The 56485-nt window shown below is 62.9% G+C and carries 52 protein-coding genes and 1 pseudogene (1 of these 53 cut by a window edge); 18 read left to right on the forward strand and 35 right to left on the reverse strand.

Translation table 11 applies throughout. The annotated features are described in order from the left end of the window. The first annotated feature begins 166 nt into the window (after positions 1-166). Positions 167-751, forward strand: coding sequence for a hypothetical protein (locus U5O12_RS05875; RefSeq protein ID WP_322577736.1), 585 nt, complete (start codon positions 167-169; stop codon positions 749-751). A gap of 434 nt (positions 752-1185) precedes the next feature. Here U5O12_RS05875 and U5O12_RS05880 read toward each other — a convergent pair whose 3' ends face one another. The 12 genes from U5O12_RS05880 to U5O12_RS05935 form a co-directional block, all read right to left on the reverse strand. Then, positions 1186-1818 carry an FABP family protein gene (locus U5O12_RS05880; protein ID WP_322577737.1) on the reverse strand — a complete coding sequence of 211 codons (633 nt, stop codon included), beginning with the start codon at positions 1816-1818 and terminating at the stop codon, positions 1186-1188. Between the two features lie 78 nt (positions 1819-1896). Next, positions 1897-3201, reverse strand: a complete 1305-nt coding sequence (locus U5O12_RS05885) for a tryptophan--tRNA ligase (protein WP_322577738.1) — start codon at positions 3199-3201, stop codon at positions 1897-1899. 32 nt (positions 3202-3233) lie between these two features. Further along, on the reverse strand, positions 3234-3902 hold the full coding sequence (locus U5O12_RS05890) for a site-2 protease family protein (protein WP_322577739.1): 669 nt from the start codon (positions 3900-3902) through the stop codon (positions 3234-3236). A 54-nt stretch (positions 3903-3956) separates the two neighbouring features. Beyond that, entirely contained in the window at positions 3957-4580 is a 624-nt protein-coding gene (locus U5O12_RS05895; protein ID WP_322577740.1) for an L-threonylcarbamoyladenylate synthase, read from the reverse strand. Positions 4581-4614: 34 nt separating this feature from the next. After that, complete coding sequence (locus tag U5O12_RS05900) at positions 4615-5469, reverse strand: 3',5'-nucleoside bisphosphate phosphatase (RefSeq protein WP_322577741.1); 855 nt, start codon at positions 5467-5469, stop codon at positions 4615-4617. Between the two features lie 22 nt (positions 5470-5491). Beyond that, positions 5492-6157 (reverse strand): RluA family pseudouridine synthase, encoded by a 666-nt coding sequence (locus U5O12_RS05905; RefSeq protein WP_322577742.1) that lies wholly within the window; start codon positions 6155-6157, stop codon positions 5492-5494. Then, the gene (locus U5O12_RS05910; RefSeq protein WP_322577792.1) at positions 6141-8261 is read right to left on the reverse strand and encodes an ATP-binding protein; all 2121 of its coding nucleotides are present in this window, start codon (positions 8259-8261) and stop codon (positions 6141-6143) included. The genes U5O12_RS05905 and U5O12_RS05910 overlap by 17 nt, the downstream gene beginning before the upstream one ends. Before the next feature lie 87 nt (positions 8262-8348). After that, positions 8349-9983 (reverse strand): bifunctional UDP-sugar hydrolase/5'-nucleotidase UshA, encoded by a 1635-nt coding sequence (ushA, locus tag U5O12_RS05915; protein WP_322577743.1) that lies wholly within the window; start codon positions 9981-9983, stop codon positions 8349-8351. Positions 9984-10005: 22 nt separating this feature from the next. Next, positions 10006-11304, reverse strand: coding sequence for a cytochrome c (locus U5O12_RS05920; RefSeq protein ID WP_322577744.1), 1299 nt, complete (start codon positions 11302-11304; stop codon positions 10006-10008). 1 nt (position 11305) lies between these two features. Continuing rightward, positions 11306-11914 (reverse strand): c-type cytochrome, encoded by a 609-nt coding sequence (locus tag U5O12_RS05925; RefSeq protein WP_322577745.1) that lies wholly within the window; start codon positions 11912-11914, stop codon positions 11306-11308. A gap of 161 nt (positions 11915-12075) precedes the next feature. Next, complete coding sequence (locus tag U5O12_RS05930) at positions 12076-13767, reverse strand: AMP-binding protein (RefSeq protein WP_322577746.1); 1692 nt, start codon at positions 13765-13767, stop codon at positions 12076-12078. Between the two features lie 113 nt (positions 13768-13880). Next, complete coding sequence (locus U5O12_RS05935) at positions 13881-14204, reverse strand: 2Fe-2S iron-sulfur cluster-binding protein (protein WP_322577793.1); 324 nt, start codon at positions 14202-14204, stop codon at positions 13881-13883. An 84-nt stretch (positions 14205-14288) separates the two neighbouring features. On the opposite strand from U5O12_RS05935, the gene U5O12_RS05940 reads away from it, so the two are divergent. Then, entirely contained in the window at positions 14289-14816 is a 528-nt protein-coding gene (locus tag U5O12_RS05940) for a GNAT family N-acetyltransferase (protein WP_322577747.1), read from the forward strand. On the opposite strand, the gene U5O12_RS05945 is transcribed toward U5O12_RS05940, so the two are convergent. After that, a complete protein-coding gene (locus U5O12_RS05945) occupies positions 14797-15930 on the reverse strand; it encodes a beta-ketoacyl-ACP synthase III (protein ID WP_322577748.1) in 1134 nt (377 codons plus the stop codon). The genes U5O12_RS05940 and U5O12_RS05945 overlap by 20 nt on opposite strands. A 164-nt stretch (positions 15931-16094) precedes the next feature. Between U5O12_RS05945 and ahr the strand changes: the two genes are divergently transcribed. Next, positions 16095-17111 (forward strand): NADPH-dependent aldehyde reductase Ahr, encoded by a 1017-nt coding sequence (gene ahr / locus U5O12_RS05950; protein WP_322577749.1) that lies wholly within the window; start codon positions 16095-16097, stop codon positions 17109-17111. 230 nt (positions 17112-17341) lie between these two features. Further along, the gene (locus U5O12_RS05955; protein WP_322577750.1) at positions 17342-18115 is read left to right on the forward strand and encodes a substrate-binding periplasmic protein; all 774 of its coding nucleotides are present in this window, start codon (positions 17342-17344) and stop codon (positions 18113-18115) included. A 170-nt stretch (positions 18116-18285) separates the two neighbouring features. Here the strand turns inward: U5O12_RS05955 and U5O12_RS05960 are convergent, their stop codons facing one another. Both U5O12_RS05960 and U5O12_RS05965 read right to left on the reverse strand, forming a co-directional pair. Continuing rightward, on the reverse strand, positions 18286-18756 hold the full coding sequence (locus U5O12_RS05960; RefSeq protein ID WP_322577751.1) for an SRPBCC family protein: 471 nt from the start codon (positions 18754-18756) through the stop codon (positions 18286-18288). 91 nt (positions 18757-18847) lie between these two features. Beyond that, positions 18848-19378, reverse strand: coding sequence for a hypothetical protein (locus tag U5O12_RS05965; protein WP_322577752.1), 531 nt, complete (start codon positions 19376-19378; stop codon positions 18848-18850). Between the two features lie 127 nt (positions 19379-19505). Between U5O12_RS05965 and U5O12_RS05970 the strand changes: the two genes are divergently transcribed. Genes U5O12_RS05970 through U5O12_RS05980 form a run of 3 tightly spaced genes read left to right on the forward strand, consistent with a single transcriptional unit; the run spans position 19506 to position 22179 of the window. Then, positions 19506-20393, forward strand: coding sequence for a DUF808 domain-containing protein (locus U5O12_RS05970; RefSeq protein ID WP_322577753.1), 888 nt, complete (start codon positions 19506-19508; stop codon positions 20391-20393). Between the two features lie 24 nt (positions 20394-20417). Next, positions 20418-21362, forward strand: coding sequence for a DMT family transporter (locus U5O12_RS05975; protein ID WP_322577754.1), 945 nt, complete (start codon positions 20418-20420; stop codon positions 21360-21362). 22 nt (positions 21363-21384) lie between these two features. Then, positions 21385-22179 (forward strand): SDR family oxidoreductase, encoded by a 795-nt coding sequence (locus U5O12_RS05980; protein WP_322577755.1) that lies wholly within the window; start codon positions 21385-21387, stop codon positions 22177-22179. Between the two features lie 522 nt (positions 22180-22701). On the opposite strand, the gene U5O12_RS05985 is transcribed toward U5O12_RS05980, so the two are convergent. Beyond that, positions 22702-23604, reverse strand: coding sequence for a DMT family transporter (locus tag U5O12_RS05985; RefSeq protein WP_322577756.1), 903 nt, complete (start codon positions 23602-23604; stop codon positions 22702-22704). A 105-nt stretch (positions 23605-23709) separates the two neighbouring features. Between U5O12_RS05985 and U5O12_RS05990 the strand changes: the two genes are divergently transcribed. Continuing rightward, on the forward strand, positions 23710-24705 hold the full coding sequence (locus U5O12_RS05990) for a quinone oxidoreductase (protein ID WP_322577757.1): 996 nt from the start codon (positions 23710-23712) through the stop codon (positions 24703-24705). 56 nt (positions 24706-24761) lie between these two features. On the opposite strand, the gene U5O12_RS05995 is transcribed toward U5O12_RS05990, so the two are convergent. From U5O12_RS05995 to U5O12_RS06010, 4 genes are all read right to left on the reverse strand, one after another. Continuing rightward, complete coding sequence (locus U5O12_RS05995) at positions 24762-26420, reverse strand: Na/Pi cotransporter family protein (RefSeq protein ID WP_322577758.1); 1659 nt, start codon at positions 26418-26420, stop codon at positions 24762-24764. A gap of 40 nt (positions 26421-26460) precedes the next feature. Further along, on the reverse strand, positions 26461-26973 hold the full coding sequence (gene lspA / locus U5O12_RS06000) for a signal peptidase II (RefSeq protein ID WP_322577759.1): 513 nt from the start codon (positions 26971-26973) through the stop codon (positions 26461-26463). After that, complete coding sequence (gene ileS / locus U5O12_RS06005) at positions 26973-29873, reverse strand: isoleucine--tRNA ligase (protein WP_322577760.1); 2901 nt, start codon at positions 29871-29873, stop codon at positions 26973-26975. The genes lspA and ileS overlap by 1 nt, the downstream gene beginning before the upstream one ends. Before the next feature lie 93 nt (positions 29874-29966). Beyond that, positions 29967-30941: a bifunctional riboflavin kinase/FAD synthetase gene (locus U5O12_RS06010; RefSeq protein WP_322577761.1), complete on the reverse strand. Its 975-nt coding sequence runs from the start codon at positions 30939-30941 to the stop codon at positions 29967-29969. Positions 30942-31117: 176 nt separating this feature from the next. On the opposite strand from U5O12_RS06010, the gene U5O12_RS06015 reads away from it, so the two are divergent. Then, positions 31118-31675, forward strand: a complete 558-nt coding sequence (locus tag U5O12_RS06015) for an HNH endonuclease (RefSeq protein WP_322577762.1) — start codon at positions 31118-31120, stop codon at positions 31673-31675. Between the two features lie 10 nt (positions 31676-31685). After that, positions 31686-32093 (forward strand): methylglyoxal synthase, encoded by a 408-nt coding sequence (locus U5O12_RS06020; protein WP_322577763.1) that lies wholly within the window; start codon positions 31686-31688, stop codon positions 32091-32093. A gap of 51 nt (positions 32094-32144) precedes the next feature. On the opposite strand, the pseudogene U5O12_RS06025 reads toward U5O12_RS06020, so the two are convergent. Both U5O12_RS06025 and U5O12_RS06030 read right to left on the reverse strand, forming a co-directional pair. Next, positions 32145-34836 (reverse strand): annotated as a pseudogene (locus U5O12_RS06025) (GNAT family N-acetyltransferase). Positions 34837-34844: 8 nt separating this feature from the next. Then, positions 34845-35771, reverse strand: a complete 927-nt coding sequence (locus U5O12_RS06030; protein WP_322577764.1) for a histone deacetylase family protein — start codon at positions 35769-35771, stop codon at positions 34845-34847. 152 nt (positions 35772-35923) lie between these two features. Here U5O12_RS06030 and U5O12_RS06035 point away from each other — a divergent pair, with 152 nt between their 5' ends. From U5O12_RS06035 to U5O12_RS06050, 4 genes are all read left to right on the forward strand, one after another. Then, the gene (locus tag U5O12_RS06035) at positions 35924-36952 is read left to right on the forward strand and encodes a permease (protein ID WP_322577765.1); all 1029 of its coding nucleotides are present in this window, start codon (positions 35924-35926) and stop codon (positions 36950-36952) included. A 118-nt stretch (positions 36953-37070) separates the two neighbouring features. After that, entirely contained in the window at positions 37071-37463 is a 393-nt protein-coding gene (locus U5O12_RS06040; protein ID WP_322577766.1) for a VOC family protein, read from the forward strand. Between the two features lie 570 nt (positions 37464-38033). After that, positions 38034-39203, forward strand: coding sequence for an IS4 family transposase (locus tag U5O12_RS06045; RefSeq protein ID WP_322576703.1), 1170 nt, complete (start codon positions 38034-38036; stop codon positions 39201-39203). Between the two features lie 124 nt (positions 39204-39327). After that, positions 39328-39957, forward strand: a complete 630-nt coding sequence (locus U5O12_RS06050) for a hypothetical protein (RefSeq protein ID WP_322577767.1) — start codon at positions 39328-39330, stop codon at positions 39955-39957. A gap of 74 nt (positions 39958-40031) precedes the next feature. On the opposite strand, the gene U5O12_RS06055 is transcribed toward U5O12_RS06050, so the two are convergent. The 4 genes from U5O12_RS06055 to U5O12_RS06070 form a co-directional block, all read right to left on the reverse strand. Further along, positions 40032-40337: a DUF3892 domain-containing protein gene (locus U5O12_RS06055; protein ID WP_322577768.1), complete on the reverse strand. Its 306-nt coding sequence runs from the start codon at positions 40335-40337 to the stop codon at positions 40032-40034. Between the two features lie 53 nt (positions 40338-40390). Then, the gene (locus tag U5O12_RS06060) at positions 40391-41506 is read right to left on the reverse strand and encodes an acyl-CoA dehydrogenase family protein (RefSeq protein ID WP_322577769.1); all 1116 of its coding nucleotides are present in this window, start codon (positions 41504-41506) and stop codon (positions 40391-40393) included. A gap of 12 nt (positions 41507-41518) precedes the next feature. Continuing rightward, the gene (locus tag U5O12_RS06065) at positions 41519-42700 is read right to left on the reverse strand and encodes an acyl-CoA dehydrogenase family protein (protein WP_322577770.1); all 1182 of its coding nucleotides are present in this window, start codon (positions 42698-42700) and stop codon (positions 41519-41521) included. An 87-nt stretch (positions 42701-42787) separates the two neighbouring features. Beyond that, positions 42788-43465: a YceH family protein gene (locus U5O12_RS06070; RefSeq protein ID WP_322577771.1), complete on the reverse strand. Its 678-nt coding sequence runs from the start codon at positions 43463-43465 to the stop codon at positions 42788-42790. Between the two features lie 13 nt (positions 43466-43478). Here U5O12_RS06070 and purN point away from each other — a divergent pair, with 13 nt between their 5' ends. Beyond that, positions 43479-44069 carry a phosphoribosylglycinamide formyltransferase gene (gene purN / locus U5O12_RS06075; RefSeq protein ID WP_322577772.1) on the forward strand — a complete coding sequence of 197 codons (591 nt, stop codon included), beginning with the start codon at positions 43479-43481 and terminating at the stop codon, positions 44067-44069. Between the two features lie 157 nt (positions 44070-44226). On the opposite strand, the gene U5O12_RS06080 is transcribed toward purN, so the two are convergent. The 8 genes from U5O12_RS06080 to xopAW form a co-directional block, all read right to left on the reverse strand. Continuing rightward, complete coding sequence (locus tag U5O12_RS06080) at positions 44227-45021, reverse strand: Imm49 family immunity protein (protein WP_322577773.1); 795 nt, start codon at positions 45019-45021, stop codon at positions 44227-44229. After that, on the reverse strand, positions 45018-46175 hold the full coding sequence (locus tag U5O12_RS06085; protein WP_322577774.1) for a hypothetical protein: 1158 nt from the start codon (positions 46173-46175) through the stop codon (positions 45018-45020). The genes U5O12_RS06080 and U5O12_RS06085 overlap by 4 nt, the downstream gene beginning before the upstream one ends. Then, entirely contained in the window at positions 46172-46792 is a 621-nt protein-coding gene (locus U5O12_RS06090) for a hypothetical protein (protein WP_322577775.1), read from the reverse strand. Before U5O12_RS06090 ends, U5O12_RS06085 begins: the two co-directional genes overlap by 4 nt. Before the next feature lie 417 nt (positions 46793-47209). After that, positions 47210-48418: an ABC transporter permease gene (locus U5O12_RS06095; protein WP_322577776.1), complete on the reverse strand. Its 1209-nt coding sequence runs from the start codon at positions 48416-48418 to the stop codon at positions 47210-47212. Next, positions 48418-49167, reverse strand: a complete 750-nt coding sequence (locus tag U5O12_RS06100; protein ID WP_322577777.1) for an ABC transporter ATP-binding protein — start codon at positions 49165-49167, stop codon at positions 48418-48420. The genes U5O12_RS06095 and U5O12_RS06100 overlap by 1 nt, the downstream gene beginning before the upstream one ends. Then, a complete protein-coding gene (locus U5O12_RS06105) occupies positions 49164-50483 on the reverse strand; it encodes an efflux RND transporter periplasmic adaptor subunit (RefSeq protein WP_322577778.1) in 1320 nt (439 codons plus the stop codon). Before U5O12_RS06105 ends, U5O12_RS06100 begins: the two co-directional genes overlap by 4 nt. Next, on the reverse strand, positions 50480-51970 hold the full coding sequence (locus U5O12_RS06110; protein WP_322577779.1) for an efflux transporter outer membrane subunit: 1491 nt from the start codon (positions 51968-51970) through the stop codon (positions 50480-50482). The genes U5O12_RS06105 and U5O12_RS06110 overlap by 4 nt, the downstream gene beginning before the upstream one ends. Before the next feature lie 122 nt (positions 51971-52092). Continuing rightward, positions 52093-52932 carry an EF-hand domain-containing protein gene (gene xopAW, locus U5O12_RS06115; RefSeq protein WP_322577780.1) on the reverse strand — a complete coding sequence of 280 codons (840 nt, stop codon included), beginning with the start codon at positions 52930-52932 and terminating at the stop codon, positions 52093-52095. A 223-nt stretch (positions 52933-53155) separates the two neighbouring features. On the opposite strand from xopAW, the gene U5O12_RS06120 reads away from it, so the two are divergent. Together U5O12_RS06120 and U5O12_RS06125 are read left to right on the forward strand one after the other, a co-directional pair. Next, a complete protein-coding gene (locus U5O12_RS06120; protein ID WP_322577781.1) occupies positions 53156-53896 on the forward strand; it encodes a response regulator transcription factor in 741 nt (246 codons plus the stop codon). A 32-nt stretch (positions 53897-53928) separates the two neighbouring features. Continuing rightward, positions 53929-55089 (forward strand): ATP-binding protein, encoded by a 1161-nt coding sequence (locus U5O12_RS06125; protein WP_322577782.1) that lies wholly within the window; start codon positions 53929-53931, stop codon positions 55087-55089. A gap of 39 nt (positions 55090-55128) precedes the next feature. Here the strand turns inward: U5O12_RS06125 and U5O12_RS06130 are convergent, their stop codons facing one another. Continuing rightward, positions 55129-55368: a DUF1653 domain-containing protein gene (locus tag U5O12_RS06130; RefSeq protein WP_322577783.1), complete on the reverse strand. Its 240-nt coding sequence runs from the start codon at positions 55366-55368 to the stop codon at positions 55129-55131. Positions 55369-55384: 16 nt separating this feature from the next. On the opposite strand from U5O12_RS06130, the gene U5O12_RS06135 reads away from it, so the two are divergent. Next, a protein-coding gene (locus U5O12_RS06135) for an RsmB/NOP family class I SAM-dependent RNA methyltransferase (protein ID WP_322577784.1) crosses the window boundary here: on the forward strand, positions 55385-56485 show its 5' portion. Its footprint extends 171 nt past the window's final position; 1101 of the gene's 1272 nt are visible here — the first part of the coding sequence; the start codon lies at positions 55385-55387; its stop codon lies off the right edge, out of view.

The following is a 56485-nucleotide window of genomic DNA, read 5'->3' on the forward strand; positions in this document are numbered from 1 at the left end:
CACCGGGCACTCCCATGGCGCAGGCCAAGTTCATCGAAGCCGACTACCGCGCCTGGCGCGAGGTCGTGCAGACACAAAACCTCAAGATCGAATAAGCCGCCATTCGCGGCCCTGTTGCCGCCTTTGCCCGCTGGCCGATCCTGGCCACGCGTGGAACAATGGCCGCATGCGTATTTTCATCGCTTTCCTGTTGCTGGCTGGCAGCCTGTGGGCATCTGGAGCCCAGGCCCAGCTGCCTGCGCGCGACCTGACCGTGGAGCTGCGCCAGATCGAGGATCGGGCCGAGGAGGGCAGCAGCTACCGCGCCGGCCCCGCAGACGGTGGGCAAGCCCTGGTGCCCCAAAAAATCCAGGTGCGCAACGGGCAGAAAGCCCAGTTGCGCATGAATCTGTCCGTCCCCATGCAGTGGGTGGAGGCGGTGCAGGCCCCCTCGGCCAACAGCGGCGCGGGCGTCAAGCAAGCGCTGCAGTGGTTTGACGTGGGCCAGAGCGTGACCGTGACACCGCGTTGGCCCGGTGGCAACCGCGCTGCCACGGTGGAGCTGGAGGTGCAGCAGGCCAACATGGCCATCCGCAGCAACGCCGACATGCCCAGCCAAAGCCGCAGCCAGTTCAGCAGCACAGTGACCGCACCGCTGGCACAGTGGGTGACGATTGCGGCCAGTGGCCCTGCGCCGGGCCGGCAGGGCAGCTATAGCAGTGAAGGTGGTGGTGTGCGGCGCTTGTTGCAGATTCGGGTGTTGGTGCCTTAGCTGCTTTTTTTGGCGTCGCATCGTTTTTTTAACACCCACTCCCCCAGCCCCTCGCCCCGTCGGCGAGGGGAGCTTTTAACAGCTATATCTTGTTGTCTCGCGCCGACTGCGTGGCCAATGGGGTGCGGTTGCCACCGTGCCTGGACACCACGGCCCGCGCCTGCGGTTGTGGGTACTTCGGAGAGGTTGGTATGCCAACGCTGGCGGCAACGCCCGCCAGTAGCTCCGCGCCAGCACGTTTTCATTCAGCACAACCGTTAGCACTGGCCGTGGCGTACCCACCCCGTGGCAGCGGTACCCCTGTAGCTCCGTAGCCGGAGCAAAGCCACAAAATTGGCTGTTAAAAGCTCCCCTCGCCGACGGGGCGAGGGGCTGGGGGAGTGGGTGTCCAAAAAAAGCGGTCTAGCCCAACGGGGCAAACCCCCCGTCAGACCTCAACCACGCGCCAGCGGATTTGGCGTAGGCTCCGCAATCTTGTGCAGCGTGTTGCGGTCGGTGTGGTGGAACGGTTCATCGCGCCCCAGGATCTGCAGCACCGTGTCCTCGTCATAACTCCAGGTGCCGTCCGGGTTAATCGTCACCTTGATGCGGAACTCCGTGGTCTTGAAGGCGTGCTGCAGAAAAGGTGCGGAGCAGATGCCGTAAGTGTCCAGCCCATGCGTGGCCACCAGTTCAAACTCGGTGGCGTCCGCCGCGGCCTGGCCACCCGCCATGGCCACCTGGCCGCGTGGAATGGTCAGCGTGTGGATGATGGCGCCGGTGGCGGGCTCCCACAGCCAGTAGCCGACCTGGTCATGGTAGGTCTTGACCTGGTCGGGCTTGGTGACATGCGTGTGGTAGCGCAGGCCATACAGCAGCTGTGGGCCATTGGTTTGTGGGTCGATGGGCTGCAGCTCGATGCGTTCGTGGAAGGCCTGCTTCTTGGGGCCTTCGGCCTTGGGCTTCACGTCCAGGCCGCGCTGGCCTTCCCAGATGCCGGCCATGGCGCGCAGCGGCCCCAGGTTGGCCAGCGTGTCCACATCCATGGGATGAGGTTCGGTGTAAATGTCTTTGGGAAAGTCACTCATGCTGCACCTGTCATTTTTAAGTGTTTTTGGCCTCTAGCCCCCGTGGAATATGCGCGAGCAGCTAGCAAATCAATAGCGTTATTTGACGTCTGCCGCCTCGGCCAGCGCAGCCAGGGCGTGCACGGCACGGGCCAGGGCCTCGGCGTCCAGCACCTCCAGCTGCGCCTGTAGCGCCGCCACCCCGGCAGCGCCGTCACGTTGCAACTGGCCAATGGCTTGCCCCGCCACCTTGGGAGACTCAAAGCCCTTGCTTTGCATGAGCACGGCGCCTGCCGGGTCCACCAGCTTGAAGTAGAACAGGCCGTCTTTTTCGCGGTACTGCTTGAAGGAGGCAAGTGCTGCCTTGCTGGTTTTCTCGGCCTTGCCTTGCACCGCACTGGCCAGGCCGCGCAGGCCCACAGCGCTGCGCAGTTGGGCCATGAAGGGTGTGGCAATCGCGCGTGCTTTCACCGCACCGGCCAGCAGCAGGGCCTCGACCTTTTCTGGGTGGGCCATGTAGTCCTCGTAGGCGGCGCGCATGGGAGCGATCTCCTGGTCGATGCGCTCAAACAGCAAGGTCTTGGCATCCCCCCAGGCAATGCCCTCGGCGTAGGCCTTGCGCAGTGCTGCAGTTTCTTCTTCAGAGGCAAAGGCCTGGTAGATCTGGAACAGGGCCGAGCCCTCGGTGTCCTTGGCTTCGCCCGGTGCGCGCGAATCGGTCTTGATGCCGGCAATCAGCTTCTTCAACTGCTCGCGGCTGCTGAACAGCGGGATGGTGTTGTCGTAGCTCTTGCTCATCTTGCGGCCGTCCAGGCCCGGCAGGGTGGCAACCGACTCTTCAATCTCGGCCTGGGGGGGCACAAAGTGCTCGCCATAGCGGTGGTTGAAGCTGGCGGCCATGTCGCGCGCCATCTCGATGTGCTGGATCTGGTCGCGCCCCACGGGCACTTTGTGCGCGTTGAACATGAGAATGTCCGCGCCCATCAGCACGGGGTACATGAACAGACCGGCGCTCACATCCGCATCAGGGTCCACGTCGGCGGCGGTGTTCTTGTCCACGGCAGCCTTGTAGGCGTGGGCGCGGTTGAGCACGCCCTTGCCGGTCACGCAGGTCAGGAACCAGCAGAGTTCGGGAATTTCGGGCACATCGCTCTGGCGGTAGAAGGTGACATGGGCCGGGTCCAGGCCCGCAGCCAACCAACTGGCCGCAATCTCCAGCGTGCTGCGCTGGATGCGCGCAGGCTCGTCGGTTTTGATGAGTGCGTGGTAGTTGGCCAGGAAGTAAAAACTTTCCACGCCCGGGGTTTTGCTGGCGCGCACGGCGGGGCGGATGGAGCCCACATAGTTGCCCAAGTGGGGCGTGCCGGAGGTGGTGATGCCGGTGAGGAAACGAACAGTGCTCATGGAAAGAATCGGTCAGGCGAAACAGTAAAGGGTCAGCGGGTCAGCATGGACAGGGGGGTGAGCACCAGATCCAAAAAGCCAAAGGTGAGGGACATGACAGGTTGCATCCACACCGTGCTCAGCACCCCGGCAATTACCAGCGCCATGACAATGAAGAAGCCCCAAGGCTCAATGCGCGACACCGCCATGGCTTGCTTGAGAGGCAACAGGCCCACCAAAATGCGGCCGCCATCCAGCGGGGGCAGCGGGAAGAGGTTGAAGGCGAACATCACCACGTTGACCAGCACGCCGCCCTGGCACATTTTCAGGAAGAAGGGTTCGGACACGCCCGCGCCTTGCAGCAGGTACAAAGCCACGCCCCAGGCCAAGGCCATGGCCAGGTTGGCACCGGGGCCAGCCAACGCGACCCAAATCATGTCGCGCTTGGGGTTCTTGAGGTTGCCAAAACGCACGGGCACCGGCTTGGCATAGCCAAACAGGAACGCGCCGGAGGTGGCGAAGTACAGCAGCAACGGCATCAGGATGGTGCCGACCGGGTCGATGTGTTTGGCCGGGTTCAGCGTGATGCGGCCCAGGGACCAGGCGGTCTTGTCGCCGAAATGCAGGGCTGCGTAGCCGTGGGCGGCTTCGTGCACCGTGATGGCAAACAGCACGGGCAGGGCATAGATGGCAACGGTTTGGATCAGGTGTGCGAAGTCCACAGGGGAATTGTCTCAGAGTGAAATGAGGGGGAAAGCGCGGGGCGAAGGGACGGCTTACAAACCGATGGTGGCCAGGTCACCGCCACCTTGGCGGATCACCTCGGGCGCGTCGCCGGTCAGGTCGATCACGGTGGTCGGCTCCAGCGCGCAGGCGCCGGCGTCAATGACGGCGGCGATCTGGTGCTCGTAGCGCTCGCGAATTTCCTGTGCGTCGTTCATGGGCTCCGTCTCGTCTTTTGCTATCAAAGTAGTCGCTAGAAGCGCAGAACCGTGGAGGGCCAGCAGCTCCTGCAGTGCCTTGTGTTCCGGTACGCGCAGGCCAATCGTCTTGCGCGAGGGGTGGCTCACGCGGCGCGGCACTTCCTTGCTGGCTTCCAGGATGAAGGTGTAGGCACCTGGCGTGGCCGTCTTGAGCAGGCGGTACTGGGCGTTGTCCACGCGGGCGTAGCTGGCCAGCTCACTCAGGTCGCGGCACAACAGGGTCAGGTGGTGCTTGTCGTCCACGCCGCGGATGCTGCGCAGCTTGTCGGCAGCGGCCTTGTCATCCAGGTGGCAGACCAGGGCGTAGCTGGAGTCGGTGGGCACCGCCAGGATGCCGCCTTTTTCGAGCAGGCCCACGGCCTGTTTGAGCAGGCGGGGTTGGGGGTTGTCGGGGTGAACTTCGAAATACTGGGCCATGGCTTGGCAAACGCCTGCGCGCTCGCTCTCTGGGTTATTGGATACGGGAGCTCAGCAGTTCCCACACGGGGGTGAGTCCACTGGGCAAAGCGGGCAGGGTGCCCAGCTCGGTGTGGCTCTCGTCGGGGCTGTGGAAGTCGCTGCCGCGTGAGGCGGCCAGGCCAAATTCCTTGGCCGTCTCGGCGTAGATCTGGTACTCGGGCACCGAATGGCTGCCGGTCACCACTTCCACGCCCTGGCCGCCGTAGCCCTTGAACTCGGTGAACAGTGCGTACTCTTCGTTCGGCGTGAACTTGTAGCGCGCGGGGTGGGCAATGATGGCCATGCCGCCAGCCCCGGTGATCCAGGTGACGGCGTCTTTCAGCGTGGCCCAGCGGTGCGGCACAAAGCCGGGCTTGCCTTCGGTCAGGTATTTGCGGAACACCTCACTGGTCTCTCGGCACACGCCGCTCTCCACCAGAAAGCGCGCGAAGTGGGTGCGCGAAATGAGTTCGGGGTTGCCGACAAACTTCAGCGCGCCTTCATAGGCACCGTGGATGCCGACCTTGGCCAGTCCATCCGACATCTCCATGGCGCGGGCACCACGGCCGCCGCGCGTCTGGCGCAGGCCTTCACGCAGCGCGCTGTTGTCGGCATCAAAGCCCAGGCCGACGATGTGCACGGTCTGGTTGAGAAAGGTGATGGAGATTTCCACCCCGGTGAGGTAGCGCATGCCCTGTGCATGGGCCGCATCGCGTGCGCGCTGCAGGCCGCCGACTTCGTCATGGTCGGTCAGCGCCCACAGTTCCACACCGTTGCCGCGCGCGCGTTCGGCCAGGGCTTCGGGCGTCAGCGTGCCGTCGGATACGACGGAATGGCAATGGAGGTCGGCGTTGAGTGGAGTAGTCACCGAACCATTTTAGGCCCAGGCACTAAAAGGCTGGCGCCACGGTGTATTCGTGCACCACGCCCGTCACCGGGTGTGGAAAACTCAGCAGGCCCGAGTGCAGCAGCAGCCGATCCGCCTGCGCTTGCACCTCGGGTGGCGCATACAGCGTGTCGCCCACCATGGGGTGGCCAATGGCCTGCATGTGCACGCGCAGCTGGTGGGTGCGGCCGGTCACCGGCTCCAGCTCCACGCGCGAGGTGTTGGTGGCTCTATCCACCGCCATGCAGCGCCAGCGGGTGAGTGCACTCTGGCCTTCTTCAAAGTTGATGGTGCGCTTGGGCCGGTTGGGCCAGTCCACCAGCATGGGCAGGTCGATCTCGTGCCACTGGTCGTCCATCGCCAGCAGGCCGGTGACTACCGCCGTGTAACGCTTGTCCACGCGGCGCTGCTCAAACGCCAGGTTCAGCACGCGCTGCGCTGGCAGGCCGCGCGCCATCACCACCAGACCTGAGGTGTCCCGGTCCAGTCGGTGCACGATCAGGGCATCAGGGTAACGCGCCTGCACGCGCTTGCTCAGGCAGTCGGCCTTTTCCGGGCCACGGCCCGGTACGGTCAGCAGGCCCGAGGGTTTGTTGAGCACCACGATGGCATCGTCTGTGAAGACCACCTCCAGCGGCAACGCGGAAAAGTCTTCAGTGGACAGGATCATGGTGGGAGAGCAGTCGCTGCACGGTTTCACACAGCTCGTTCACATCGTTGGGTTTGTAGATCAGGGCGCTGGCACCTTCCTCCAGGGCGCGCTGTTCGATTTCAGGGGTCACATACCCCGAGGCCAGCGCTACCGGCAGGTCGGGCCGAAAGCGCTTGGCCTGGCGCAGCAGGTCTACACCACTGAAGCCGGGCATGTTGTAGTCTGTCACCAGCAGATCGCAGGCCATGGGGTTGGCTTGCAGGGCTGCCTCGGCCTCATGGGGGTCGGTAAACGTGGTGACCGCAAAGCCTTTGCGCGTGAGCACGCGTGACACCAGAAACACCAGTGCCGGATCGTCATCCACGTACATCACATGCAGGCCACGGCCTTTAACCTCCAGCACCGGCTCCGGCTCTGCCACACCCAGTGGCATTTGTTCGGTGGCCGGAAAGTAGAGGGTGAAGACACTGCCGTGCCCCAGTTCGCTGTGCACATCGATGGCGCCCAAGTGGGTCTGCATGATGCCATGCACCACGGACAATCCCAGGCCTGTGCCCTGACCAACCTGGCGTGTGGTGAAGAACGGCTCAAAAATGCGTTGCAACGTGGCTTCGCTCATACCGCCGCCCGAGTCGCGCACGCGCACGGTCACATAGTGGCCGGGTGGCACACCGAGGCGGTCGCTGAAAGGCCATTCCACTTCGGCCTGCCCGAGTTCGATGGTGACCGCACCCTTGGTGTTGCCGATGGCCAGAATGCCATTGGTGCACAGGTTCAGCAGGGCTTGCTCCACTTGGGTGGCGTCGGCCAGCACGGAGGGCAATCCCTCCGGCAACTGTAGCTGTAGTTCCACCGCCGGGGGCAGAGCCACTTTCACCAGGCGCGCTGTTTCCTGCACCACCTCAGCCAGTTGGATCGGGGTGCGTTTGGGGGGTTCGTTGCGGCTGAACGTGAGAATCTGGCGCACCAGGTCGCGTGCCCGGCGTCCTGCCTTGTCAATTTCCTGCAGGCTGACCAGCGACGCAGCGTCCGGCGCCGTGTCCTGTTTGGCCAACTCCACGTTGCCAAGAATGGCGCTCAGGATGTTGTTGAAGTCGTGCGCAATGCCGCCTGCCATGGTGCCCATAGCCTGCATTTTTTGCGATTCGCGCAGCTGTGTTTCCAGCGCGGTTCGCTGGGCTTCGGCCAGCTTTTTGGCGGTCAGGTCGCGGGCAAAAATGGTGGTGACAGCGCCATGGGCGCTGTGCTGGCCGCGCCGGGTTGCGGGATCGGTGTCCACCGGACGCAGGGGGGCACGTGAGCGCAGACGCCGCTCCAGTGACACACTGATTTCCACGTAAATTTGTTGACCCTGCAGGGTGGTGGCGGCAAATTCGCCAAGCATGGCTTGGGCCGGCACGGTGCCACTCTCCAGTGCGCGCTCCACATCCGGCAAAAAACGGCCCAGGCGCGAGCCAAAGGCCTGGTCTGCCGGGCACTCAAACAGCGCGGTTGCGGCGGGATTGAACACCGTGATGCACTGCTTCTCGTCGATGCACAAAATCGCATCGAGCGAGGAGTTGATGATGGCTGCCATGCGGTTTTCACTGAGCAGCAGATCCTCGTTGCGCTGGCGCAGTACCGCTGCACTTTCTTGCAGGGCCTGGCGCTCTGCCAGCAACGGGCCCTGGTCGATGATGGCGCAGATGAAGTGCGCCAATTCATCGAGAGGGTTTTCGATGCGTGCGATGTGCAGGTCGCCAGTGAACTTGCCTCGGGAGCCAGCCAGAAACTCCACTTCATGGACTTCGCTGGTGCCTTCTTGGCGCGCACTCGAGAAAGCTACCGCCACTTCATCGGTGTGGTCCTGCCCGACGAAGGGGAGCAGAAAATTCAGGGGCGCATCACTTTCCAGGGGTTGGAAAAGACGCAGTGCCATGGCGTTGCTGGCCAGCACCAAGCCTTCCTCGTCCACCACCATCAGTGCCAGCGGCACATTGGAGAACAGGGTGGCAAAACGCTCCGAAGCACCCTCGGCTTCTTGCTGGGAATACCGCAGGGCCTTGTTCTGGATCTCCAGTTCGACCTGGTACTTGCGCAGGTCTTCGATCATTTGCGACGGGGCGTACCCGTCGATGATCATGTGCTGCCCGGCACGCCCCTGGCGCGCGGGCACGGAGGCTTGACGCAGGGGGAGTCGTTTGGCTTTGCGGCGGGAGAGTTGGGCCATTTACCGTCGCACGACGCTGTTGCCGGGCGCATAGGCCTGGGACTTCAAGGGGCTGTTGGCCGCAATGTAGGCACGTAGCACGTCAGCATCCACAAAGCCGGTGTCCACATAACCGGGGTGGTTGTTGAGCTTGGGGTATCCGTCGCCGCCGGCGGCCACAAAATTGTTGATCGCCATGCGGTAACTTTTGCTCGGGTCGATATCTTGCCCGGCGATTTTGGCACTCGCCACTTGCCCGGCTTCCACCACCAGCTGCACGCCCGCAAACTGTGCAAATGCGCCGGAGCCCGCTGTCATCTTGGCAGCTGCAGCCAGGTAGTCACGCACTTCTTTGCCAGTCAGTGTGACCACCACCACCGTATTGCCAAAGGGGTGTACGGTCAGCACATCTTTGTAAGTGATCTTGCCCGCGGGCAGCGAATCACGCACACCCCCGGCGTTGACGATGGCCAAGTCGGCCTTGGTTTTGTCCATCATGGACTGGCCAATCATCACCCCCAGTGCGGTGGGCTGGCTGCGCACCACGCTGCGGTCGCCTTCGAGTTTGCCGTCGCTGCTACCCACCTCCACCAGCAACTTCTGCTGGCCGAAATCTTGGAAGGGTTTGAGCAACTGGAGCATCTCGGGTGATTCTGCAATTTCGGCAGCGTAGGTTTGCATCACTGTCTTACCGTCAGCGGCTTTCACAGCCTTCTTGAGGTTGATGGGGATCAGCGCGTATTTCACCAACTTGAATTCACCGTTGCGGTAAGTGAAGTCGGCGCGGCCCACGTACTTGCCCCACTCGTGGGCTTGCACGATCCAGGTGCCATTCTGGCGGTCGGGCTTGCATTCGTTACCTGGCACATAGGCGCGGTCCAGCACGTTCTCGGCCTTCATGCAAGCCGGGTTCTGCGAGTGCCCCCCCACAATCATGTCCAGCCCTTTGACAGCCCGCGCCAACTCCACATCGCCCGGGGCTTGCACACCATGTTTGCCATCTTCGTAGTGGCCCATGTGGGTGGCGGCAATCACCACGTCGGCTTTTTGGCGCAGCTCGGGCAGTACCTTGGCGGTCTCCGTTTGCACATTGGCAAAGGTGATGCCGCGCACGTTATCCGGGTGCACCATTTTCTGCGTGTCTTCGGTGGTCAAACCCATCACGCCCACGCGCACGCCACCCAGGTTGAACACCTTGTAAGGCGCAAACATGCGGCTGCCGTCTTTGTAGATGTTGGCTGACAACATGGGGAACGTGGCCAAGTCGCGTTGCATCTGCAACACCACCGGGGGCTTGTCGAACTCGTGGTTGCCCACGGCCATGGCGTCATAACCCAGCAGGTTCATGCCACGGAAGTCCGGCACAGCGTCTTGAAGGTCGGACTCGGGCACCCCGGTGTTCACATCGCCGCCGTCCAGCAGCAGGCTGTAGCCGCCGGCCGCTTTGACTTCCTGGCGGATCTGGTCGACCACCGTCTTGCGCGCGGCCATGCCGTATTCGCCGTCGCGGTTCTTCCAAAAGCGGCCATGGTGGTCGTTGGTGTGCAAGATGGTGATGGCGTGGGTCTTGTCCTTGTCCGGACCCGAGCCGCCCCATTGGGCGCAGCCGGCAAGGGCCAGCACGGTAACGCTGAGAAAAAGGGCATTGGTGCGCATGGCGGCGGTTCCCGAAAAGGCGTTAAGGGGCTTGGAGATTGCGAAACTTGTTTATATCAAACTCGCTCAAAGCTGGCGCTTGGTTGCCCCATGCGTTGCGGATGTAGCTGAGCACCGAGGCCAGCTCCGCATCGTTCAGGGTGAGCACGTAAGGTGGCATGCCGTGGGGCTGCGGGCGGCCCCGGGTAGACGGGCCGTAGCCACCTTGCAAAACAGTTAATACCACGTTGTTGCTGGGTGTCATTTGCACCGCACGGTTGCCTGCCAAGGCGGGGTATGCGTCCTTTTTGCCTTCGCCTTGTTTGCCGTGACATTGGGCGCAGTGGGTTTTGTACAGGCGCGCGCCCAGTGTCAGGTTGGCCGGCATCTCTTTACCCGCGACAGGTTTGACGGCAGGCACCACAGGTAGTTGGCCCAAATAACGGGCCATGGCCCATGCATCGTCCGCTTGCAGGTGCTGTGTGCTGTGGTGCACCACTTCTGCCATGGGGCCACTGGTCGTGGCGTGGCGATTGGTTCCTGTGGTGAGTAGCGTTACCGTGTCGTCCAGCGTCCAAGCCGTCACGCTGCCTTCCTCGGCACTACGCAGGGAGGGCGCGTACCACAGGCTTTGGGGTAGCGCTGCCCCTGACAGGGTCTTGCTTAGGTCTGGGGCGCCCCACACATTGCGAGCGCCGTGGCATTCGTTGCAGTGCCCCAAGCCATTGACCAAATATGCACCGCGTAGCGTGGGATCACCGGGAGAGGGGGCTTGTGCCACAGGGTCGGCAGGCGAGAAGTTGATCACCCTCCATACCGCCAATGCCCACTGGCTGCTGTAGGGCCAGCGCAGGGCATGGGGCCGGTTGGGTTGGTCTACCGCTGGCAAGGTTTGCAAAAAAGCCAGCAAAGCATCACTGTCTTCGCGCGCCAGATGCGTGAAGCTGGTGTAGGGGAAGGCGGGATAGAGCAGATGCCCGTTGCGCGATCGCCCTTGGTGCATGGCTTGCCAAAAATCCTCCACAGACCATCGCCCCAATCCGGTGTCCGGGTGCGGGGTCAGGTTGCTGGTGTAAACCGTGCCAAATGGCGTGGCAACGCCCTTGCCGCCGGCATAACTGGCACCACCTGGCGCAGTGTGGCACAAGGCGCAATTGCCGATGCGTGCAAGGTAGGCGCCGCGTTGCACCAGCTCCATGGCTGGTGTCGCGGTGGCATGTGTGGAGGCTGCAGGTGCATGCAGTTCACGCAGAACCATGGCGGCGAACAGCAACGCCACAGCCAGCAGTGTGCCCAGAAACAGCCACAACAGCCGGCGCAAAAGCGGGGTCAGTGGCCGCATATCAGGATGCGCTTCCACACGGCGGCAAAGTCAGCGCACCGGGCAGGGCCGCAGGGCGTTGTATGGCCGGCTTGGTGCTGGCGGGCAGTGTTTGAGACGATAACCACTGGGTTGCTGCATTCACATCGTCCGCACTGAGCCTGCGGGCAATGTCAGCCATGCAGTCAGGGGCATGGGCCTTGCGTTGCCCGGTTTGCCAACCGCCCAGCTGCGCATTGAGGTAGTCGCGGGGCAGGCCCAACAGGCCTGGGGCGCCAGGGGCCACACCCGTCAAGGCGTTGCCGTGGCATGCGACGCAGGCAGGGACACCCAAAGTCCTATCACCTCGCAGCGCCAGGGTTTTGCCACGTTCCAGCACCGCGGCGGGGGCGCTGGAACGTGCAGGCGGCGGGTAAGGGATATCCAGCTCCGAAAAGTAAGTGGCCATATCCCGCAAATAGTCGGGGCCCAACGGCGCCAGCAAGCCCGCCATCAGTGTGTAGTGGCGGCGGCCTTCCTGAAAATTGCGCAGCTGGTTGTACAAATAACCTGCCGGCTTGCCAGCCAAGCGGGGGTAGTAACCGTCCGGCCCGGCCTTGCCCTGGGTGCCATGGCATGCAGTGCACGCCATAGTGCGCTCTGCCATGGGGTGGGCAACATCCGGGGCCTGTGCCAATACGGCTCCCAAAGGCGCACACAGGGTCAAGCAGAGAGCCCCGCGGCGGAGCCGGGCAAAAATAAAACTCCAAACAAACATGCTGCGAGCTTACCGCAGCGTGCCACTGTGGCAGTTCAGTCGGCGTCGGCCCAGACGATGGGCTGGCCCTGTGCCAGCCAGCTGCCAAAGCTGGGGGCGTAGACCTCTTCTACCTTGTTGCGTTTGACCTTGAGTGTGGGCGTCACAAAACCGTTCTCCGGGGTCCAGGCGGTCGTCACGGCAGCCAGGCAGTCCAGCCTCTCGTGCGGTTCCAGTTTGGAATTTACGGTTTGCAGGTGCAGTTGTAGCGACGTGCTCAGGGCTTGGCGGCCTTCACTGCTTTGGCTGCGGGCTACGGCGTCGGGCGACAGCATCACCAGTGCCAGCGGTTGTGCCAAATTGGCGCCAGTGACCGCGCATGCTTCAATGTCGGGGTGCAACACCAGCCGGTCTTCGATGGGGGCGGGCGCGACATACTTGCCCTTGCTGGTTTTGAATATGTCTTTGACACGACCGGTGATGCTCAAAAAGCCCTGCGTATCAATGTGGCCCTTGTCTCCGGTCCTCAGCCAGCCATCGTGGGTGAAAGCATCCGCAGTCTGCGCTTCTTCGCGGTAATAACCCTTCATGAGCGCCGGGCAGTGCATCTGGATTTCGCCCGTCTCCGCGTCCACACGGCTTTCCACGCCCGCGTAGGGCAGACCTACCGACCCCGTCTGGCGCGACCCCGGCAGTGTGGAGTGGGACACACCGCTGTTTTCCGTCATGCCATAGACCTCGATCAAGTCCAGTCCGAGGTTGCGGTACCACTGCAACACGTCGGCCGGCATGGGCGCTGCGCCACCTGCTGCTATGCGGCATTGGTCCAGACCCAAGCCCTTGAGGATCTTTTTGCGCACCAGGTTGCCAACTAGTGGCAAACCCAGCAGGCGTTTGAGTTTGGGCGCAGGGACTTTGCTGTGGATGCCCTGTTGGAACTTGACCCACAGGCGCGGCACCGAGAAAAAGATGGTGGGACGCGCCCGCTGCAAATCTTGCAAAAAAGTGTCCAAAGACTCGGCAAAGAAAATGCGCCCGCCATACCGCAACGAGGCTTGCTCCACCAGCATGCGTTCAGCCACATGGGCTAGCGGCAGGTAAGAGATGTAGCGGTCATTGATATCCATGCGCACGCGCTGGGTGGCGCTGGAGACGCCCCAGGCCATGGTGTTGAAGGTGTGGACGACGCCTTTGGGTTTGCCCGTGGTGCCTGAGGTGTAGATGATGGTGCTGACGCGGTCGCCATCGGCCACCGGTTCGCCACCCAGTGGCGCATTGCTCTTCACCAGATCTGCCCACAGCTGTGCGGCCAGCGCCGGCGCCAGGGGGAGTGCGATCAAAGGCAGCCCGGCAGGCACACCGTTTTTGATGTTGCTGATGTCGTCCATCTTGCCCACAAACAGGGCTTTGGCGTCGCTGTGTTCCAAGATATAGCCCAGCGCTTCGGCGTTGAAGGTGGGGTAGATGGGTACCGAGACGTAGCCTGCCATCACGATGGCCAAGTCTGCGAGGATCCAGTGCGCGCTGTTTTTTCCGATGATGGCGACGCGGCTGCCCGCTGGCCAGCCCTGGGCCTGCAACCAGCCCGCCATGCTGCGCACCTGCTGCGCGGCCTGGGCCCAGGTGATATCCAGCACCACTCCACCGCCAGTGGGTTGGGACAGGTAAATCTGCGGGCCGCGCTCCTTCTCCCACCGGTACAGGCATTGCAGGGGCAAATCGCTGGGCGAGACGGTGATGGTGTTCATGGGCGCTTCCCTGTGGTTGGAGCGGCCATTCTTGGGGCTCGCAGGGGCAGGGGCAATGGTGTTGACCCTAGGTGACGTGGTCTTGCGAGCTCGGTGTTTTTACGGTGGTGGCGTCAGGGTTTGGCCTGCCAGGCCATGGGCTGATCCACCACCAGATCACTGCGGGCCTGTGCTACACATGGCAGGAACCACCCATCGGCTCTTTCCTCGGCGCTCACACCCGGCCAATCGATGGGGTAGCTCACTGTGCCCTCCAACAGCCGGCACAGGCAGGCGCGGCAGGTGCCGTTGCGGCACGAGCTGTCCAGCTCCACTCCGGCCGCCAAGGCCGCTTGCAGCACGCTCTGGTTGGGTGCGGCCACAAACACCCAGCCATCGGGTTCTATGCGCACCTGATAGCTTGAAGCCGGTGCAGGGGGGATGCAGGAATTGGCCATCAAATGGGGGGCAGGGGAGGGTTTCTACGAATGCTGCGACAATCACGCTCTTTTTTTCAATTTTGCGTGAGTTTGCGTTTAGACATGTCCGATACGACCACCTACAAGGTTCGCCCCGCTACCCTGCGCGATGCCAAAGCCATTGCTGAGCTCCACAACTCCACCGTGCGTGAGGCGTTCAAGAGCATGTTGGCCGATACCCCTATCCCGACCATGCCCCTGGACAAACGCCAGGCCTATTGGCGCGAAGCCATCGAATACGCTGAGCCGCAAGTACAAGTGGCCATGGACGACGACAAGATCGTCGGCTTTGTCGGTTTTGACCGTTCGCGTGACAAGGGCACCCCCCCCACCATGGGCGAAATCTGGGCCATTTATGTGACCCCCAGCCATTGGGACAAGGGCGTGGGCCTGGCCCTGTGGGATGCGGCCCGTGAAGGCCTGCAAGACGAAGGCTGCACCCATGTGAGCGTGTGGCTGCCAATCGCCAACGAGCGCGCCATGCGTTTCCACGAGCTGGCGGGCTTCAAGCGCGAAATGTCCAGCGCCAAGACGGTGCCCATTGGCACCGTCAAAATCGAGGAAATCCGCCTCAAGCGTCCGCTGAACTGAGGCGTTTCACCACCACGCTGCCGATCGAGTAGCCGGCGCCAAACGAACAGATCACGCCTACCTCACCCGCCGCAATGTCGGCGTGGTGGCGGTGGAAGGCGATGATGGAGCCGGCCGAGGCGGTGTTGGCAAACTCGTCCAGGATCACTGGCGCATCGTCCAGCGTGGCCTCCCGGCCCAGCAGTTTCTTGGCAATCAGTTGGTTCATGCCCAGGTTGGCCTGGTGCAGCCAGAAACGGCGCACGTTCTGTGGCGTCATTCCCAAACTCTCCAGGTGCTTTTCCATGTGCTCCGCGGCCATGGGGCAGACTTCCTTGAAGACCTTGCGGCCTTCCTGGCGGAAGAGTTGGTCGCGGTCTTCGGGGTTGCGGTCTTCGGCGCGCCACATGAAGCCGTGGTTGTTGCGGATGTTGTTGCTGAAGCTGCTCAAGAGCTTGGTGCCCAGCACCTCAAAGGCGCCAGCGGGGGCCAGGTCCAGCCGCTCCACCAAGATGGCGGTGCACACGTCGCCAAAGATGAAGTGGCAGTCACGGTCGATCCAGGCCTGGTGGGCCGAGGTGATTTCGGGGTTGACCACCAGCACGGCGCGGGCGCTGCCGCAGCGCACCGCGTTCACGGCTTGCTCCAGCGCAAAGGTGGCCGAGGAGCACGCCACATTCATGTCGAAGCCATAACCTCGCACGCCCAGCGCGGTCTGGACTTCCACTGCCATGGCGGGGTAGGGGCGTTGCATGTTGGCGGCGGCACAGATCACACCATCCACATCGGCCGCGGTTTTGCCCGCAGCCGTTAGCGCGTCCTGGCAGGCCTTGACGGCAATTTCGGCCATGAGCGAAATCTCGGTGTCGGGGCGTGGCGTGAAGTGCGGGCGCATGCGCGTGGGGTCCAGCACACCGGTTTTTTCCATAACGTAGCGGCGCTGGATGCCGGAGGCCTTTTCGATGAACTCCACACTGGAATCCACCAGGGCGGCACGTGTGCCAGCCGCAATCGCATCCGCGTGCTGGGCGTTTTGCAGGGCGGCATACTGGTTGTATGAGGCCACCAGCTCGGCGTTGGTGATGACGTCGGGCGGTGTGAACAGGCCTGTACTGCTGATGGCGACACGGTGCATGGTGGTCTTCTTGGGCTGGGTAGGGGCGGGCGGCTGCCCGGCGACGGGCGGATTATCGCTGCCCTGCAGGGCAGTCTCGGGCGTTACAGCGGGCCTGTGCAGCGCGGCTGCTTCGTTGTACCCTGCCGCCTGCAAGCGCCTTCCCCCAACAGCAGGAGATCTCCATGACCCACTTCCGCGGCTGGGCCGCCCCCAGCAAGTCTGCCCCACTGGAGCGTCTGGACTTTGACCCCGGCCCGCTGGATGCGGAAGACGTGGAAATCGCTGTCGAGTTCTGCGGCGTCTGCCATTCCGACCTGGCCATGGTGGACAGCGAATGGTTTCCTGCCAACTACCCCATCGTGCCCGGCCACGAGGTGGTGGGCACCATCACCGCCGTGGGCCCCAACGCCAAGGGCCGCAGCGTGGGCCAGCGCGTGGGGCTGGGCTGGCACAGCAAGAGCTGCCAGCACTGCAACTTTTGCGTGGGCGGCGAACAAAACCTGTGCAACACCCGGCAGCCCACCATCATCGGCCGCCACGGTGGCTTTGCCGACAAGGTGCGCGCGCACTGGAGCTGGGCCCTGCCCATCCCCACGGGGCTCGACCCGGCAGCAGCCGGCCCGCTGATGTGCGGCGGTGGCACGGCGTTCTTGCCCTTTGTCATCCATGACATCAAGCCCACCGACAAGGTCGGCGTGGTCGGTATTGGCGGGCTAGGCCATCTGGCCGTCAAGTTTGCCAAGGCCTGGGGTTGTGATGTGACGGCCTTCACCTCCAGCCCCTCCAAGCGCGAAGAGGCACTGGCGCTGGGTGCGCACCGCACTGTGTCCAGCGTGGACGTGAAAGAGCTCAAGGCCTGTGCCGGCCAGCTGGACTTTCTGCTGGTGACCGTGGGCGCCAGCCTGGAGTGGGACGCGCTCATCGGTACGCTGGCGCCCAAGGGCCGCCTGCACATGGTCGGCGTGGTCACCGAAGCCATGAAGGTGCGCACCAGCGGCCTGCTGTCCTGGCAGCGCAGCATCTCGGCATCGCCCACGCCATCGCCGGTCACTCTGATGAAGATGATGGACTTCTGTGCCCGCCACGGTATTGCGCCGCAGGTGGAGCACTTTCCCATGTCGCGCGTGAACGAGGCCTTGGACCATTTGCGCAGCGGCAAGGCGCGGTACCGGGTGGTGCTGGATGCAGACTTTGCCTGAAAAGCCCCAGATGGGCTTTGGGGACTTATGAATATTGCGTGAGAAGCTATCGAATGAATAGCATCTTGCAGGCCTGATGCTGGAGAGCAATCGAGCCCAACTGCTTTGCCAACTGTGTATGTGCACTTTTGGCCTGCCCCATTTGACGAATGAAGAGTAAGCTGCAAATTTGTTTGTCCGCGGCCGGTTGAGATTGGCCGTCGATTTCGGAACTCAAGCAGACCTTACCAATGCCCTACAACCCGATCCGCCTCGACAGACGCAGCACGATACTGGGATTGGCTGCGCTGGTGGGAGGCTCATCGTCTTCTGCAATATGGGCTGAGAACAGGAAGTTGCGGGTAGTGACAGAGGAATGGCCGCCCTACAACTTTCTTGAAGACGGTGTGCTCAAAGGCTTCTCTGTTGAAATTGTTCAGGCCATCTCTGAACGACTGAAGCTGCCGGTTTCCGTCGAGATACTTCCCAGCATGCGCACGACCTTGATGCTTGGCAGCGTACCTTGGACCATGATGATCACCATGCTGAGGACGCCAGAGCGTGAACAGCGGTACAAATGGATCGGCCCGCTGGGGGATGGTGCCATTTACTTTTACAAGAAAAACGGTAACCCACTGGAAATCGCCAACTTGGATGATGCCAAAAAAGTCAGGTTGATTGGCTGCCGGCACGCCGGGCTCGTCTTCAACACCCTGAAGTCAGCGGGTTTTACCAACCTGGATCCCACCTCCACGGACGGCGAGTCGGTCTACAGAAAGCTCTTGCTCGACCGCTGTGATTTGGCGATCAGCGATACGCATCTGGGTGTGAAGCATGTACTGAAAAAAATGGAGGTACCCGCCAATGCCTTGGTGCAAACCGGGGTGCAAGTGGTGGGCGCGCCCTTGTATATCGCGTGTAGCCTGGACATACCCGACCGTGAGATTGCGTTGTGGCAAAGAACACTGGACGAACTAAAAGCCTCTGGCGTATTTGCGGCCATACAGAAAAAGTACGGCGAATGAATTCTGCGCAGCCCCGGTGGGAGCAAGGGGGGGCGGGCAAGTCCACACACCCGTTTGACCTTGCTCTAATCTGCGCCGCTGTCAGCCTCCATGCCTTCTGCGCCAAGCCAAGCGCAAACGTCTGAGCCCTCGCGACGCTTGCGTTGCAGCGCAGAAAATCTATGAAGGCTTCAGGCCTCTCCGCCAAACCGTGTGGTCAGGTTGTCGATGTACTGCTCCACCATCTTCTCAAACTCGGCCTCGGCCACGGGGCCGGCCACCATCTTCATGAGACCTGGCAGGGGCAGGGTGAGTTCGCCCTGAATCTCCAACTCCAGCTTGGTGGATTTTTTGTTGTCCGTGATCTTCCAGCTGCCCGACACCAGCGCGTTGCCTTCGCCCTTCACCGGCGTCCACACGATAGTACCCTTGGCCTTGTTGGACACGTACTTGGAGGCGTACACCGTCTGCAGGCTGATGGAGGCGATGCCGATTTTTTCCATCTCCCAGCGGTAGGCGCCGCCGCCCAGGTCCACCAGTTGGTCGACCTTGGGGAAGTGGCTGGCCGATGTGGGCACGTCGGACAAGACCTCAAACACTTCGGCCGCCTTGGCCTTCACTTCAAATTCGTAACCCAGGTTGATCTCTACGGTAACGGCCATGGTGTCTGTCTCCTTGTTGTGAATGGTCTGGGCGCATGTTACTGCGCATGGCAGCGGCCGGGCTGGAGCTGGCTGCCTAGAACACGCGGACTCAGTGCGGGCCGCGCAGACGCTGCAGGGTGAGTTGCAGCAGGCGCGCGTCCGAGCTGGCGCGGTGGCGCTGGGTGCCGCGTTCGCTGGCGATCTGGGCTTTCACCAGGTGCCATTGCTCTGCCTCTGCATCGCTCAGCAGGCTGCGCAGGTTCTCCAACTTGAAGCGGGGGGTCATCTCGGCCGCCTCGAACAGGGCCGAGAGCCAGGTGTAGTCATTGGCCCAGCCATCCGAATACACAGTTTGGCCTGCCAGTTGTTCGTTCAGGCGCCGCGCCACGTCCTTGGCGGGCAGGCCGCGCTCATGCAACAGGTCGCGGGTGATGCGGTGCAGGGCGGCGGCACTTTCGTCCCAGTGGGTCCACTCAATTTCGGGTTGCACCAGCGTGCAGTAGGCGTGGCCGTCGGGCAGCACATAGCCCACCTCGATCGGGTAGCTGCTGCGGCCCAGGCCGGAAGCTTCGATGTCCAGCACGGTCGGTGCTGCGAGGGGAGGGGTGGGTTTGGAGGGGGCCAAAGGAGTTGGGTGCATGGGGGAGCGATGCCTGCTGTTTGCCATTCTCCAGCAAGCTTTGCGCCTAATCAGTACGGGTAAGCACCAAGGCGCATACGCCAAACGGGTGACAATGGGCGCCTCTTTCACTTTTGCACCGACACCTATGGCCAGCAGCCTTCTAGCCCTTCTCGACGACATTGCCACCATCCTGGATGACGTGGCGGTATTGACCAAAGTAGCGGCCAAAAAGACGGCCGGCGTGTTAGGCGACGACCTGGCCCTGAACGCCCAGCAGGTGGCCGGTGTGCGCGCCGACCGCGAGCTGCCCGTGGTGTGGGCGGTGTGCAAAGGCTCCTTGGTCAACAAGCTGATCTTGGTGCCCGCGGCGCTGGCCATCAGCGCGGTGGCGCCCTGGCTGGTGACGCCGCTCTTGATGGTGGGCGGTGCCTTTTTGTGTTTTGAGGGGTTTGAGAAACTGGCGCACAAGTTTTTGCACCGCGCCGAGGACGAGCAGGCCCATGAGGCCGCGCTGATGCAGGCCCTTGCCAACCCGGACGTGGACTTGCTGGCCCTGGAGAAAGACAAGGTCAAGGGCGCCATCCGCACCGACTTCATTTTGTCGGCGGAGATTATTGCCATCACGCTGGGTACGGTGCAAGCCAGCCCGTTTGCCACCCAGTTCACGGTCTTGGCCGGGGTGGCCTTGATCATGACGGTGGGCGTGTATGGCCTGGTGGCTGGCATCGTGAAAATCGACGACGCAGGCCTGTACCTGAGCCGACAATCTGGCAGCGGCACGCAGGCTTTGGGCCGTGGCCTGTTGCGGGCGGCGCCCATTCTCATGAAGGTGCTGTCGGTGGCAGGTACTGCGGCCATGTTCCTGGTGGGCGGCGGCATTTTGGTGCACGGCCTGCCATTTCTGCACCACCTGCTCGAGGGCCTGCCGGTGGGCTTTGTGTGGGATGGTTTGGTGGGTGTGGTGGCTGGTGGCTTGGTGCTGGCCGGCGTGACAGGTGTGCAGCGTGCGCGCCAGGTGTTTCAACGGAAATAGCATTCAAAAGTGCCTTCAGAGCCCATGCATAGTGCGCAAGCAGCTCCTAAATCAATAGCAGCTGGTTTGTTTTTGGCGATCGCAGGTGCGATTGCCTTCAGCGGCAAGGCCATCATCGTCAAGCTGGCCTACCGCTACGGCGTCGATGCCGTCACGCTGATCATGCTGCGCATGCTGATGGCGCTGCCGTTCTTTCTGGCTATTGTGTGGTGGACCGGGCGCAAGGCGCGCCTCTCGGGCGTGGCCTTGCCGCGTCTGACGGCGCACGACAAGTGGGGCATTCTGGGCTTGGGCATCACCGGCTACTACCTCGCCAGCTTTCTGGACTTTGCCGGGCTGGCCTACATCTCGGCCTCGCTGGAGCGGCTCATCCTGTACCTGAACCCCACGCTGGTGGTGCTGTTGGGTGTGGCGCTGTATGGCAAACGCGTGACGGTGCCGCAGGCGCTGGGCATGGCCATCAGCTACAGCGGTGTGCTGCTGGTGTTTGGCCACGAGGTCACGCTGGCCGGCGGCGACGTGGCGCTGGGTGCGCTGCTTGTACTTGGCAGCGCCATCAGCTACGCGCTCTACCTCTCGTACAGCGGCGAGCTGGTCAAGCGCCTTGGCTCGCTGCGCCTGGTCGGGCTGGCGACCAGCGTGGCCTGTGTGCTGTGTATCGCGCAGTTTGTGCTGCTGCGCCCGCTCAACACCGCGTTTGCCGTGGCACCCGAGGTGCTGTGGCTGTCCCTGATCAACGCTACCGCCTGCACCGTGGTGCCGGTGCTGATGGTGATGATGGCGATTGAGCGCATTGGCGCCGGCCTGGCCGCGCAGGTTGGAATGGTGGGCCCCATGTCCACCATCGCCATGGGCGTGCTGCTGTTGGATGAGCCCATGAATGCGTGGGTGGTGGGCGGCACGGTGCTGGTGCTGCTGGGCGTCTATGTGGTGAGCCGCCAACGCGCGGCTCCGCCTTCGGCTGATTGATTGATTTTTTGGAGACAAGACCATGGACTTGGGAATCAAAGGCAAATGGGCGCTGGTGTGCGGCGCCAGCAAAGGGCTGGGCCTGGGCTGCGCCCAGGCGCTGATGGCCGAGGGCGTGAATGTGCTGATCGTGGCGCGCGGTGCCGAGGCGCTGGAACGCAGTGCTATGAATTTAGAAGCTGCTTACGCAGTATCCACGGGGGCTGAGGTGCAATTTTGTGCCCAAGACATCACTACGGAAGCCGGGCGCTCCGCTGTGTTTGCCATGCGCCGTGACTTTGACATCGTGGTCACCAATGCGGGCGGCCCGCCGCCCGGTGACTTCCGCGACTGGGGCCGCGAGGCCTGGATCCAGGCCGTGGACGCCAACATGCTCACGCCGATTGAACTCATCAAGGCCACGGTGGACGGCATGGCCGCGCGCGGCTTTGGGCGCATCGTCAACATCACCTCCAGCTCGGTGAAGTCACCCATCGACATCCTGGGCTTGTCCAACGGCGCGCGCAGCGGGCTCACGGGATTTGTGGCCGGCGTGGCGCGCAGCAGCCTGGCAGCCAAGGGAGTGACGATCAACAACCTGTTGCCCGGCAAGTTCGACACGGACCGCATCGCCACCACGGTGAAGGCGGCGGCGGCCAAGACGGGGAAGAGCGTGGACGACATTCGCGCGGCGCAGCAGGCGCAGATTCCGATGGGACGCTATGGCACGGCGCAGGAGTTTGGGCAGGTCTGTGCGTTTTTGTGCAGCCAGCAGGCGGGGTATATGACGGGGCAAAATGTGTTGCTGGATGGGGGGGCTTACCCCGGGACCTACTGATCTTTTGTGTGGGGTTGAGCACTTTTTTAACCCCCAGTTTTTTTAACACCCACTCCCCCAGCCCCTCGCCCCCGTCGGCGAGGGGAGCCTTTGAACAGCCGATTTGGCGACTGCGCGCCGGTTACGGTGCTAGAGAAGTAGCGTCACCAACAGGTAGGTGCGCCACGGCCAGTGCTAACGGTTGTGGTGAATGAAGAAATTTGGGCGCGGAGCCACTGGCGGGCGTTGCCGCCAGCGTTGGCATACCAACCGCTCCGAGGTCGCCACAACCGCAGGCACTGGCCGTGGAGACAACCCAAGCTGGCAACGTCACCCCATTTGCCACGCAGTCGGCGCAACACAAAAAGATGTGGCTGTTAAAGGCTCCCCTCGCCGACGGGGCGAGGGGCTGGGGGAGTGGGTGTTAAAAAAAAGCACTCCCAACCCCAAGCCACACCGCCAGCCAGCAGGGGGCAGCCCCGCCCCAGCCACCACGCTGCACATGGCAAGTACTCGTTTTACGGCGTGGGCTGTGCAGGTTCGCTATTTGCGCGAAGACAGCACGATGCCCGAGACGATGAGCACAAACGCCACGCCGTGGTACAGGCGGGGTGGTTCCCCCAAGAACAGGGCGGAGAGCAGTGCTGTGAACAGCGGCGTGAGGTTGATGAAGAAGCCCGCCACTGCGGGGCCTGCGCGTGACACACCGGCACCCCAAGATCCATAGGCAATTACGGCGGGGCCGATCGCAATAAAAGCAAGGGCTGCCGCCAGAGGCCAGCTCCAGTCGATGTGTGCTGGCGTCAGTGCCCACTCACCCGCCGTGAACAGCGCCGACCAGCCCAGGCCAAACACCATTTGCCCCAGCAGAAACTGCGCCCAGTTGGTGCGAATGGTGGCGGACTCGGGGGTAGGGTGGGCGAGCAGCCAGCTGTAGAAGGCCCAAGCGATGGACGCCAGCAGCACATACAAGTCACCGGGGACCAAGCGAAGGTGGGTGATCACCTCCCAGTCACCCCGGCCCAGCACCAGTACCACTCCGGCCATGGACAGGGCCGCTCCCAGCAGCTGGCGGCGTGTCACCGCCACCTTGAAAAGCAGGCGCCCAATCAGCAACATCCACACCGGTGTGCTGGCGCCCACCAAGGTCACGTTGATAGCGGTAGAGGTATTGAGTGCCAGGTACAGCAGCGCGTTGTAGCCACCGATGCTGAACAGGCTGAGCCAGGCAAAGCGCCGCCATTGGGGCCACAGGTCGCTGCCGGTGCGCAGCACCGTGCCAGCCAGTGGCAGCAGCAGCAAAAACGCAATGCCCCAACGCAGCAGGTTCAGTGTCATGGGCGAGACCATGGGTGCCACCATTCGCCCCACGACCGCGTTGCCCGACCACATCAGGGGAGGGATGACGAGCAACGCAATCGCGGTAGGAGTAAGGCCTTTGTGCATGCGGGCGACTGTAGCAAGCGGTGCATGGCTTCGCTTGCGAGCGGCTGACGCGGGTTTCTGGCACCATCTGCGCCCACAAGCCCATCACCACTTTGGAGACTTCCCATGACTGCCATTGCCTCTCGCGCCATCCACATCGCCCAACACGGCGGCCCCGAACAATTGCAACTGGTCCACGTGACCGTGGGCGAGCCCGGCCCCGGCGAAGTGCGTATCCGCCACCACGCGGTGGGACTGAACTTCATCGATGTGTACCAACGCACCGGCCTGTACCCCCAGCAGTTGCCCGTGCAACTGGGCATGGAAGCCGCGGGTGTTGTCGAGGCCGTGGGCGAGGGCGTTACCCACCTATCAGTGGGCGACCGCGCTGCCTATGCCAGCAATCCGCCCGGCGCCTACTGCGAGGTGCGGGTGCTGCCTGCCAAGTGTGTGTGCAAGCTGCCCGACGCCATCAGCTTCGAGACGGGCGCCGCCATGATGCTCAAGGGTCTGACGGCCCAGTACCTGCTCAAGCGCACGCTGCCCCAGGGCGGGCTCAACCGCGGTGACTTTGTACTGTTCCATGCCGCGGCCGGTGGCGTGGGCCTGATCGCCTGCCAATGGGCCAAGGCCTTGGGTCTACGCCTGATTGGCACCGCTGGGTCTGACGCCAAATGTGCCTTGGCCCTCGCCAATGGGGCTGAGTTTGCGATCAATTACGCAACAGAAGACTTTGCCGCGCGTGTCAAGGACATCACGGGTGGCAAGGGTGTGAAGGTGGTCTACGACTCGGTGGGCAAGGACACCTGGGACAAGTCCCTGGATTGCCTGGCTCCGTTTGGACTGATGGCCAGCTTCGGCAATGCTTCCGGCCCCGTGGCGCCGTTTGCGCCGGGCATGCTGGGTGCCAAAGGCTCCATTTATGTGACACGCCAGACCCTGTTCACCCATATTGCCACCCGCGAGGCGACCCAGGCCATGGCGGACGATCTGTTTGCTGTGGTGCAAAGTGGCGCAGTCAAAATCCACATCGCCCAGCGCTACGCACTGGAAAACGTGCAACAAGCCCACAAAGACCTTGAGGCGCGTCAAACAACCGGCTGCACCATCCTGACTCTGTAAAACACGGCTGGGTACTGCGTGCAGGCAGTGTTTGCGGGCAAACGCCCTGTTGGCGCCTATTTGCCGCTGGATTCCACGTTCATGCGCAGGCGGTTGGGCGCCAGTTCGCCCGCCGAGTCGAGGATAGGGTAGGCAATCGAGCAGATGTGCGAGTTGATACGCTTCAAGTCGCTGATCAGGTCCAGGTGCAGGGAGCTGGTCTCGATGCTGGAGAGGGTGTTGTCGGTGAGGCGCTCGATGTGGGTGGCCGCGTACTGGCGCTCCAGGTCGCGGAAGCGGGTTTTCTCTTCGAGCAGGCGGCGTGCATCGCGCACATTGCCATTTAAAAACACACTCATGCCCAGGCGCAGGTTGTCCACCAGGCGGCTGTGCAGTTCGCAGATTTCGGCCATGCCGGCGTCTGAAAACTCGCGCCCCTTGTTGATCTTCTTGTCCTCCACGTCCTGGATCACGCGCTCGATGATGTCGCCAATCTGCTCCATGTTGATGGTGAAGCTGATGATGTCGGTCCAGCGCTTGGCTTCGTTTTCGCCCAGCGCCTCGCGCGAAATTTTGGTCAGGTAATACTTGATGTCGCTGTACAGCTCGTCCACCGTGTCGTCCATGGTGCGCAGCTGTTTGGCCAGGGCTTGGTCGTTGTCGCGCATCACAGCCAGCGTGCCTAGCAGCATGGACTCGACCACATCGGCCTGGTGCATGGCCTCGCGCACGGCGCAGGAAATAGCCAGCGAGGGCGTAGCCAGTGCGGAAGGGTCCAGATGACGCTGGCGTCCGGCCACCGTGGTCTTTTGTGGCTTGGGCAGCCAGTGTTCTACCCAGCGCGCCACTACCTGCGTGAAGCCAATCAGGGCAATGCCCACGCCCAAATTGAACGCAAGGTGAAAGCCCACTACCAGCGTAGCCTCGTCGGTGAGGTAGGGGCTGGCGTAGCGCATCCAAACGCCCGAGAACGGCAGCACCGCCGCCACGCCCAGCACCTTGAACACCAGGTTGCCCAGTGGTACCTGGCGGGTTTCCACATTGGCATTCATGGTGGTCAGCACGGCCAGCGCACCACTGCCCAGGTTGGCGCCCAGCACCAGGCCCAGCGCCACGTCCACGGGAATCACTCCCGAGGTGGCCAGTGTGGCCGTCAGCAGCACGATGGCCAAACTGGAGTAGGACACCAGGGCCAGTGTGGCGCCCACCACAATTTCCAGCAGCATGTCGCTGGTTAGCGTGCCCAGCAGGGCTTTGACGGCTGCGGACTGGGTGAGCACGGTGGCCGATTGCGTGACCAGGCGCAGCGCCAGCAGCATCAGGCCCAGCCCGATAAGTACGCGGCCCACACGCCCTACGGTGGTGGAAGGGCGGGCAATGAATAGCACCACACCAATGAAGATAAACAGGGGCGAGAGCCAGGACAGGTCGCGGGAGAACACCACGGCCATCAGGCTGGTGCCAATATCGGCGCCCAGCATCACAGCCAGCGCCGAGGGCAGGCTCATCAGCCCTTGGCCTACAAAGGCGGAGACGATAAGTGCGGTGGCAGTGCTGGATTGCACCACGGCGGTGACGCCAATGCCGGACACCACGGCCGCAAAACGGTTGCCCGTGCTATGTGCCAGGATGCTGCGCAGGTTAGCGCCAAACACGCGCAAGATACCAGTGCGTACCAAGTGCGTGCCCCACACCAGCAGGGCAATCGCGGCAAACAGATTCAGCAAATGCGTCACAAACTATCCTTCATCTGCTGCGCCCAGTGCCGCCCCCTGTTTATCGGGTTTTGCGCACGCGCAGCAGTTCGTCCAGTATCAGGCAAATAGCGCCGATAGAAATCGCGCTGTCCGCCACATTGAAGGCGGGGAAATGCATGCCCCGCCAATGAAAGTCCAGAAAGTCCACCACATAACCATAGGCCAGGCGGTCAATCACGTTGCCGATAGCACCGCCCAGAATGCAGGCCATGGCAAAGCTGAACAACTTTTGCCCCGGGTGGGCTTTGAGCATCCAGATGATGACCGCAGCCGCAACCAGGCCAATCACCGTGAAGAACCAGCGCTGCCAGCCCGAGGCGCCCGCCAGAAACGAGAACGCTGCGCCGGTGTTGTGCACCCGCACCACGTTGAAAAAGCTGGTCACGTAGGTGCTGTCGCCCAACTGGTAGTAGCCCAGGATCAGGATCTTGGTGAACTGGTCTGCCAGTAGCAAGATGAAGGCCAGGCCCAGCCATTGCCACAGGCCACTGGTGCTACTGCCGCCGCCAAACGGCTTGTTACCGCGGGCCATCAGGCAAACACCCTTTTTTCACCGGCGCCGTAGAGGTTGCTGGTGCAGCGGCCACACAGCGTAGGGTGCGCAGCATCCACGCCAATGTCTTGCCGGTAGTGCCAGCAGCGCTCGCATTTGGTGCCATTGGAGGCTGTTACGCTTATGGATTGTGCGCTACCAGCTACCAAAGTGATAGCAGATGTGATGAACACAAACTTCAGGTCTTCGCCCAGGCTGCTCAAGAGCGCGAACTCTTCGGCAGGCACGGTCAGCGTCACCTCGGCTTGCAGCGAGGCGCCCACCTGACCGGCTGCGCGCAGGGTTTCGATGTCCTTGTTGACCGCCTCGCGCACCGCACGAATGCGGTCCCACTTGGCCAACAGCGCTTCGTCGGGCGCTGCCAGGTTCACATAGCCGTCCATGAAGATGGACAGCTTGGTGGCCGCAGGCGTCTTGCCCTCGGCACCCAACACAGCCCAGGCTTCCTCGGCGGTGAAGCTGAGGAAGGGCGCCATCCAGCGCAGCATGGCCTGGGTGATCTGCCACAGCGCGGTTTGCGCGGAGCGGCGGGCCAGGCTGTTGGCGCCGGTGGTGTACAGGCGGTCTTTCAGGATGTCGAGGTAGAACGCGCCCAGGTCTTCGCTGCAGTAGACCTGCAGCTTGGAAACCACGGGGTGGAACTCGTAGACCTTGTAGTGCGCCAGGATGTCGGCTTGCAGCTGGGCTGCGCGGCTCAGGGCGTAGCGGTCGATCTCCAACAGCTGGTCGGCGGGCACTGCGTCCTTGGCCGGGTCAAAGTCGGAGACGTTGGCCAGCAGGAACTTCAGCGTGTTGCGCACGCGGCGGTAGGTGTCCACCACGCGGGCCAGGATCTTGTCGTCGATGTTGAGGTCGCCCGAGTAGTCGGTGCTGGCCACCCACAGGCGGGCGATTTCTGCGCCCAGCTTGCTGGTCACGGTTTGCGGGTCCACCGTGTTGCCCAGGCTCTTGCTCATCTTGCGGCCTTGGCCGTCGGTGGCAAAGCCGTGGGTCAACAGGCCCTGGTAGGGCGCGCGGTCGTAGAGTGCGCAGCCCAGCAGCAGCGAGCTGTGGAACCAGCCGCGGTGCTGGTCGTGGCCTTCGAGGTACAGGTCGGCTTCCGGCCCTTCGGTGTGGAAGGGCGGGCGGGCGTAGGCGTCTTTGTGGCTGCCGCGCAGCACGTGCTGGAAGGTGGAGCCAGAGTCGAACCACACTTCCAGGATGTCGGTGCTCTTGGTGTAGCTCGGTGCATCGGCTGCGCCCAGGATTTCTTCCACGGTCACGCGGCTCCAGGCCTCAATGCCGCCTTTCTCCACAATGTCCGCCGCCTGGTCCAGGATCTCCATCGTGCGCGGGTGCAGCTCGCCGCTGTCCTTGTGCATGAAGAAGGGGATGGGCACGCCCCAGCTGCGCTGGCGGCTGATGCACCAGTCGGGCCGGTTGGCGATCATGTCGCGCAGGCGGGTGCGGCCGTTCTCGGGGTAGAAGCTGGTGTGCTCAATGGCGTCGAGAGCCAGCTGGCGCAGGGTCTTGGGGGCCTTGTCTTTGGTGAACACGCCATCGCCTTCGTCCATGCGCACAAACCACTGGGCGGCGGCGCGGTAGATCACCGGCGTCTTGTGGCGCCAGCAGTGCGGGTAGCTGTGGGTGATGCCTACGGTCGCCATCAGGCGGTGGTTGTCGCGCAGGGTGTTGATGACGTTGGCGCAGGCTTTCCAGATGTGCTGGCCGCCAAACAGGGGCAGCTCTTCGGCGTACACGCCGTTGCCCAGCACGGGGTTGAGGATCTGGTCGTATTTCAGGCCGTTGGCGATGCAGCTGTTGAAGTCATCCACGCCATAGGCGGGCGAGGAGTGCACGATGCCGGTGCCGTCGCCGTCGCTCACATAGTCGGCCAGGTACAGCGGCGAGAGGCGCTTGTAGCTGTATTCATTGCCTGCCACGTTGACATCTGCGGGAAGGTCATACAGCGGGTGGCGGAACACCTGGCCGCGCAGGGCTTCGCCCTTGGCAGTGGCCAGCACGGTGCCGGTCAGGCCGAAGCGCTCCATGCACTTCTCGACCAGGTTGGCACCCAGCAGCAGCACGCCCTTGGGCGTGTCCACCAGCGCGTATTCCAGCTCGGGGTGGGCGTTGAGCGCCTGGTTGGCGGGGATGGTCCAGGCGGTGGTGGTCCAGATGACAGCAAAGGCCTGCTTGCCTGCTGGCAAGGCGCTCAGGCCGAAGGCCTTGGCCAGGCCGGCCGCGTCGTTGGACTCAAACGCCACGTCCAGCGTGTCGCTCTTCTTGTCCGCGTATTCGATCTCAAACTCGGCCAGGCTGGAGCCGCAGTCAAAGCACCAGTACACGGGCTTGAGGCCCCGGTAGACAAAGCCGCGTTCGATGACGCGCTTGAAGGCGCGGATTTCGCCCGCCTCGTTGGCCGGGTTCATGGTTTTGTAGGGGCGCTCCCAGTCGCCCAGCACGCCCAGGCGCTTGAAGTCTTCGCGCTGCTGGTCGATCTGCTCGGTGGCAAAGGCGCGGCTCTTGGCCTGCATGTCGTCGCGGCTGAGGTTGCGGCCGTGCAGCTTTTCGATGGCGTTTTCGATCGGCAAGCCGTGGCAGTCCCAGCCGGGGATGTATTGCGCGTCAAAGCCGCCAAGCTGCTTGCTCTTGACGATCATGTCCTTCAGCACCTTGTTCAGCGCGTGGCCGATGTGTAGCTTCCCGTTGGCGTAGGGTGGGCCGTCGTGCAGCACAAACAGTGGGGCGCCAGCGCGCGCGTCGCGCAGCTTTTTGTACAGGCCTTCTTCATTCCAAGTCTTGACCCAAGCCGGTTCGCGCTTGGGCAGGTCGCCGCGCATGGGGAAGGGGCTGTCGGGCAGGTTCAGGGTGCTGCGGTAATCAACTTTGTCAGTCATGGCGAAATCTCAATGGGAGTTGAATGCCCTGCGGTGGTTGTCACGGCAGGCGGTGGGGGCAAGACGCGGGGCAAAGTGCGTCGGGCGGCCCCGTCAAATTCGCGCAGCGAGCCAGGCGCGTGCATCGTCGCAGTCTTGGTGAATGCCCTTGGTGAGGGAGTCCAGACCGTCGTATTTCAGCTCGTCGTGCAGTTTGTGTAGCAGTTCCACGCGGATGATTTTACCGTAGGCCCCCTCGGGGCCCAGCTCGGCGGGCCAGTCCAGGCAATGGGTCTCCAAGAGCACGCGCCCGCCGTTCACATCCGTCGGGTCCAGCGAGGGGCGCACGCCCAGGTTGGCCACGCCCTGCAGCGGTTTGGCGGCCAGGCCATGCACCAGCACCACAAAGATGCCGCTGGCGGCCGGTTTCCAGTGCGCAAAGCGCAGATTCAGCGTCTTGAAGCCCAGCGTGCGGCCCAGCTTGCGCCCGTGCACCACGTGCCCACTGATGCAATAGGGCCGACCCAGCAGGCGGGCCGCGGCAGCCATGTCGCCCCGGCCCAGCGCGTCGCGCACAGCGGAGCTGGAGACGCGCAGGCCGTGCACCTCGTAGCTGTTCATGCGCGCCACATCAAAGCCCTGGGCGTCGCCCGCCGCGTCCAGCAAGCCGTAGTCGCCCGCCCGGGCCTTGCCAAAGCGGAAATCGTCGCCCACCAGCACATAGCGTGCGCCCAGGCCGCCTCGCAGCACCTGGTCGATAAATTCCTGCGGGCTCTGGTTGGCTAGCCGTGCGTCAAAGGGCAGCACCACGGTCTGGTCCACACCGGCCTTGGCCAGGTCGTCCAGCTTGTCGCGCAGGGTGCCCACGCGGGCCGGGGCCAGTTCGGGTTTTTTGTGCAGCTCGGCAAAGTAGTCGCGCGGGTGGGGCTCAAAGGTCAGCACGCAGCTGGGCACGCCACGCTGCTGCGCCTCGGCCTTGAGCAGGGCCAGCATGGCCTGGTGGCCCCGGTGGACGCCATCAAAGTTGCCAATCGTGACTGCACTAGCGCTGGCAACGCCAGGGTGCTTGAAACCGCGAAAAACCTTCATGGAGTTGTTATCTTTTTGATAGCAGGCCGCGCAAACGCTGCCGGGGCTGGACGCCAATTTGTCATGGAAACACGGTATATTGTCACCTAGCAGGGCCCAGACGTCTGTCTGGTGCGCACTTGCAGACCTTTGCAGTCCGTGTTGGTGGTAGGTTTTACCGTTGATGGAGGCGTTGCGTGAAAGTCTTGAAGTTGTCGGCCCAGGGGCTTCCCCAATCCTGGATCTCGCTGGAACAGGCGGTGATCCATTACGCGTCTGGCGAGGTGCGCTGGGAGTCTGGCGGCGAGGTCGCCGTGTTCCATGGTGGGCACAACGCCGTCACCGGCCAGCAGTCCATCATCAAGGTCAACAGCATCATCGGCACGCGCGGGGTGCCCAACATCAACCCCTTCAACCTGCGCCCCGGCCTGACCAACGCCAAGCTCTTTATCCGCGACCGCAATGTGTGCGCCTACTGCGGTGGCCATTTCCACGAGAGCGAGCTGACCCGCGAGCACATCATCCCCTTTGCCCAAAACGGCATCGACACCTGGATGAACGTGGTCACCGCCTGCAAACCCTGCAACCACCGCAAGAGCCACCGCACCCCCGAGCAGGCCCACATGCCTCTGCTCTACACGCCCTATGTGCCCAGCCTGTGGGAAGACTTCATCCTGCGCAACCGCCGCATCCTGGCGGACCAGATGGAGTTTTTGATGGCGCACGTGCCCAAGTCCTCGCGCCTGCTGGATTAGCATTGCAGGCATGCACAACGCCCCCGCCACTCCCACCCCGTCAGACCGCCCCCGCATTGCGCTGATTGCGCACGACCGTAAAAAAGACACCATGGTCATTCTGGCCAAAGAGTTCGCACCCTATTTGCAGCGCTGCACGCTCATGGCCACCGGCACCACGGGCGGGCGCTTGGTGGATGAATTGGGCTTGGAGGTGGAACGCATGCTCAGCGGCCCCTGGGGCGGCGACCTGCAGATTGGCGCGCGCCTGGCGGTGGGCGAGGTGGATGCGGTGATCTTCTTGCGCGACCCCATGACCCCGCAGCCGCACGAACCCGACATCAACGCCCTGGTGCGGGCCTGCGATGTGCACGACGTGCCTTGCGCCACCAACCTGTCCAGCGCGCGTCTGGTGTTGGCACAGATGCTACTGAAATAATAGCTGCTCGCGCAATATCCACGAGGGCTAGGGGCCTAAATGGCCTAAAAATCAGAGCTTGTGGCTCACCAGCTTGAAGTCGGGGTCTTCGGCGTAGGTCTTGACGGTGAAACCCAGGCTGCGCATCAGGCGCAGCATGCCGGGGTTGTGTACCAGCACCAGGCCGTCGATTTCGCTCAGGCCCTTGTCGCGCGCCACATCCATGATGGACTGCATCAGCCGCGAGCCCAGGCCCTTGCCGCTGTAGTCGTCGGCCACTACCAATGAGAACTCGCAACTGGACTGGTCGGGGTTGGTGACGTAGCGCGACACGCCAACGATGCGCTCGGTCTCGGTAAAGTCGCCCTCGCCATTGGCCACGCGCTCCTTGTGCACCGCCACCAGCGCCATCTCACGGTCGTAGTCAATCAGCGTGAAGCGCGCCAGCATGGCCGGTGGCAGCTCGTGCATGCTGGAGACAAAGCGGAAGTAGCGGCTTTCCTTGGACAGGCCTTGCACCAGCGTTTGCAGCATCTGTGCATCGTCGGGCTGGATGGGGCGCACGGTGTACTCGCCGCCATCGCGCATGGGCCAGAGCTGCTCGTACTGCGCGGGGTAGGGCAGGATGGAGAGGTGGTTGTAGTTGTGGATGCGGCTGCTCACGCCCTGCGTGGCGTGGTCAATCACAATGCGCGCATCCACCGCCACTGCGCCATGCTCGTCCACGATGATGGGGTTGATGTCCATCTCGCGCAGCTGGGGCAGCTCACACACCATCTCGGAGATGCGCAGCAGGATTTGCTCCAGCATGTCCACGTTGGCGGGCTGGCTGCCCCGCCATTCGCCCAGCGTCTCGGCCACGCGGGATCGCTCAATCAGCCGGCGTGCCAAAAACTGGTTGAGCGGGGGCAGTTCCATCGCCCGGTCGTTGATCAGCTCAATCATGGTGCCGCCCGCACCAAACGCAATCACCGGACCAAACGGATCGTCGGTCACCAGGCCAATGTAGATCTCGCGCCCGTGGCGCGGGCGCACCATGGTTTGCACGGTGACGCCGTTGATGCGCGCATCCGGGCGCAGCTTCTTCACGGTTTGCACCATGTCGTTGTAGGTGTCGCGCACGCCGGTGGCGTTCATGATGTTGAGCGCCACGCCGCCCACATCCGACTTGTGGCTGATGTCGGGTGAGTCGATTTTCAGCACCGCCGGAAAGCCCAGCTGCGTGGCAATCATCATGGCCTCGTTGGCACTGCGTGCCAGGATGGTCTGCGTGACCGGAATGTGGAAGGCCGAGAGCAGCGTCTTGGACTCCATCTCGGTGAGCACCTTGCGCCGCTCGGCCAGCACGCTCTCAATCACCAGGCGTGCGCCCTCAATGTCGGGCTTGGCCAGGGTGGACAGCGGTGGTGGCGTTTGCTGCAGCAGCAGCTGGTTTTGGTAGAAGGATGCAATGTTGCCAAAGGCCCCCACCGCCGCCTCGGGCGTGCGAAAGCTCGGGATCTCGGCCGCCTTGAAGATGCTGCGCGCTGCGTTCACCGTGGTGTCGCCCATCCAGCACGACAAGCAGCGGCTTGACCATGGTTTTTTTCTCTTCCGCCAGGGCGGTGGCTACGGCAGACGCATCGTTGCCCGCCTTGGGCGAGTAGATGGCCAGCACGCCGTCCACACCGCGGTCGCGGTTGGCCGCCTGGATGGCGGCACGGTAGTGCTCGGGCCCGGCGTCTTCCGACAGGTCCACCAGATCGGTTAATGAGGCAAGTTCGGGCAGCAGCGGCTTGAGCTGGGCGGCCGATTCGGCCGACAGCTTGCCCAGCGCCAGCTGCAGCTCGTTGATCCAGTCCGCCGCCAGCACACCGGGGCCGCCGCCGTTGGTGACGATGGCCAGGCGCTTGCCCACCGGGCGGTAGCGCGAGGCCAGGCACTTGGCGGCCGAAAACAACTCCACAAACGAGCGCACCCGCACCGCACCTGCGCGCCGCAGCGCAGAGTCAAACACATCGTCGCTGCCCACAATGGTGCCGCTGTGCGTCTGCGCCGCCTCGTTGCCCGCCGGTTTGCGCCCGGCCTTCAGCACCACCACCGGCTTGGCGTTGGCCGCCATGCGCAGCGCACTCATGAAGCGGCGCGCGCTGGAGATGCCCTCCAGGTAGACCACGATGCTCTGCGTCTGCGCGTCGTTGGCCAAAAAGTCCAGCACATGCGCAATGTCCACCGCCGTGTGCGGCCCCAGCGACACCACCGATGAAAACCCCACCGCGTTGTTGGCCGCCCAGTCCAGCATGGACGAGGTGAGCGCGCCCGACTGCGACACCAGCGCCAGCGAGCCGCGCTGGGCCAGCGGCCCGGCCGCACTGGCATTGAGCTGCAACTGCGGGCGCTGCAGGCCCAGGCCGTTGGGCCCCAGCAGGTGCACGCCTTCGCGGCGGGCAATCTTTTTCAGCTCGGCCGCCTGCTCGGCCGTGATGCCACTGGAAATGATGAGCGCAGCGCGGCAGGCCACCCGGCCTGCAATCTCCAGCGCGGCGGTCACATCCTTGGCGGGCAGGGCGATGATGGCCAGGTCCGAGCGGGCCTGGGCCAGCTCGGCCAGCGTGCCTGTGCTGTGGATGTCCAAAAAGCGCAGGCTGCCGCTGAAGGTTTGCGCCTTTAACGAGGCCACCACGGCGCGTGCTTGCGGCGTCTGCGCCTCGGGGTCGTCCACCGGCCCCGCAAACACAATGATGGATTGGGGTGCGAACAGGGGGGTGAGAAAGTGTTTGTCCATGGGGTTCTCTAGTCAGCGCCTATCAATACTTTGACGTGTTCGGCCACGCTGCGGGCCAGTGGGTTGAGCACGTAGCCGCCTTCCAGGCACGAGATGACGCGCCCCTGGCAATGCCGCTGGGCCACGTCCATCAGCTGCCGGGTGACCCAGGCGTAGTCGGCATCCACCAGGCCCAGGTTGCCCATATCATCTTCGCGGTGGGCATCAAACCCGGCAGAAATGTAGATGAGCTGCGGCGCAAACGCATCCAGTGCGGGCAACCACTGGGTCCGCACGGCGTCGCGAAACTTGTCACTGCCCGAGCGTGCGGGCAGGCCCACATTCACCATGTTGGGGCCCTTGGCGTTTTCGCCAGTAAAGGGGTAGAGGCCTTCTTCAAAAATGGAGCACATCAACACCCGCTCGTCCCCACGGAAGATGTCTTCACTGCCATTGCCGTGGTGCACGTCAAAGTCGATCAGCGCCACGCGCTGCAGGCCGTGCACATGCAGCGCATGGCGGATGCCCACCGCCACGTTGTTGAAGAAACAAAAGCCCATGGCCGCTGCGCGCTCCGCGTGGTGGCCCGGCGGGCGCACGCAACAAAACGCGGTGGGCACCTGGCCGGTCAGCACCAGGTCGGTGGCCTGCACGGCAGCCCCGGCGGCGCGCAGCGCGGCGGGCACGGTGTAGGGGTTCATGTCGGTGTCGGGGTCCACCTTGTGGTAGCCCTCGGTGGGGGCCGCGTCCAGCAGCTCATGCACATAGTTGCTGGCGTGGGCGCGGCCCAGCTGCTCCTCGGTGGCCAGGGGCGCGTCGTAGGTGTTCATGTAATCCAGCAGGCCCTTGACCAGCAGCATGTCGTGGATGGCGCCCAGGCGCTCTGGGCACTCGGGGTGGTGGGGGCCCATCTCATGGCGGGCGCAATCGGGGTGCGATATGTAGGCGGGCAGCACGTGGTCTCCTGCGGTGATGTTCCAGCCAGTCTAGGCAGCCATGCTGACACCAGTCTTGACATGGCGCAATAGGCAGTGGCGCGGGTGGACATCCCCTGAATCCTTGGGGATTCGTGCCCCGCCCAGGCACTGTTGATACCATCGCGGCACCCATGACATCCAAGCCCCTCCCTTCTGGCCGCACGGCTACCTCCCACCGCTTTGTCGCCGCCAGCTCGTATGTGCTGGTGGGCATCATTTGTTTGACCGTCTTGGTCTACGGCATGTTGCCCGGCCTGTTGGCCGTGTGCTTGGGCTTTATGGTGGCGCAGGCGCTCAGCACCAGCCAGCGTTTGGGGCGCATGCGGCCTAGCCCGTTTGTGGCGGCGGCCTGGGTCATCTTGGTGCCTTTGGTGCTGTTTGGTCTGGTCTTGTCCAACGCCAAAGGCATGGTGCTGGGGGCCAGCGCCCAATACGCGGCCTTGCTGCACCACCTGGCGGGCACCGTGCTGGAGATTCGGCAAAAGCTGCCGCCGGACTTGGCCGCCCACCTGCCCGATGGCCTGGTGGCTGCGCAGGCCTGGTTGGCCGCCTATTTGCAAAGCCAGGCCCGCGCCATCACCGGCTTTGGCTCCGCCAGCCTGCAAGGCCTGCTGCTCGCCTACGTTGGCCTGGTTATTGGTGGCCTGATTGTGGGCACCCCTGGTGTATCCGACCCCGCGCCCCTGCGCGCTGCCGCGCGCACCCGTGCCCGGCATTTCATCGGCGCGTTTCGCCAAATTGTGGTCGCCCAGTTCTGGATTGCCGCTTTCAACGCCGTCTGCACCGCCTTGTTCCTGTTTGGTGCCTTGCCACTGTTTGATGTGGTGGTGCCGTACTCGGGCATGCTGGTGGCGCTCACCTTCTTTGCCGGGCTGATCCCCATCGTGGGCAACCTGCTGTGCAACGGCGTGCTCACGCTGGCCGGCATGTCGGTAGCGCCTATGGTGGGCTTGGCCTGCCTTATGTTCCTCATTGCCATCCACAAGTTTGAATACGTCATCAACGCCAAAGTGGTGGGCAAGCGTACCGGCACCACCGCCTGGGAGTTGCTCACCGTCATGTTTGTGGGCGAAGCCATCTTTGGCGTGGCCGGCCTGGTGGCCGCGCCGCTGTACTACGCCTATGTGAAGCGCGAGCTGCTGGAAGCCGGGCTGGTCTAGTTTTTTGAGCCTTTTAGGCCTCTAGCCCCCGTGGATACTGCGCGAGCAGCTTCTGATTTGATAGCATGTTGAGGCTGCCGCACTAGCCTATCGGCGGGGCAGCCCACCGGAGGAGCCCATGTTTTCCCACATCTTTGTCGGCGCGACTGACTTTGAACGCGCGCTGCGCTTCTACGCCCCCGTGATGCAGGCCCTGGGCCAGCAACAACGCTTCATTGACCGCAGCCGCCCCTGGGCCGGCTGGCAAACCGAAGGCGTGGCGCGGCCGCTATTTCTGGTCGGCAAGCCGTTTGAAGGCGCGCACGCGGCGGGCAATGGGCAGATGACGGCCTTTCTGGCGGATAGCCGTGCGCAGGTGGATGCGGTGTACCAAACTGCGCTGACCCATGGCGGCAGCAGCGAAGGTGCGCCGGGGCTGCGGCCGGAGTACCACGCCCACTACTACGGGGCGTACTTTCGGGATACGGAGGGGAACAAGCTGTGTGTGGCTTGTCATGAGGCGGTGGGGTGATGGAACGGCATTTCGTACGGTTCGATGTTGCAGCTGCCGCCATGCTGGTGTTGGGGCTCGCAAGCTTGGGAGCCTCTCAACTTCCATGGGGTGGCGCTACGATTCAACCTTGGCTTGTATCCCTAGGCCTCCTCCTCACCGGAGTCCCAGTATCTATCGACACGGCTTGTAAGTGGCATCAACGAGCGACATTCTTCCGTTGGGGCGGCATTGTTTACGCAGAGCACCCTATCTGCTATCACCTCTATGCTGCGTTAATGATGATGATTTCCGGTGGCATCCTAATCGCGGGCATACGCCACCTCGTTCTGGCCTTCTAGATTGGCACTTTGCCAGGCAGTTGTTTGTTCAACAGCGGCTTTGCCGGTTTTGGCTTAATTTTCATAAAAACCCGGCAGCTTTGAATTTGCGAGAACAGATATAAATCAAGCCAGTAGTGTCCCAACGTTCTCACATCAGGACTTCGTAAGTTAATGATTTGCTTGCAGAATTCGACATTCCGGTCTGGTCTCGATTTGAACGTCGAGCGTCAGACTTGTGGCCTTTTGCGCGAGAGCGCGAAGGGCCGGTATGCACCAAGGCAAGCTCGTGTTTTCTCAGCTCATGGCCTATCTGCCCATGAGCACCTTTCGCAGGTGTGTGGCCAAGCATCGGGGCGACCACAAGGTCAAAGATTTCTCGTGCCTGGACCAGTTCTTCGCCATGGCCTTTGCGCAACTGACCTACCGGGAGTCCCTTCGCGATATCGAAGTCAACCTGCGGGCGCAAGCCAATCGGCTTTACCACATGGGCTTTCGCTGCTCTACGATTTCGCGCAACACACTGGCCAATGCGAATGCCACTCGTCCATGGCAGATTTACGCCGACTTTGCCCAACACCTGATTGGCATGGCCAGACCGCTGTATGCCAAGGAGCCACTGGGAATCGACCTGGATGCGGCCGTTTATGCGTTCGACGCCAGCACCATCGACTTGTGTCTGTCGTTGCATCCGTGGGCACCGTTTCGCTCCACCAAGGCCGCTATCAAGCTGCACACCTTGCTGGATCTGCATGGCTCCATCCCCAGCTTCATTCACATCACCGATGGCAAGACCCACGAGGTCAATGTGATGGACGACTTGGTGCTCGAAGCCGGGGCCTTCTACCTGCTGGATCGCGGGTATCTGGACTTCAAAAGGCTGTATGTCATTCATCAGGCCCAGGCCTTCTTCGTGACGCGTGCCAAGAGCAATACCCAGTTCAAGCGGCGCTACTCCAACCCCGTGGACCGCAACACCAGCAACGTCATCTGCGACCAGATCGGCGTGCTCACGGTTTTCTACTCCAGCAAGGATTACCCAGCCGCTTTGCGCAGGGTTGTCGTCAAAGACGAAACCGGCAAGCGCATCACGTTTCTGACCAACAACTTCGCCTTGAAACCCGAACTCATTGCCGACCTGTATCGCCAGCGTTGGAAGGTCGAGTTGTTCTTCAAATGGATCAAGCAGCACTTGCGCATCAAGGCTTTTTTGGGTACCAGCGAGAACGCCGTGAAGACGCAAATTTGGATCGCGGTGTGCACCTACGTGCTGATCGCCATAACAAAGAAACGTCTGCATCTTGAGCATCACAGCCTTTACGAAATCCTACAAATCCTGAGCCTGACCATGTTTGAACAAACCCCAATAAATCAACTACTTACACCACCCTCAGCGGATTCAGATCTGAGTTCCGAGCCTCAACAGCTCGTTCTCCTCTGAAAAACGTTGGGACACTACTGAAATCAAGCACTTAATCAATACACGGGAGAGAAAGATGGGGCCATACGACTTTGTTCATAAGACCTGTTTGACGCCCACAACACCTTAAGCACCACGGAACGTTATGCCCGACATCACCCAGTTCATTTCCGAGCCACACTTACTTGCCTACCAGCGAGCCTTACCCCGAATTCAGCAAGATCAAGTCGCGCACCTCGCCTGGGATTCGCACGACGAAAGTTATGGCGTCGGCGGCAATACTTTTCGGGCATACACAGGTTGGCAGAGCAGTCCATCAAGACTTTTTCGCAATTGGGCGTGCCATACCTCTCAGACAATCCTTCAGACAGATCCGTCTTCGCTTGACTCTATGGAAGCCTTCGAAGGCTGGCATCAAGGCCTTTCTTGTTCCCTTCAGCAAAAATGGATGGAAACCCAGGGCAGAGGACTTTCGGTTGCGCACAAATACAAACTTATTGACCTGTACATCAAGTGGCTTACCCAACACAGCCTGCCCGATCCCGCCCTCGGCATCCAATTTGTTCGATTTGGTCACTGCGCTCTTGATCGGCAGACTCTTGCCAAGATCAATGCCCACCTGAGCGGAGCTTTACCCCTCGCAAAGCCCACTATGGGACTCATTGCCACTGAAGAAACGTATTCTTTATGCCAAGCTGTCGTGCGCGAATACTGCGTGGTTGCAGGCGGTGCTCCAGTGTTGTTTGACTACTTCGCATGGCAGCCTGGAGCCTAAATTGGTCGTGTATGGACTCCCCCGCAAGTATAAGAAGCTGATCGATAGTTTGGTTTTGAAGGAAACGCAAGCGCCTACTTGTCTGGCAACCCCAACAAGTCCTCCGTAGGCCGTCCATCCCGAAAAGCCTGCAGATACTTCTTCCGCCCCAAGGTTTGCACGCCCACCCACGCACCAGGCTGGCCGGGTTTGGTGGCGGGGCACCACAGGGCTTGGGGGCCGCTGGACTCCACGTACTCGATCAACTGCTCTTTCGTGGAGAAGCCAGTCTCGCTGGTGGGCTTGCCGTCCACCACCTGCACCCACCAAAGGATGTGGAGGTGTTCGTGTTTGTAGCCACCGCGCATGCGCTTAGCCACACATTGGAGGTAGATCGCCATGGTGGTTTCAATGCAGGGGCTGGGGCTTGTGTGCCGCGCAGCCCCTGGCCTGTTTAGGCAAACACGCCAGCCGTGTCTTGCATGCGGGCCGACACCTCGCCCAGGTGGTGCAGGCTGTCGCCAAAGGTCATTTCCAGCTGGGTGAGTTTCTTGAAGTAGTGGCTGCCGATGTACTCGTCCGTCACGCCAATGCCGCCATGCAGCTGCACCGATTGCTGGCCGACAAAACGCATGCTTTGGCCCAGCTGGTACTTGGCGCGGGCCATGGCCGCGCGGCGCTCCGGTGCGGGGGCGTTGAGCTTGAGGCTGGCGTAGTAGCTCATGCTGCGGGCCAGTTCCAGCTGCATCTTCATGTCGGCCGCACGGTGGCGCAGGGCCTGGAAGCTGCTGATGGCTACGCCAAACTGCTTGCGCGTGTTCAGGTACTCGGCGGTCAGCGCCATGGTCTTGTCCATCACGCCCACGGCCTCGGCGCAGGTGGCAGCAATGCCCACGTCCACGGCGTGCTCCAGCGCGGCCAGGCCTTGCGTGGTGATGAGGGTGGCGGGGGCGTTCTTGAAGGTGACTTCGGCGGCGCGGCTGCCGTCTTGCGTGCCGTAGCCGCGGGTGCTCACACCGGCCGATTCACGCTCCACCAAGAACAGGCCCATCACGCTGTTGACCTTGGCCGAGACGAGGTAGGCGTCGGCCTGGTCGCCCGCGGCTACTATGCTTTTCGTAGCGTTCAGCACATAGCCACCGGGGGCTTGGTGGGCTTTTCCTTCAATGGTGTCGAGTGCGTAGCGGCTGGCACGCTCCTGGTAGGCCAGCACCACCAGCTTGTCGCCACTCGCCACGCCGGGCAGCCAGGCAGCTTTGGTGGCGGCGTCGGCGTAGCCTGCAATCACTGCGCCTGCGATCAGCGCCTGGGCCAGCGGCTCCAGCACCATGCCACGGCCCAGCTCTTCCATCACCACCATGCCTTCAATGGGCCCCATGCCCATGCCACCGCCGTCTTCGGGCACGTACAGGCCGGTGAGGCCCAGCTCGGCCAGCTCGGTGTAGGCAGCGCGGTCAAAGCCGCCGGCCTTGGTGATGGAGCGGCGGCGCTCGAAGTCATAGCCTTTGTCTACGTACTTGCGCACGGCATCGCGCAGTTGTTCCTGGTCGTCAGAGAAATCGAAATCCATGTCTGTCTCCTCTTAGCCCAGGACAACCTGGGACACGATGTTGCGTTGCACTTCGTTGCTACCACCGTAGATGGTGGTCTTGCGCAGGTTGAAGTAGTGGGAGGCCAGGGGCGCGTTGCCCACTTCGCCGCCAGGGAAGTTGCCCTGCCAGCCCGCCTCCATGGCCTCGCGCACCAGTGGCAGGGCAAAGGGGCCAGCGGCCAGCATCATCAGCTCGCTGTAGCGCTGTTGAATCTCGCTGCCGCGAATCTTGAGCAAGCCCGCAATGTCCAGCGAGTTCTTGCCGCTTTTTTCGGCCGACAGCACGCGCAGCACCATCATCTCCAGCGCCACCACGTCCACTTCCAGCTTGGCAATTTCGTCGCGGAAACGGCTGTCTTCCCACACGCCTTCGCGCTTGGCGATGCGCTTGAGGCGTTCCAGCTCGCGCTTGCTGCGGTTCACGTCGGCAATGTTGGTGCGCTCGTGGCTCAGCAGGTGCTTGGCGTAGGTCCAGCCCTTGTTCTCTTCGCCAATCAGGTTGTCGGCCGGCACCTCCACGTTGTCGAAGAAGACTTCGTTCACCTCGTGGCCACCGTCCAGCATGATGATGGGGCGCACGGTGACGCCGGGGCTCTTCATGTCGATCAGCAGGAAGCTGATGCCGGTTTGCGGCTTGCCCTCGGTGCTGGTGCGCACCAGGCAGAAGATCCACTCGCCATACTGGCCCAGCGTGGTCCAGGTCTTCTGGCCGTTGACGATGTACTTGTTGCCTTGGCGCTCTGCGCGGGTCTTGACGGAGGCCAGGTCCGAGCCGGAGCCCGGTTCGCTGTAGCCCTGGCTCCACCACACCTCGCCGCTGGCGATACCTGGCAAAAAGCGCTGTTGCTGCTCGGCCGTGCCAAAGGCCATGATGACCGGTGCCACCATCACCGGGCCAAAGGGCACGATGCGCGGCGCACCGGCCAGCGCGCACTCTTCTTCAAACAAGTGCTTTTGCACCGCCGTCCAGCCCGGGCCGCCAAACTCTTTGGGCCAGCCAAAGCCCAGCCAGCCCTTTTTGCCCAAAATCTTGGCCCAGCGCTGCATATCTTCGCGGGTCAGCTCCAGGGCGTTGTGCACTTTGTGGGCAATGTCGGCGGGCAGGTTCGCGCCAACCCATGCGCGAATCTCTTCGCGGAACTGCTGTTCTTCGGGGGTGAAAGCCAAATCCATGGGGGGATGTCTCCAGTGTGTTTTTGGTGTGTGGGCGGTGTATCAGGCGGCTCAGGGCTGCTGAGTCCGTGTTTTAGCACGACCGTTCTATTCGTTTTGTCCGGGTTGTGACAAACCCAGCTCGGCACACAGTTTTTGCACCGTGCTGCGCAGCTCGGCCAGCTCAGTTTCCAGCTGCGCCACGCGGGTCTGCAAGTCGGCGCTGGCCGCTGAACCGGTAGTAGCCATACGGCTGGCCACAGCGGCGCTGGCATCCACCGGCCCGCACAGCAGGTGGGCCCAGCGCTGTTCGCGCGCGCCGGGTGCGCGGTCCAGCTTGATAACCAGCGGGCCACCCTTCTCCTCGCTGCGCTCCTGCATCTCATCCAGAAAGGCCTCCACCGACGAGGTGTCGGCAAAGCGGTACCAGCGCTCGGCGTTCAGGCGCAGCTCGGCCGCGGTCTGCGGGCCGCGCAGCATCAAGAGGCCCAGCAGCACGGCGCTTTGCTCTGGCACGCCAATGCCGCGCTGTGCGTTGTGGGTGAACTTGGTGGCACGTCCGCCGGTGGTCTCGTGCACCAGGCCGGCTTCGCGCAGCGTGTCCACCGCGCTGCTCACTTCGGATTCGCTGAGTTCCATCAGCGGCTCGCGGCTGGTTTTCTGGTTGCAGCCCAGCAGCAGGCTGTTCAGGGTGAGTGGGTAGCTGTCGGGCACAGTGCGGGCTTTTTCCATCAGCGTGGCCAGCACGCGGGCTTCAACAGGGGTCAAGAGAACGGGGGTGGTCATAATTCAGCCAGTTATGAAAAACATCGTCATTTTGATCTCTGGCGGCGGCTCCAACATGGCCGCCATCGTGCGTGCCGCCCAGCGCGAAGACTGGGAGAGCCGCTTTGGCGCCCGCATCTCCGCCGTCATCAGCAACAAGGGCACCGCCGGCGGCCTGGTGTTTGCCAAAGAGCAGGGCATAGACACCGCCGTGCTGGACCACAAGAGCTATGAGAGCCGCGAAGCGTTTGACGCCGCACTGATGGCCGAGATTGACCGCCACACCACGCCCGAGGCGCCGGTGCTGGTGGTGCTGGCAGGCTTCATGCGCATCCTCACGCCGGGTTTTACCGCGCACTACGAAGGGCGCCTGACCAACATCCACCCCTCGCTATTGCCCGCCTTCCCCGGCCTGCACACGCACCAGCGCGCCATCGAAGCGGGCTGCAAGTTTGCCGGTGCCACCGTGCACCTGGTGACCGCCGAGCTGGACCACGGCCCCATCCTGGCCCAGGCCGTGGTGCCGGTGCTGCCCACCGACGACGCGGATGCGCTGGCCGCCCGTGTGCTCACGCAAGAGCACCTGATCTACCCCCAGGCGCTGCGCGAATTGCTATCGAAATAGGAGCTTCTTGCGCATATTTCGCGGGTGCTGGAGGCCTGTTTGATGAAAAAATGCCAGTAGTGCCGGGCTTGCCTGTTTCTGCTTCATTGACAGCCATCACATGGCCTCGGGAGGAGTTGAAGACTAGGCGGTGGGAGTGGGTGTTCATTCGGCTTGCCTACTTGAACCAGCGCCTTACTTTGTCGAGCAAGCTGAGTGGCGGTGGCACCCAGCCGGGGCGAAGAAAGTCATATTCCACGTCGTAAGTGTCCAGGGGCTGCACGGGTAGCAGAGGCATGGGAACCAAAGGATTCTTGATTTCCACCTCAATGCCACGCATCCAGCAGAGTTTGGCGTGGATAACGGCAAAGCCTGCCAAGAACTGCCCTTCAAGTTCTTGGGCGGACTTGATTTTGGCGTAGCCTTCAATCAGCGCCTGCAAGCTCTCTTTGTCACGCTTGAGCAGCAGTGAGAAGAAGTCTTCACCCGCAGCGGCTAGAGCTTTGTCACGGTTGCTGCCCTTCTTGGCAACGATTGCAATGGTTTCGCGCAATGCGGTGTCGTCTTGGCGTAAGACCAGTTGAAACTGGTGAAAGAGGAAGTGGGGACCTTTAACGTAATCTCTATTTTTGAGTTCTGCGTGGGCCAGCCATTCGTATATCTCGGGGCTGTCGCTTAGCAAGCCGTAGAGGAAGGGTTGGTAGGCGGCAAAGGCATCCCAACCCTTATGCTGACTCGCTTCCAGGAGCTTTGTAGTGACATAGAAGTTTTGCTTCAAACCAGCCAAGCTACCATCAATGAAGTAAGACTTTAGACCTCTGTGTATCGGAGTTTGCGCAATGGTGGTTAGCGTTCCGGGTCGATTGATGCCATGGCTTCGGTTTTCTACGTACGCAAGGGCATGTGATTTCGAGTCGTAATTTTCGGGAGCAGCAATACGCAACAGCCATGCTTCCCGCAACTCGGCGCTCATGGCTTAACCCTTACGATGGTCATCCCATTTTTGTTAATACCGGTAATCGTAGTCATTAAGTTACCCGAGTCGTAGGCATCCAAAATTTTCTGTCCAGTTTGCTTTAAGACAGGATCAGACGATTTTTTCAAGAAGTCGGCTCTGTCGAGAACCCATTGAGTCGTCCCCTGCGTAGGCAGCCCCGAGGGTTGCGAAGGATTCAACTGAATCGACCCATCCGCATTCAGCGGCTTGACCTCATTGACGATCACCTGATCACCCTTGATGTAAACCCCGTCGAAACAGTTGGAGCCACATTTACCATCCAAGGCCTTGAACCCATTGCGCTCAAAGTAGCTGTTCGATACCGTTTCGCGTAGTGTGCCTGCGGCAGTGGAGTTGAGCGAATCCAGGGTGCCAAGCTTGCCGATTTCCGCCGTATCCAGCGCAGCGGACGTTCCGACACGGGTAATTTGCTGCGCAGAGATATTGCCACCATTGGACATGGCAATTTCTCCCGCATTCAGGACTTTACCCGCTTCCCAGGCTCTGCCCATGGCATTGAGCGTGCCTTCGACCCCTGCAACTACGCCAGGGCCGACCACCAAGGCGGTATTGGCAAGTAGAGCCCCTGCTTTTTCGTCTTGATTATCAATCGGGTACTGCGGCCCATCTTTGACGTTATTGGCCAGTCCTTTGACAACTCCTTTGCCCAGCGCGCCCAGGTCGGTGGGTCTCGGTGTAGCAAGCAGGTCCCACGCATCTTTTGCCGCTTGAACTTTGTCGGCAACTTCTTTTCCAACAGCATCTTTGGAGAAGTCCCAGCCACCGGCCTGGTAAGCAAACTGCCCACTGAGCAAACCCGCACCGTTCACTTCTTGAACCAGTTGCTTGAATAACTCAGGGTTACTGGTTTGAAGCTTTCTGCCAGCGTCGTAGATGGTTTTCCCATCGCTGTCATATCCACTCAAGCCGTCAACATCACAGTTTTGCAAGACGCATAGAGCTGCGGTGAGTTGCTCCTGCTTTTTGGGATCAGCGCTGAGTTTTTGAATGCGCTTGATTTGATCTGGATGCAACTGCCGATTATTAGCATCCACATTCAGCGCAGCCGCAGCCCCCGCGCCGCCCCCCACCGCATTGCCCGCTACCAGCGCACCCGCATTGAAGGTCACATTGGCAATGGCTTTGCGGTCTTCTCGCCTACGCCTGCATCTGTGAGTGTCTTGGTGAGTTCGGCTTGCAGGTCGTTGAGGTTTTGGGCGTTGTATGCCACTGTGCCTGCCGCTGCGGCTCCGCCCACTCCTCCACTCAAGGCCCCAAACAGGGTGTGCGCAGCAATGCGGTAGATGCCGCCTTCTTCGTACTTCTTGGCTTCATCCAGCAGCGCTTGTTTCTTGGTGCTGTCTGTTTCTGCTCTGGCTTGGGCTGCAAGGTCATTGGCCTGCTTGTCCATGGCCGTGGCCGTGGCCTTGGGCACCTGCTGGCCTGCGGTTTGGGTGATCTGCACCTGCGCGTTGACGTTGTCAGCCACCGCCTGTTGGTTGAAGATCTTTTGGATGCCAGTTTCTGCGTCGCCCGTTCTGGCAGCCGTGTTACCCGCAATCCCCGATATGCCGGCCTTGGTGGTGCTGGCAGCGTTGCCGGATTCATTGCCAAACCCCGCGCTGCTGGAGCCAGCGCTGGTGCCAACGGTCACTTGGCTGCTCTCTGCGGTGTAGCTGGCGCTGTTTTGGATGTCCTGGGTGCTGATGCCGCCTGCGCTGGTGATCTTGTTGTTGCCGTTTTTCACCCCCGTGTCGGTGGTGCTGATGACGCCGCCTACCAGCTGGGTCTTGCCCTGTACGGTGATGTCAAACCCGGCGTCGCCGGTTTGGATGCCGGACTGTTGGGTGACGGAGGCGTAATTGCTGTCGGTGTTGGACTTGCCGAAACTGATGCTGCCCGAGCCGCCTTGGGTGCCGACACTTATGGAGCCGCCGCTGTTGCTGCTGCGGTTTTGGTAGGTGTCGGTGTCTTGGCGGCTTTCAATGATCCGGTTGCTGCGTGTGAGGGGGCCGACATGGGTGGTGCTTGTGGTTGTCGTAGTGCACCACCTACCAAAGGGGGCTTCTTATACTGCGGCCGACTTTATGTGGCAATAGTCCATTTGGATATCCCCCGTTTGGGTGAGTCGTGTAACAAGCAGTAACAAGGCCCCCGCCCCGCACTACTCGTGCCGCAGTGCCTCAATCGGGTCCAGCTGCGCCGCGCGCCGTGCCGGCACAAAGCCGAACACCACACCAATCGCCGCGGAGAAGGCAAAGGACAGCAGGTTGACGCCGAGGTCGAAGGTGTAGGGGATTTGCATCAGCGTGGCCAGGCCCAGCGATGCCACGGTGGCCAGTGCCACGCCCATCAGGCCGCCCAGGGATGCGAGCACCACGGCTTCGATCAGGAACTGCAGCAGCACCTCGCGCTCCAGCGCGCCAATGGCCAGGCGCAGGCCGATCTCGCGGGTGCGCTCGGTCACGCTCACCAGCATGATGTTCATCACGCCAATGCCGCCCACCAGCAGGCTCACCGCGGCTACCGCGCCCAAGAGCGTGGTCATGATCTGTGTGGTGCCCGACAGCGTGTCGGCCAGCTGCTTGGTGTCCAGCACGTTGAAGTTGTCTTCCACCCCATCGGCCAGCTTGCGCTGCTCGCGCAGCAGCTGGGTGATGCCGCTTTTGATGCGGGTGGCGTCGCTGCCCTCGGCCATGGATACCAGCAGGGTGTTGACGCGGGTATTGCCGGTGATGCGGCGCTGCAGGGTCTTCAGCGGCACCAGCACCACATCGTCCTGGTCGTTGCCAAAGCTGCCTTGGCCCTTGGAGCCGAGGATGCCCACCACCTCGCAGGACACCTGCTTCACCCGCAGCGCCTGGCCCAAGGCCGGGGTGTTGCCAAAGAGTTCGCGGCGCACGGTTTCACCAATCATGCAGACGGCGGCGCCCGCGCGCAGATCGTCCTCGCTGAATTCGCGACCTTCTTTCAGCTGCCAGTTGCCGGTGGTGAGCCAGGCGTTGCTGCTGCCCACCACGCTGGATGTCCAGTTGCGTCCGTTGGCTACGAGGGTGGTGCTGGCACGTGACTCGGGTGCCACGGCCGCAATGCCGCCGATCTGGCTGGCGATGGCAGTGGCGTCCACTTCCTTGAATGAAGGCGCGCTGGCTCCGCCGCTGCCGGGGCCCATGCGCTGGCCGGGGCGGATCTGCAGCAGGTTGGTGCCCAGGCTCGAGATCTGGGTTTGCACCGCTTGGGTAGCGCCGTTGCCCAGCGTGACCATGGTGATGACGGCGCTCACACCGATCACGATGCCCAGGATGGTGAGGAAGGAGCGCATCAGGTTGCGCCGGATGGAGCGCAGGGCGAGCCAGATGGTGTTGAGAAACATCAGTGCACCTCTTCTTGCGCTGCGGCGTGGCGGCGCACCGGGTGGGCGTTTGGCACATCGCTCTCGATCACGCCGTCCACAAATCGCACGATGCGTTTGGCATAGGCCGCCATGTCAGGCTCGTGCGTGACCATGAGCACGGTGATGCCGTGTTGCACGTTCAGGTCTTGCAGCAGCTCCATGATTTCGGCGCTGCGCTGGGTGTCCAGGTTGCCGGTGGGCTCGTCGGCCAGCAGCACCGTGGGTTCGGTGACGATGGCGCGTGCAATCGCCACGCGCTGTTGCTGCCCGCCCGATAGCTCGGCCGGGGTGTGGTGCTCGCGGCCCTGCAGGCCCACCTGGGCCAATGCGCGTGCGGCGGCCTTGCGCCGAGCGCTGGCGGATTCGCCGCGGTAGAGCAGGGGCAGTTCTACATTCTCTTGCGCGCTGGTGCGTGGCAGCAAATGAAAGCCCTGGAACACAAAGCCCAGGTAGTGGCGGCGCAGCTGGGCGCGCTGGTCGCGGCCCAAGGTTTCGACGTGCACGCCTTGGAACAGGTATTCGCCAGTAGTGGGCGTGTCCAGGCAGCCCAGCGTGTTCATGGCGGTGGACTTGCCCGAGCCGCTGGGGCCCATGATGGCGACAAAGTCACCGGCCTCGATGCGCAGGTCCACGCCCTTGAGCGCCTGCAGCACCGTGGCGCCTTGGCCGTAGGTGCGGGTCACGCCGCGCAGCTCGATCAGCGGAACAGCCGCAGTGCTTGTGCTCATTTGCCGGCTCCGCCGCTGCGCTGGTCGGTGATGACGCGCATGTCGGCTGTCAGCTCGCCGCCGGTCACCTCGGTCATGCGGCCGTCGCTGATGCCGGTTTGTACCGGCGCGGCTACGGGCGCGCCGTCGCGCAGCACCCAGACTTGTTTGCCACCCGCACCCCCGGCACTGCCCGCGCTCTTGCGGTTGCCACTGCCACCGGGCATACGTGGCATCAGGCTGCCCACAATGCTGTTGCTTTGGGCCGCAGGCTTGCCCGTGCTGGGGCTGTAGCGCAGCGCGGTGTTGGGCACCAGCAGTGCGTCCTTGCGCTCTGTGGCGGTGATGGTGGCCGTGGCCGTCATGCCGGGGCGCAGGGTCAGGTCGCTGTTGTCCACCTCCAGGTAGGTGATGTAGGTGACCACGTTTTCGGTGGTGGTGGAGCCGTAGGCCACGCGGGTGATGGTGGCGGGGAACTTGCGCGAGGGGTAGGCGCTGACGGTGAAGCTGGCTTTTTGCCCCACCTTCACCGAGCCCACATCGGCCTCGTCCACATTCACCTGCAGGCGCAGCTTGCTCAGGTCTTCGGCCACGCTGAACAACGTGACCGCTTGTAGTGATGCGGCCACGGCGTTGCCGGGTTCCACGCTGCGGGTGAGCACCACGCCGTCAATCGGCGAGCGGATGGAGGCCTTGGCCAGGTTGGTGGCATCACTGGACACGCCGGCCTGCGCTTCGGTCACGTTGGCGCGCGCGCTGGCCTCGTCGGCCTGGGCACGCTCCAGCGTGGCGCGGGCACTGTCGAGCTCGCTCTTGGCGGGTACCTTGCCGCCCGACAAGCGCGACACCTCTTCGAGCCGCGCGAGGCTGGCCTGTGCTTCTTTGACCGTGACCACGGTCTGTGCCACCTTGGCTTGTGCGGCGCTCAGGGCAGCGCGGCTTTTGGTGAGTTGGTCGGTCAGCTTGGCGGTGTCCAGCTCCACCAGCAGCTGGCCTTTGCGCACGCGGTCGTTCACGTCCACCAGCACATTGCGCACCGTGCCCGAGAGCTCGCTGCCGATATTGACCGAGCGTGTGGGCTGCAGCGTGCCGTTGGCGGACACGCTTAGCGTCAGGTTGCCGCGCTGCACGGTTTCACTCACATAGCTGGGCGCGGCCTGGGCTTGGCTGCGGGCCTTCAGCGCGTAGGTGGCGCCCAGGGCCAGCAGCACGGCAGCCACACTGGCCAGCACGATGGGGCGGCGCCACCAGGCGCGCTGGGGGGCAGTTTGCAGCAGGGCCTGAACGGCAGCGGTGCTGGGCGTGGCAGAGGGGGAGGGAGTCAGGTCGGAGCTCATGGTTGTCCTGCGGAAGAAGAGGGGGCGGAGGAGGGCGCGGCCTGCCAGCCGCCGCCCAGCGCCTTGTAGAGGCGCACGTGGTCGGTGCCCAGGTCGGTGAGGGTGCTGGCCACGCTGTTTTGCGCACTGAGCAGCGTGCGCTGGGTGCTCAGCACGGTTTGGAAGTCGATCAGGCCGCTGGCATAACGCTGCTGCGCCAGCAGGGCCGCCAGCTCGGCCGCCGTGGCCGCGCTTTGCAAGTGCTGTAGGCGCGTGCGGTGGCCGCGCAGGGCGGCCAGGGCGTCTTCCACATCCTTGAGGGCAGTGAGCACCGTGCTCTGGTAGCTGGCCTGGGCTTGCGTGAGTGCTGCCTGCTGCGCACGCAGCGTGGCAGCGCTGGCACCGCCATCGAACACCGGCCAGGACACGCTGGCCAGCAAGCTGCCGAGCACGCTGGCGCCGTTGGTCAGGCCCGCCAGCGTGAGCGCACTCACGCCCAGCGAGCCGCCAATGGAGAAGCTGGGGTAGCGCGCGGCATCGGCCACTTGCACGCGCGCCAGGGCGGCGGCGATGCGCGCCTCTTCAGCGCGTACATCGGGGCGTTGGCGCAGCGTGTCCGCGGGAAAGGCCAGGGCCAGTTGTTCGGGTGCGCTCGGGATCGGGCCGGCGCTGCCGAGCTGCTCGGTCAGTGCCGTGGGCGCCTGCCCGGTCAGCACCGCCAGGCTGTGCTGGCTGGCGGCGATGCTGGCCTGCAGGCTGGGAATCTCGGCGCGTGTCTGTTCCACGGAGGTCCGGGCCTGCTCGACTTCCAGGCTGGTGGTGAGGCCGGCTTGGGCGCGCCAGTCGGTCAGCTGCAGGGTTTCTTGCTGGCTGGCCAGGTTGGTCTGGGCAATCGTGAGCTGGCTTTGTTCACCGCGCAGTTGCAGGTAGGCCAGCGCCACCTCGGCGGCGAGCGACACCTGGGCATCGGCCAGCGTGGCCTGCTGGGCCTGGGCATCGGCCTCGGTGGCGTCCAGTCCGGCGCGCTTGCCACCAAACAGGTCGGGCTCCCAGCTCGCGTCCAGCCCGGCCTTGAAGCTGCTGGTGGCGGCTTGGCTATCGGTCTGGCTGCGTTGTGCGGAGCCACTGGCGCTCAGGCTGGGAAGCAGGCTGCCCTGCTTGGCGTCGCGCAGGGCGCGGGCCTGCTGTAGCGCGGCCTCGGCCTTGCGCAGGCTGGGGTTGGCCTGTAGCGCCAGGGTCACCAGGGCGGAGAGCTGGGCGTCGTTGAACTTGTCCCACCACTGGGCCAGGGTATCGGGCGCGGCGCTGCTGGCTTGGGACCAACTGGAGGGAACCGCTGCGGCGGGGAGGGGCGGACTGTCGGGCTGGGCGCTGGCCGCCTGGCTGGCCAGCGTGGCCACCGCCAGCAGGACGGCTGCAGCACTACGCCGCACCTGCGGCTGGTGCAAGAAAGAAGAGGACAGAGGGAGCATGGCTGCCATGGTGCAGACCACGGGTTTCGCCTTCATGCCCTAGATGTAAAGACCGGTAAAGACGGCACCAGGCCGGGTCCACAGGGCGTGGATCGGCCTGGATTTGCTATCAATAGAGGAGCTTCTTGCGCATATTCCACAAGGTCCAGAGGCCTAAATCACGCAGAAACGCTCAGACTGCTGCTGTTCTCGGTCAGGCCCTGGGCCACCTGGGCATAGATCTTCTGGGCCAGCTCGGCGATCTGCTGCTTTGTGGCGGTGTTGCTGCTGTCATCGCCGCTGCTGAGGCCGGCAATCGCTTCTTTCAGCTCGCCCACCATGCGTTCGACCTCAGACACAGTGCCGTCGCGGTTGGTGTCCAGCGGGTCGTAGCTGGTGTCGCTCGATGATGCACCCCGTGCACCGCCAGGGCCACCTGGGCCACGGGCACCGCCCGGCCCACCGGGCCCTTGTGCGCCCTGGCTGACTTCTGGGGGCTGCGGGCGGCCAGCTTCAAACTCTGCCTGGCTCAAGCTGCCGTTGCCATCGGTGTCGAGCTTGCTGAAGTCCTGGCTCACGTCCTGGCCGGTGTCGGACTTGATTTTGTCGGTCAGCACGGTAAGTTCGTCTTGGCTCACAGAGCCATCGCCATCGGTGTCCACCTTGGCAAACAGGTCGTCCTGACTGCCTCCGCTGCCGCCCATGCCGCGCGAGTGCGCAAACTCCATGGTGCTGGAGGGCGGTGGCATCAGGGCCTTCATGCCCGCGTCCAGTTCATCACTGGAGAGGCTGCCGTCGCTGTTGCTGTCCATCTGCGTGAACAGTTCCTTGGCGTTGCCCAGACTGACGCCGGTTTTTTCGCTGATGTCAGTCAGCATGGTGCCGAGTTCGGTCTGGTCGACGCCGCCGCTGCTGTCGGTATCCACTTTGGCGAACATCTTGGCCTGGTGCTGGCTGCGTTGGGTGTTCAGGGCGGCCCAGACGTTGCTGGAACCGCTCACCCCGCTGATCGTGCTCATGGTCACTTCCTTTCTGGTTGGTGGTGGGGTGCCACCCGGAATGCAAAGCACCGAGCGACGTCACCAATTCTTGGAAGCGCAGGTATCGCGGGTTTGTCGGCTGTGTATCAGGCTTGGTACAAAAGCCCCATTCAGGCGCACAACTGGGGTGCGCTTGCCGGCCAATTCCGCGCTTCGGGCGAGGGCGCTTTTTCTACACTGGGGCGGCCGTCAGGACTGTCCCATGAGCACCAAAACTTCCATCCTCCTCGTCGACGATGACGCCGACATCACCACCCTGCTGGCGGAGTACCTCGGCCGCTTCAACTTTGAGGTGCACACGGCGTTTGATGCCGACAGCATGCGCCAACAGCTCGCACGCCAGCGCGTGGACCTGGTGGTGCTGGACGTCATGCTGCCCGGTACCGACGGGCTCACGCTTTCGCGCGAGATCCGCGAGCGCTCGCACATCCCCGTCATCATGCTGACCGCGCGCACCACCACCTTTGACCGCATCATGGGCCTGGAGAACGGTGCCGACGACTACATGGGCAAGCCCTTTGAGCCGCGCGAACTGGTGGCCCGCATCCACACCGTGCTGCGCCGTGCCCTGGGCAGCAAGGACAGCACGCCCATCCTGGCGCGCAGCGAGGTGGTCTGCTTTGATGGCTGGGAGCTGCACCGCGACGAGCGCAACCTGGTCTCGCCTACCGGCCTGGTGGTGGCGCTCTCCAATGCCGAATTCCGCTTGCTCACCACGTTTTTGCAGACGCCTCGGCGCTTGTTCAGCCGCGACCAGCTCATGGAGCAAGCGCGCGGTCGCGCCATGGACGCATTCGAGCGCAGCATCGACCTGCTGGTCTCGCGCCTGCGGCAAAAATTGGCGGATGACCCGGACGAACCCTCCATGATCAAGACGGTGCGCGGCGCGGGCTATATGTTCAATGTGCAATCGGTGCAGGGGCGCATGGCGTGGCGGGCTTGACCGCTGAGCGGCTCAGAGCTCTTGGGGCGCCCGTGCGAAAAGACTGGCTTGCCAAACTCATGCCGGACAGCCTGTTTGGCCGCTTGGCGCTGCTCTTGTGCGCGGCTGTGGTCAGCAGTCATGTGCTGGCGCTTACGCTGTTGTTTGAGTTGCACCCGCGGCCAGGCATACCACCGGGGCCAAGCGCTATTGGTGCGCCGCAGCTACATGACAATGCCGGCCCGGCACCTTGGGGCATGGGCCAGCCACTGTCAACTGGAGTGGCGCCGCAGCCGCAGTTTCGCGGGCCCGACGGCCCCCCGGGACCGCCCACGCTGGGCCTGCTGCTGGATATTGCCGTGCGCTTGGGCGCCTTGTTGCTGGCGGCCTGGGTGGGCGCGCGCTGGCTCAGCGACCCGATACGCCGCCTGGCGGGCGCTGCGCGCGAGCTGGGCCACAACATCCACCGCGCCCCCTTGCCCGAGGCCGGCACCTTGGAGTGCCGGGAGGCCACCCGTGTGTTTAACCAAATGCAGCAGCACATCCGCGCCCAGTTGGCGCAGCGGGACCAGTTTGTGGCTGCCGTGTCGCACGACCTGCGCACGCCGCTCACGCGCTTGGCACTGCGCGTGGAGTCGTTGCAAGACGCAGGGGACCGCCAGCGCTTCGGCCGCGACATTGCCGAGATGGACACCATGATCCGCGCCACGCTGGACTACCTGCGCGGTGCGGCCGACTCCGAGCCCTGGGTGGCGCTGGACCTGGCCGCCCTTGTGGACAGCTTGGTGCAGGACCAGCAGGAGGCTGGCCACGATGTTGCGGTTGAACCTGGCAGCACGCCTGTGGCCCCGGTGCGGGCCCAGGCCTCGGCCCTGCGCCGCTGCATCAGCAACCTGCTGGACAACGCGGTGCGCTACGGTGGCGGTGCCCAAGTGCGGTTGACAGAAGACGCGCAGGGCGTGTGTGTGGTGGTGCTGGACCGGGGCCCGGGCATCCCAGAGGCCGAATTGACCGAGGTACTGCAACCGTTTTATCGGGTGGAGGCCTCGCGCAACCGCAACACCGGTGGCGTCGGGCTGGGCCTGGCCTCGGCCAACGACGTTGCGCGCCAGCACAGCGGCAGCCTGCAGCTGTGCAACCGCACGGGCGGTGGTTTGCAGGCCGAACTGCGACTGCCCCGGCGGGTTGCGCCTGTCAAAATGCTATTGAATTAGGAGCTGCTTGCGCATATTCCGCAGGGGCTAGGGAGTAATTTAGTCCCCAATCCGGGTAAAACGCGGCTGGCCTACGCCTGCAATCACCACGGTCTCCAGGAACATGGCAGCCGGCCGCACCCACAGGCCCTGTTCACCATACAGCGCACGGTACAAAGTCATGGGTTCACACGTTTCGCTATGGCGCACGGTGTCCAGCACTTGGTATTCCATGCCCTTGTAATGGCGGTAGCGGCCAGGTGGGGTGATGATGAGTGGGGGGAGATTTTCGAAGCTCATGGGACAATCCTAGGCTATGCATCCAAAAGCCCTGCTTGAGGCCTGTTCCGAATTGGTCCGGCTCGTTCTCAAATTTGACCATCCCGCAGACGCCATCGTCTCGCGTTTTTTCCGCGACAACCGCGGCCTGGGCCCGCGCGAGCGCGCCACGCTGGCCGAAACCGCCTACACCGTGCTGCGCAAAAAGCTGCTGTTTGACCACCTGGCCCCCAGCGGCAGTGGCCCCAAAGAGCGCCGCATGGCCATTCTGGGCTTTTACGGCCCGGGCGATTTTTTACGCAGTGCGCTGACTGACCAAGAGAAAAACTGGCTGGACCAGTGCGAAAAGGTCCAGCCTGGCGACCTGATGGAGCGCCACCGCCATAACCTGCCCGAATGGCTGGTCCAGCCGCTCAAAGACCAGTTAGGCGACGAATTCTGGCCCTTGGTGGAGCACCTGAACCTGGGCGCAGGCCTGGATTTGCGGGTCAACACCTTCAAGGCCAAGCGCACCGACGTGCAAAAAGAGCTGCAACAGGCCGGCATCAAGGCCGTGCCCACGCCTTATTCCCCGTGGGGCCTGCGCATTGCCGGCAAACCCGCACTGAACAAGAACGAAGCCTTTGTGCGCGGTGATTTTGAAGTGCAAGACGAGGGCTCGCAGCTGCTGGCCATGCTGCTGGACGCCAAACGCGGTGAGATGGTGGTGGACTTTTGCGCCGGAGCCGGTGGCAAAACCCTGGCCATTGGCGCGGCCATGCGTAGCACCGGCCGCCTCTACGCCTTCGACACGTCTGCCCACCGCTTGGATTCATTCAAGCCGCGTATGGCGCGCAGCGGCCTGTCCAATGTGCACCCCGCCGCCATCGCCCACGAACGCGACGACCGCGTGAAGCGCCTGTCCGGCAAGATGGACCGGGTGCTGGTAGATGCGCCGTGCACGGGTATGGGTACCCTGCGCCGCAACCCGGACTTGAAATGGCGCCAAAACCTCCAAGCTGTGGAGGAGATGGCTGTCAAGCAGGCCGCCATCCTGCAAAGTGCTGCGCGCATGGTGAAGTCCGGCGGACGTCTGGTGTACGCCACCTGCAGTGTGCTGCCCCAAGAGAACGAAGCCATTGCCGCGGCCTTTGCTGCC

Source organism: Rhodoferax sp., from assembly GCF_034519335.1.
In the GTDB taxonomy this organism is placed as follows: Bacteria; Pseudomonadota; Gammaproteobacteria; order Burkholderiales; family Burkholderiaceae_C; genus Allorhodoferax.

Bases quoted from the DNA above. Each gene is read 5' to 3' on its own strand.
- U5O12_RS05875 (WP_322577736.1), top strand. From the start codon at position 167: ATGCGTATTTTCATCGCTTTCCTGTTGCTGGCTGGCAGCCTGTGGGCA.
- U5O12_RS05880 (WP_322577737.1), bottom strand. From the start codon at position 1,818: ATGAGTGACTTTCCCAAAGACATTTACACCGAACCTCATCCCATGGAT.
- U5O12_RS05885 (WP_322577738.1), bottom strand. From the start codon at position 3,201: ATGAGCACTGTTCGTTTCCTCACCGGCATCACCACCTCCGGCACGCCC.
- U5O12_RS05895 (WP_322577740.1), bottom strand. From the start codon at position 4,580: ATGGCCCAGTATTTCGAAGTTCACCCCGACAACCCCCAACCCCGCCTG.
- U5O12_RS05905 (WP_322577742.1), bottom strand. From the start codon at position 6,157: ATGATCCTGTCCACTGAAGACTTTTCCGCGTTGCCGCTGGAGGTGGTC.
- U5O12_RS05910 (WP_322577792.1), bottom strand. From the start codon at position 8,261: ATGATCATCGACGGGTACGCCCCGTCGCAAATGATCGAAGACCTGCGC.
- ushA (WP_322577743.1), bottom strand. From the start codon at position 9,983: ATGCGCACCAATGCCCTTTTTCTCAGCGTTACCGTGCTGGCCCTTGCC.
- U5O12_RS05920 (WP_322577744.1), bottom strand. From the start codon at position 11,304: ATGCGGCCACTGACCCCGCTTTTGCGCCGGCTGTTGTGGCTGTTTCTG.
- U5O12_RS05925 (WP_322577745.1), bottom strand. From the start codon at position 11,914: ATGGCGTGCACTGCATGCCATGGCACCCAGGGCAAGGCCGGGCCGGAC.
- U5O12_RS05930 (WP_322577746.1), bottom strand. From the start codon at position 13,767: ATGAACACCATCACCGTCTCGCCCAGCGATTTGCCCCTGCAATGCCTG.
- U5O12_RS05935 (WP_322577793.1), bottom strand. From the start codon at position 14,204: ATGGCCAATTCCTGCATCCCCCCTGCACCGGCTTCAAGCTATCAGGTG.
- U5O12_RS05940 (WP_322577747.1), top strand. From the start codon at position 14,289: ATGTCCGATACGACCACCTACAAGGTTCGCCCCGCTACCCTGCGCGAT.
- U5O12_RS05945 (WP_322577748.1), bottom strand. From the start codon at position 15,930: ATGCACCGTGTCGCCATCAGCAGTACAGGCCTGTTCACACCGCCCGAC.
- ahr (WP_322577749.1), top strand. From the start codon at position 16,095: ATGACCCACTTCCGCGGCTGGGCCGCCCCCAGCAAGTCTGCCCCACTG.
- U5O12_RS05955 (WP_322577750.1), top strand. From the start codon at position 17,342: ATGCCCTACAACCCGATCCGCCTCGACAGACGCAGCACGATACTGGGA.
- U5O12_RS05960 (WP_322577751.1), bottom strand. From the start codon at position 18,756: ATGGCCGTTACCGTAGAGATCAACCTGGGTTACGAATTTGAAGTGAAG.
- U5O12_RS05965 (WP_322577752.1), bottom strand. From the start codon at position 19,378: ATGCACCCAACTCCTTTGGCCCCCTCCAAACCCACCCCTCCCCTCGCA.
- U5O12_RS05970 (WP_322577753.1), top strand. From the start codon at position 19,506: ATGGCCAGCAGCCTTCTAGCCCTTCTCGACGACATTGCCACCATCCTG.
- U5O12_RS05975 (WP_322577754.1), top strand. From the start codon at position 20,418: ATGCATAGTGCGCAAGCAGCTCCTAAATCAATAGCAGCTGGTTTGTTT.
- U5O12_RS05980 (WP_322577755.1), top strand. From the start codon at position 21,385: ATGGACTTGGGAATCAAAGGCAAATGGGCGCTGGTGTGCGGCGCCAGC.
- U5O12_RS05985 (WP_322577756.1), bottom strand. From the start codon at position 23,604: ATGCACAAAGGCCTTACTCCTACCGCGATTGCGTTGCTCGTCATCCCT.
- U5O12_RS05990 (WP_322577757.1), top strand. From the start codon at position 23,710: ATGACTGCCATTGCCTCTCGCGCCATCCACATCGCCCAACACGGCGGC.
- lspA (WP_322577759.1), bottom strand. From the start codon at position 26,973: ATGGCCCGCGGTAACAAGCCGTTTGGCGGCGGCAGTAGCACCAGTGGC.
- ileS (WP_322577760.1), bottom strand. From the start codon at position 29,873: ATGACTGACAAAGTTGATTACCGCAGCACCCTGAACCTGCCCGACAGC.
- U5O12_RS06010 (WP_322577761.1), bottom strand. From the start codon at position 30,941: ATGAAGGTTTTTCGCGGTTTCAAGCACCCTGGCGTTGCCAGCGCTAGT.
- U5O12_RS06020 (WP_322577763.1), top strand. From the start codon at position 31,686: ATGCACAACGCCCCCGCCACTCCCACCCCGTCAGACCGCCCCCGCATT.
- U5O12_RS06035 (WP_322577765.1), top strand. From the start codon at position 35,924: ATGACATCCAAGCCCCTCCCTTCTGGCCGCACGGCTACCTCCCACCGC.
- U5O12_RS06040 (WP_322577766.1), top strand. From the start codon at position 37,071: ATGTTTTCCCACATCTTTGTCGGCGCGACTGACTTTGAACGCGCGCTG.
- U5O12_RS06045 (WP_322576703.1), top strand. From the start codon at position 38,034: ATGCACCAAGGCAAGCTCGTGTTTTCTCAGCTCATGGCCTATCTGCCC.
- U5O12_RS06050 (WP_322577767.1), top strand. From the start codon at position 39,328: ATGCCCGACATCACCCAGTTCATTTCCGAGCCACACTTACTTGCCTAC.
- U5O12_RS06055 (WP_322577768.1), bottom strand. From the start codon at position 40,337: ATGGCGATCTACCTCCAATGTGTGGCTAAGCGCATGCGCGGTGGCTAC.
- U5O12_RS06060 (WP_322577769.1), bottom strand. From the start codon at position 41,506: ATGGATTTCGATTTCTCTGACGACCAGGAACAACTGCGCGATGCCGTG.
- U5O12_RS06065 (WP_322577770.1), bottom strand. From the start codon at position 42,700: ATGGATTTGGCTTTCACCCCCGAAGAACAGCAGTTCCGCGAAGAGATT.
- U5O12_RS06070 (WP_322577771.1), bottom strand. From the start codon at position 43,465: ATGACCACCCCCGTTCTCTTGACCCCTGTTGAAGCCCGCGTGCTGGCC.
- purN (WP_322577772.1), top strand. From the start codon at position 43,479: ATGAAAAACATCGTCATTTTGATCTCTGGCGGCGGCTCCAACATGGCC.
- U5O12_RS06080 (WP_322577773.1), bottom strand. From the start codon at position 45,021: ATGAGCGCCGAGTTGCGGGAAGCATGGCTGTTGCGTATTGCTGCTCCC.
- U5O12_RS06095 (WP_322577776.1), bottom strand. From the start codon at position 48,418: ATGTTTCTCAACACCATCTGGCTCGCCCTGCGCTCCATCCGGCGCAAC.
- U5O12_RS06100 (WP_322577777.1), bottom strand. From the start codon at position 49,167: ATGAGCACAAGCACTGCGGCTGTTCCGCTGATCGAGCTGCGCGGCGTG.
- U5O12_RS06105 (WP_322577778.1), bottom strand. From the start codon at position 50,483: ATGAGCTCCGACCTGACTCCCTCCCCCTCTGCCACGCCCAGCACCGCT.
- U5O12_RS06110 (WP_322577779.1), bottom strand. From the start codon at position 51,970: ATGAAGGCGAAACCCGTGGTCTGCACCATGGCAGCCATGCTCCCTCTG.
- xopAW (WP_322577780.1), bottom strand. From the start codon at position 52,932: ATGAGCACGATCAGCGGGGTGAGCGGTTCCAGCAACGTCTGGGCCGCC.
- U5O12_RS06120 (WP_322577781.1), top strand. From the start codon at position 53,156: ATGAGCACCAAAACTTCCATCCTCCTCGTCGACGATGACGCCGACATC.
- U5O12_RS06130 (WP_322577783.1), bottom strand. From the start codon at position 55,368: ATGAGCTTCGAAAATCTCCCCCCACTCATCATCACCCCACCTGGCCGC.